The sequence below is a fragment of the Acaryochloris sp. 'Moss Beach' genome, from assembly GCF_021497025.1.
Taxonomy (GTDB): domain Bacteria; phylum Cyanobacteriota; class Cyanobacteriia; order Thermosynechococcales; family Thermosynechococcaceae; genus Acaryochloris; species Acaryochloris marina_A.
The window spans coordinates 4492774-4550010 of record NZ_CP071717.1 but is presented as its reverse complement, the minus strand read 5'-3'; the positions used below and the strand labels follow the sequence as shown (position 1 = coordinate 4550010).

Sequence of the window (57237 nt, the reverse complement as noted above, 5' to 3'; positions counted from 1 at the left end):
GGAAAGACACCATCTTTTGGATGTAGGAGAGTATTCGATCCATCAGGCAACACCCGGTAGATCTTATAGTCCATGATCTTCTTGATACGCAGTTGTCGGAGACCAAGAGCTAGACATTGTTCTTTGCGAGCAAGATACAAGAGATTTTCACCCTCGTTCATCACCGCTGCACCACCGGTGGGCATTTCGAAGACCTGTTGCTTCGGACTTGTCCAGGTGATGGCATATTTTTCTTCTGTTTCAGCGCTCGAGAGCAATCCGCCAGTGCTGCCGCCGAACAATGGGGTTTGTCCAGTCAGTGTTTCTGCCATTAACTTTTCTCCCAATACGGTACTGATTGAGGTACCTAAATCTCTTCTAGAGGGCATCGTATCATCGTGTCTGTCCCCTTTAAGCAAGTTCAGCTTGAACTGTTACAGTTCTTCAGGGATCAAGGGCATGAGGAATCTACAGACCGATGATTTGGTAGAGAAACCTGATGGGAAGAAGGGGGAGTTTGAGGCTGTGGGGGCGTCTCTATACTATAAATCGTAAAATGCATCGTAGTTCCCTGATTTCTCCCTTGGGATGAGGCCCAAATTCTCCCCCCTAGATGATGAATAATTTGACGGCAGATCGCCAAGCCTAACCCGGTCCCCCCCCGTAGTTCGCCTGAGGGCTCCTTCTTCTTGGTAAAACCGCTCAAAGACTGAACCCAAACAATCTGGATCGATGCCTCTACCGGTATCAGCAACGGTCACTTCTAGCATATGTTTAGAGGCAACTTTGGCGTCTATCTTGATTTGGCCATCGGCTTCGGTAAACTTGCAGGCATTGTCTAGTAATTTTGCCAATACTTCTACTAGCCACTCGCCATCGACTTGGGCCAAAGGCAAATTCTCAGGAATATGGGCCTCGATATGAGGAAGGGCCTGACTCAAATGCTGCGCCTTGATATTACTGAGGGCTAAATTCACACATTCTTGCAGGGCTAAGGGTTCAGAATGCCACTCAATTCTGCCGCTTTCCAAGCGGGACAAGGTTAAAAAGTCTTGGATCAGTTTACGCATTCGCTCAGCATCAGAAAGGGCCGTACTCAACATAATTTGCTGCAGTTCGGGTGCCATATCCGGCTCACTAGTCAGACTTTCTAGACAAATCTGAATGGTTGATAGTGGGGTCCGTAGTTCATGGCCTGTGATGGCAATTAAGTTACTTCGAGCTTGTTCCAAATCTGCCAACTGCTGGTTCAATAGGCCTAAGTCAGCAAAGGATTGGGCTTGAATGAGAGCAATGCTGATTTGAGATGCGATCGCATCTACCAACGAAATTTCGGCTTCCTTCCACACCGTCTCTTCTGGAGGATCCGACTGGTGGAGTTCTACCATGCCGAGTAACCGCCCTTGGTACCACATGGGAACCAGCAGGAGGGTCTGAATTTGAGCAGTATGCACCCAATCTTGTAGCAATGAAGACTGCTGTAAACGGACATCGGCCATCGCATCGCTGACATACATCCACTGTTGAGTGTGGAGCACTTCCTGAAACCAGGGGTTGTCCTGCAACGGCCAGATTTGGCCTTTAAGGGATTGCTGCCCGGGTTGGACAAACTCATATTGGAGTCGCGTTACCTTATCCTTGGCCAGACATCGGTAGATTAAACAGCGGGTGGTACCGAGGGCTTGCCCCAGTTCCTGTACTGCAACCCCCAACACATGATCTGGATCTAGGGATCGGCGGATTGCAGCCGTAATGGAATTGACCAAATGTTCTTTGCGGGCTTGAGTCGCAATCTGGCGGTAGGCTTTTTGCTGGCGATACTGACTGGCCTGCAGATAAGTCACTAGTCTGTCCGTAAAGGGACCTGGCTCCGTTTGTCGAACGGTCGAAGCCACATAAGGAACAATCTGGGCTAGGGCTTGAGTCACCTTGGAGGTGAGGTGGGGACGATACTGAGTGATTCTCTTCAAGAATAAATAGGCGGCTTGACAACTCACCCGTCGATCAAAGGTCCATATGCCTTCGTAACGACGAGCTTGATCCATCCGTGGGGCATTTAATGGGTCTGAAGTCTGGAGTTGAGGATGTTCACGACAGGCAAGGCATGCAGCATATTGTTGCCCTACAACAATCACGTGCCATTCCTGAGTTAAGGGATCTGCCGCGTCAAAGGCAATCGTTTCATAGGGATCTGACCCATCACCAAACGCTTGCTCAGGGGTTGCCAGAATATAAATTTGCGGTGAACGAGCTGCAAGGCGGGCGTAGCGATGGAGGGCCTTACGGTAGTAGCGTTCCCGTTGACAACTAATAATCACTAAGGGGTGATCAGTCCCTGCAAGTACCTGATCTTCCATCGCCCGCGACAAAGCCGTGAGGGAAGACTTAAAATACATTTGCGGTCTAAGCTGGGGCTGTGCCTCCAGAAGCTCCTGTATGAGGGAGGTAGCAATGAGCATCAACGTTGGCTTTGGTCGAAATAGAGTATGGGCCGCCAAAACCAGCCTACTCGATCCTCCCAGCCTTACAGCATTCCAGAGAAAGGCAAAATATCGTTATTACATGCAAAAAGTTGATTAGTTATGAATTTGGCGTCTTTCCCCTGGCTGGAAGCTGACATAATTCGTCATAGTTTGAGGTTAATGAAGAGTTATCAGCAATGGACCGGAGAACAGCTTGTTGACGCCCCATCACCAGCCCAGATCGCCCATGATTTATTTCATGCCCCTTTTGTATTGCTCTCCCATGGTATTCAAGCTGACCCAGTTCTCAATTACGGTAACCAGCAAACTCTTGACCTCTGGGAAATAACCTGGCCTGAACTCATCTGCATGCCTTCTCGCTTGACCGCAGAGCCAGTTGAACGCCAAGGTAGAGCACAGCTCCTCAATCAAGCAGCCCAACAGCACTATATTCAAAACTATCAAGGGATTCGGATCTCCACCACAGGCCGCCGATTTAGAATCAGCAATGCGGAAATATGGGATGTCTGGGATGAAAAAGGGAAAAAATGTGGGCAAGGGGCAAGATTTAGCCAATGGCAGTGGCTATAAATAGCTCACCATTGGCTAAACCTTGCCCCTTGCCCTAAGCCTTAGGCCGCTTGCCCTGAATACCCTTAGTTATTCTTACTTAATTGAGCCGGCAGAGGTCCGGGTTTAACCGCAATAGTTTGTTCCTTGCCATTGCGTGTAATCCCTAACTTCAAAGAATTACCCAAGGAGGTGGCATCAACCTTCTGCTGTACTTGACTGGCTTTACTGATAGCTTGACCATCAATTTCACGAATGATATCTCCGGGGCGTAATCCAGCCGTTGCTGCAGGAGATTTGGGAATGACTTCGAAAATTAAAACCCCTTTATCATTTTTGACCTGAAAATCCACGTCAGGACTACTGTTGATGCGCTCTTTCAGTTCAGGGGTCAAGCCTGCCATCCGAATCCCTAGAAAGGGATGATCGACTTTGCCTTTAGCAATCAGTTGTTCGGCAATCCGCTGAGCTGTTTTGATCGGAATGGCAAATCCTAACCCTTGAGCACCCCCAATAATGGCGGTATTCATACCAATGACTTCCCCGGCCTGGTTGAGTAAGGGACCCCCAGAATTACCCGGATTAATGGCAGCATCTGTTTGAATAAAGCCCACCCGCTTATCCGGAACGCCCACATCATTACTGGTTCGTCCTGTGGCGCTGATAATACCTGCAGTTACAGTATTATCCAGACCGAGAGGATTACCAATGGCGATCGCCCATTCACCGGGCTGCAGGTCATCTGACTTGCCCATTTTTACCGCTGGTAGATTTTTGGCTTTAATTTTAATGACGGCAACATCCGTCAAGGAATCTTCTCCCATGACGGTGCCTTCAAAACTACGACCATCTTTGAGGACAACCGTGACTTTATCAGCCCCATTCACCACGTGGGCATTGGTGAGGACCAAGCCATCATCACTGATAATGAATCCAGACCCTGTTCCCCTTTGCACCCGAGTACGGGGTTGCCGAGGAACGTCTCGTCCAAAGAACTCACGGAAAAAGGGATCGTCAAATAGTTTAGAGCGACGACGACTCACGGTTCGAGCAGAGTCAATCCGCACAACAGCTGGACCCACTTTTTCAACCGCACGAGCGATAAAGTTAGTATCGGTTTGCCCCGGTAACGGCTTGGGCAATTGAGCTACGCTTGGTTGGGGTAGAAGGCTGTTGCTTGGAAAAACCTGTGTTCCCAGGAGTGTACCTAAGGAACCGACTAATACTAAAGATAGATAGGTCGCGGACCTTTGGACTGAAAATTTCGCTGGCATATCGAACGGTGACTAAAGGACTATGGGATAGCAGTGACTTGAGGGAACAGAATGGTTCAGGTGGGGAATGAAAGAGTGGCCCTTAAGATAGATTTAGATCCGGTTAATCAGGCTTTCATTCGGAATGACATTAGCTTCTTGGACTTTATTACTTCTAAGAATGTTTCCTGAAGGCGATGCTTGACCATTCTCTAGCTTGGAATAGAGCGGCTGATGGACTACAGAAGTTCTGGGGATACAATCAGTTTCGCCCTTTACAAGGAGAGGCCGTCACCTGCTTACTGAGACACCAAGATGCTTTGGTAATGCTGCCAACTGGATCGGGCAAATCAGTCTGCTTTCAACTGCCAGCCCTATTACAGCCTGGCCTCACGATTGTGATCTCCCCTTTGATTGCCCTGATGGAAAATCAGGTGCAAGCACTCCAGGCAAAGGAGCTACCGGCTGGGATGATCCACAGCCAACTCTCTTCTCAGAAGCGACGGCAGACATTGCGACAAATAGAACAGCAGCAATTACGCCTATTATATCTATCTCCCGAATCGTTGTTGAGCCCACCGATTTGGCAGCGGTTATGTGATCCTCACTTGCAGATTCAATGCTTAATCGTGGATGAAGCCCACTGTATTGAGCAATGGGGGAGCAGTTTTCGCCCTGTCTATCGTCGCTTAGGTGCGATTCGGGATGCTCTATTGCCAACGAACGCAGCCTCACCCATTACTGTGGCTGCCTATACAGCGACCGCTAAACCCACAACACAATCCGCGATTCAGGCTGTGCTTCAACTGCATAAACCTCAGATCCTGAGCTGCAGTCCCTATCGGCACAATCTAGATTTGACCGTTGAAGTGGCCTGGACAACCGCCTGTCGTCGGCAACAGCTGTTGAAATTTATTGGCCGTCAGGCCCAGTCAGCAGGGCTGGTATATACGTCTAGTCGACGACTGTGTGAGTTCTTGGCAACCTGGTTGTGTCAACATCATCAGCCCGCCGTGGCCTACCATGCTGGCCTCAGTGCTGCTGAACGCCGCCGCATCGAAGCTCAGTGGCTTCGGGGAGAGCTGCCCTTTGTGATTTGTACTAGCGCTTTTGGCATGGGGATTGATAAGCCAGACGTGCGATGGATCGCCCACTATCAACCACCCTTGAGTTTGAGTGCTTATTTGCAAGAGATTGGTCGGGCTGGACGAGACAACTTGCGATCGCAAACCCTACTTCTAGCCAGTGAACCCACCGGTTGGCTAGATCCTCAGGATCGGCAAATGCGACAATATTTTCTCAAACAATTGCGGGGGCAACAAGAATCTGCTCAACGCCTGTTTCATAATCTTCCCCAGCAAGGTCATGTTGACACCGTCAAAAAAACCTTCCCAGAAGCAGACCTCGTCCTAGCACTCCTTCATCAATCCGGAAATCTAGTATGGGAGGATCCATTTCACTTTCGGATTCTTTCTCCTCAAGGGTTTAAGCCTCCACCCATTCCCACTCAGCTAGATATTGCAGATTACCTCTATACCCACCAATGCCGTTGGCAATTCATTTTGCAGCAGTTTGGTTTTCACACAGAGGCGGATCACTTTCGATGCGGCCATTGCGATCGCTGCCGTTCCCATTCATCCAGCACCAGATCCTCTCGTTAACTCCTCCAGAGTAAAGGGCCGGAGGGTTGACTTTAATTTCCCCAAAAAACGAAAAGTGGGATTCTAGCCCATCTCCCTAATATTCATATCTAAGAGAGGTTGTCTGGTCCCAGCCAGCATGATTTGATAGGGATGATCTAAGTTAATTGTGTACGCATGCCTCTTCTTATTCGAGTCCTCGAATCCATTGGTTGGACCTTTTTAAGTGTCGTACTGTTCTATGTCGGTCTAAGGCTCTATGACATTTTGGACCCGATTGATCACCGCGCCGAAATTCGCAAAGGAAATTTAGCATCTGGCATCTTGCAGGCTGCCATCGTGGTTTCCCTCGCAGCCATCGTCATTGCCGTCATCTTGACACCCTCTTGACACCCCCCTAAATTCAGAGACTCAAGCGCTCCTGGAGAACTTCATCGGAAGCCCGAAACCCGACTAAGACAGGGGCACCATCTTTAAGGATCAAGGGGCGCTTGAGCAGCATGGCATCTTCAGCAAATGCAGCAATCCATTGGTCTTCGCTCCAAGTTTTCTTCTGTTCGCCTAAAGCTCGATAGGCTCCCCCCGACGTGTTCCGCATGGGCTTAGAGCCAAACGTATCGACCCAAGCAGAAATCTGTTGAATACTGGGAGGTTCTTTCTTCGTATTGATGAACTCAAAATCTAGATGATTCTCTTGCAGCCATTTCAACGCTTTCTTGCAGGTGCCGCAAGTGGGGATGCCATAGACTTGAATAGTCATGTATTGCTGATTACTAAGCCAACGAATTATGGAACGAATTTAAACGGATATCATTTATTTGTACATCCCGATTTTCCATAAACTTGATTAGTTTATGAAACTTTGGGAATAAATTTAGGATTGCCTCAGTATTAGACTCGAAATTTTTTATCCATCAAAGGCAGAAGCTGATCGATAGCAGTAGCAGCTTGAAAGTAATATCCCTGATAGTGAGAGCATCCTAATTTTTGCAGACACTTCAACTGAGATAGAGACTCAATCCCTTCAGCAACACAGGTTACCCCTAAGCTATTGGCAATCGTTAGAATGCCTTTCATGATCCCTTCCTTCGTAGGATCAATGTCGATATCGTTCACAAAAGTGCGATCAATCTTGAGCGTATCGAAGGGCAAATTCAATAAATAAGCCAAGGATGAAAAACCGGTTCCAAAATCATCGATGGCAATTCGAACCCCCTCATTTTTTAGAGCGGTCAGCAATTGACTCGGACCTTCTCCCGGATGTAGAAACACACTTTCCGTAATTTCTAGTTCTAAAGCTAAGCCGGGTAGTTTGTGAGCCGCTAAGGCCCTCCTCACCCGATTGACTAACGTACAAGGCGCTAAAAATTCTTGGGCAGAGATATTAACCGCAACATACAGATGAGGGTAGGCACTGCGAAGGGGAACCAGGGTGGCTAGACTATGTTTCAAAACCCAATCGGTCAATGCAGCAATGAGATGACTTTCTTCGGCGATGGGAATAAAGGTCGAGGGAGGAACAATGCCCAAAGTAGGATGATGCCACCTGACTAACGCTTCTAAACCCAAAATTTGCCCAGCAGGTCCGACCTGGGGTTGAAAGACTAGGTGCAGTTCATCATTCTCAATTGCGGTCCTCAAAGCATGCTCAATGGCTAGCTTGCGCTGCAAGGTTGCAGACAGCTGAGCACTGTAGAACTGATAATTATTTCGCCCTTGAGCTTTCGCTCGGTACATGGCTAGATCAGCCTGCTTCATCAACTCACTGGAGGTTTTTCCTTGATCGGGATAGAGGCTAATGCCAATACTGGCACCAATAAAGATGTCGTGGTTTTGAACTTGAAAAGGGGTTCGTAATTGCGTGAGAATGGCTTGAGCCGTTTTGGCAGCCTCATCGGGTGATACGGCCTGAGGAAGTAAAACGACAAATTCATCTCCTCCGAGACGAGCCACTGTATCTGATGAGGTCACAACCACCTGGAGCCGTTGAGCCACCTGACAGAGTAGTTCATTCCCAATTGCATGACTCAAGCTGTCATTTACCTTTTTAAATCCATCTAGATCGATGAAAAGCATGGCAAATGGCGTGGGTTGATCCGCCGTTTTGGCAATTAAGGCTTCTAGGGTATGGCGAAATAAGGTGTGATTGGGGAGAGTGGTCAAGGCATCATGATGGGCCATAAAGTGAAGCTGATCCGTGAGGGAACGCACCTTAGAAATATCTTCACAGGCCAGCAAAAGTTGGGGAATTCCTTGATGATCATGAACCCTATGGGCATTTTGACGAGCCCAAATAAAGGTGCCATCCCCTTGCAGCATTTGAGCTTCTCGACTATGAATCTCGCCAATATCTAGGTTGGATAAGGTTTGTAAGTAGGCCTGAATCTGTTCAGCCTGGTCATCCGGGTGGAGGCTACTAAACGGGGAACCGATCAGATGATCTACTAAATATCCCAGTTGACTGGCCCCAAAATGGCTGACATGGTGGATCATGCCTTTGGCATCAAGGGCCAGCAGCAATAGGGGACTACCATCGATAAAGGTACGCACTTGCTCTTCACTATCTCGAAGAACGGCGGCGGCTTGATCTTGTAAGCGAATGCGCTCAAAGGTTGAGCCCATTAATTCTGCCAAGGTCGTTAAGATTGACAATAATTGATTGCCATCTTTGATCTGTTTGGAAGAGGCCGCGTTGAGAATACCCGTAATCTCACCAACGACGTTGACGGGCACACTCCAACCACAGCGCAATCCTGCCTCCATGAGCATGGCATGTTCGCTAAAATCGCTTTGACTCAACTCAGCAAAGAAATAGGGTTGGCCCAGATCATAAATAAACCCCAAGCCTGATTTCTCTTTGGGCAACACCATATCCGTGGGTAAATAAGCATCTCCAGTAAATCGAAAAATTCGAAATCCCTTTAATTCTGGGGTTGGAATGGCATAGCTGACGCGTTCAACGGGGATAATTTGCTTGATTGCTTTTGCGATCGCATCAAAGACTTCCTCGTCAGAAATGGCTGCGGATAATTTACGGGCAATCTCGTTCAATACCTGCAGTTGCTCAGCTTGTGACCGATAGCCTTCCATGGCTACCTGGGTTTGTTTGAGCAATATTTGCCGTTCTAAATGCGTGGAAATTAATGAAGAGATTTGAGTAAATAGATCGAGTATCTGGTCACTCGTCACCTTAGGATCCGAGAAGGCCGCACCAATTGTGCCGATTGCTTGATCATGCACAATCAGCGGTACACAAGAAAAAGAAGCGATGCCTTTTTGTGATAATTGAGCAATATCTAAAAGTGGGCTTTGAGGATTAGCCAAATGAAACTGGGGTTGACGGGTTCGAACCGCTAAGCCAAACCCTGTCCCTTGGCAAGGCACTTTTTTGCCTAGGGGAATAACCCCTTCTGCGCCATTAAGAGCAAATATTTCTAAGTTTTTGCCTTCATCCGTTAGTAAAGCAATACTGGTTCGAACGGCCGGGAGAAGCTCTGGCAAATAGGATGCCACTGTAGCGTAAATTTCCGTTTCTGAAGTTGTTAATGAGAGGGCAACAATCAGTTTTCCTAATGCGATGGAAACATCAGGATTCTCTAAAATCGATAGGGGCTCAGATAAACTCACAAATAAGGGAGCAGAATGGATGACAACACTATTACTTAGGATGCCCGCTATTGCAGTCAGCTATTTAGCTTATACTCCGAACGAGTTGAAAGTTTACTTTTTTCATGAGCTTCAAATCCCTTGTTAGAAAGAGTTGTAGCTCAATCTAAAATGTTAAACCCTCAGCCGTTGGCAGTATAACCGAGATATGCTCAATTTTTGGCTGATTTAAAAGGCGCGACGATATCGTTCTAACGCAGCCAGAAACACCGTTTTTGAGACATTTCTCTTCCCCCGATGATATTTTTTTGGGCAGTGTAGATATCTTTTCAGTAAATCTATCCTTTATGCAAGGGTAGGGCTACTGAGTATACGGTAGATCATAGTGTTGAGCACTTTCTGAGTGTGTAGAGTGCGTCTTTCCCCGTCGTTCTAATTGCATCTACCCCTATGGCAGTTTCTAATCGTTCTAACTCTCTTCCGCTTCCTCCAGGCAGTTTAGGCTTACCCGTGATCGGAGAATCATTGCAATTTTTTCAGGATTCTGATTTCGTTTCTAAACGACAGCAGCTGTACGGTGCTATCTTCAAAACCCATATACTGGGCCGTCCAACAGTGATGATTTATGGGGCAGAAGCCAATCAAACCATTCTAGGAAATGAAAGCAAGAATTTTGAAAATAGTTGGCCCGCTTCGACCAAAGCATTACTCGGTCCGTTATCCTTAGCACTTCAAACGGGAGAGCTGCATCGCAACCGTCGCAAATTGCTAGCCCAAGCGTTTAAGCCTCGAACATTATCAACCTATGTGGAAATCATGGGTGATATCGCCCAGCAATATACAGAAAAATGGCAGCAAGCCGAAACGCTAACCTGGTATCCAGAATTACGTAGTTTCACCTTAGATGTGGCCTGTAAGCTCTTTATTGGGCAAGACAATGGCTGCCAAACGCCTTTAGGACAATACTTTGAGACTTGGTGTACGGGGTTGTTTTCTTTGCCAGTTTCGTTGCCCTGGACGAAATTTGGTAAAGCCAAACGCTGTCGGGATCTGCTGTTACAAGAGCTAGGGCAGACCATCCAAGCACGACAGTCAATGGAAAATCCTGGGAATGACACCTTGGGATTACTACTGCAAGCGCGGGATGAGCAGGGTCAAGGACTGAGCCAGGATGAACTCAAGGACCAGATCCTCCTGATGCTGTTTGCTGGGCATGAAACCTTAACATCAGCGATTACCTCTTTCTGTCTTCTAACAGCCCAACATCCAGAAATTACCGCTCGTCTCCGCCAGGAACAACAGCAATGGAAATCTAAAGAGGCTTTGACGGTAGACGTTCTCAAACAAATGACCTATTTGGAACAAGTGTTGACGGAGGTAATGCGGCTGATCCCACCTGTGGCAGGGGTGTTTCGCACGGTGCTGAAAACTTGTGAAATGAGTGGATACCAAATTCCCCAAGGCTGGTCTGTTCAATGTTCCATTGGCAGTACCCACCAAGATCAAGCCTTCTATTCCAACCCAAAACAATTCGATCCTGAGCGATTTAGCCCTGATCACTTGGCTCAACAGAGTACTGAACGGCAAAAGTATGGCTATGTTCCTTTTGGTGGAGGTATTCGAGAATGCTTAGGCAAAGAGTTTGCGCGGCTAGAGATGAAAATATTTGCAGCTCATTTACTGCAGAATTATGAATGGCAACTGTTACCAAACCAAGATCTAGACTTGGTTGTTATCCCTTCTCCCCGCCCGCGAGATGGACTCAAAGTGACCTTCAAAGCCTTGTCTGATTAATGGTTTAGTTGTAAATCCCAGAAGTAAATGACACTTTTCTGGTAATAATTTCAAACCTAAAAAATATTGCCAGAAAAAAGCAGTGATCCTTCATTGATATTTTTTCTTCACAAGTCTAATTTTAGTGATTCAATGCTATCTCTGCTCAGCATATGTTAGAGTTTCCCAGAATTGGTTGTCGTTTCCTGATTTTACTTATGTGACCAAGCTACCGATGTTGTTGATAAAGTTGTTGCCCGTGGGCTTGTTACTTTGAGGATATGAAAAGAAATGTTATCCGACAAAGTGTCGCTTTTATATCTAAATGAGGGGAATTAGACGACGATTGACATCTAATTCTCTTGAGAAGGTTGTTCTACGACACCTTACATCTAATATTCTGTATAGAAGAGTTATACGTCAGTCTATCGTACAGCCATAGTTGTGCCTTAAAAAAGTCATGAGAAAGAAAATTACTAATGGGTAACTTTATAGAAACTGAAATGCTGCCAATTAGCAAATATTTGGCTACATCAAAGATTCTAAGAGTGCCTGAGTTTCAAAGAAGTTATGCATGGTCTGAAGACGAAGTATCCCAATTATGGGATGACGTTGTTGAGGCCATAGACAATGCGAAAGCCGAATATTTCATTGGGCCAATAGTTGTAAAAGATGATAATAGATTTCTTGAAGTTATTGATGGGCAACAACGCCTTACTACGGCTCTTATACTTATAAGCATTATCCGACGAATATTTAGATTTAACGGAGATAATGAAAGGGCAGATTGGTTTAGAAACGAATTCTATGGAAAACAAGATGTAATCACGTTAAAGACTTCAGAAAAGTTCTTCATGAACGAAGAAAACAATCAAACATTTAGAGATTATGTGATTGCTGATGCTACTAAAGACAGGATAAAGACTGCGCAAAAATCCTACCTAAAGAAAAACTCAAATTACTTATTGCTGCAATCAATTCTCACGTTATGGGAGCTTGTTGATGAGCATATAGGTGATAAAACAGAAAAATTACTGGAATTACATAATTACCTTTATGAGAAGGTAAAAATACTAGTTCTAACCGTTCAAGATGAGGCCGATGCTTACGTAATATTTGAGACTTTAAATGATCGAGGAAAAAGCCTCGATACTATGGATCTCTTGAAAAACCATCTATTCTCTAAATCAAAATCATACTTGTCAGAAGTCAAAGAGGAATGGGGTGTAGTAAAAGAAAAACTCCATGAAATCGACCCTAAAAACAGGTTCTTATCGCATTTCTGGTCTTCTAAATATGGCCGAAGCTCAAAAACTGGTTTGTTTAGAGTAATTAGGGATCAAATAGATAGCGCTAACGCTGCTGTTAGTTTTGCAAATGAGCTCGCGAATTCCGCTAGAGTATATTCAGCCCTTCAAAATCCTGATAGTCCCTTTTGGGATGAACACGAAGCAAAGACTAAAAAGTACATTCTTTCTCTGCGAGTATTAGATTCACAACAAAGTTTGCCTGTTTTAATAGCAGCATCTGAAAAATTTCCCCCCGCTGAGTTTGCGAAATTAGCTTGGCTAATGGTCGTAATGGCAGTTCGGTACAACCTGATATGTGAAGGAAGAACAGGTGTATCTTCAAATTACTATTCTGAAATCCCTAAGAAGATTAGAGCTGGTGATTATACAAAAGCATCACATGCTTTCAATCACCTTAAGACTATTTACCCAGGTGATGATGAGTTCTATAACTCCTTTATTTCCAAGTCACTTTCAGATACAAAACGAGCGCGATACTTACTTATCGAAATTGAGAATCATGCAAGTGGACAAGAAAAAGTAGTTAATTCTGACCCAGAAAAAGTGAATTTAGAGCATATCATGCCCAAAAATGTCAATCAACACTGGAATGAAGAGTATACAGGAATTCCTTCTGAGTCCCGAAGCTATTACGTTAACTCATTGGGAAATATGGCTTTAGTATCAAAGGAAAAAAATCGGAGAGTTGGATCTAAAAGCTTCGACGAAAAGAAGAAAGAGCTTTTCTCACAACACGCAGAATTCGAATTTACTCATACCATCGCCTCACTAGATGAATGGACAAAAGAAAGCATAGAAGAACGGCAAAGGCAGCTAGCTGCGAAAGCTCTAGAAGTCTGGAAAATTGAAATGGCATAACGCATTGCTGTAATTTGTGATGTAACCTACTTTTCGCAGGTGCGATAAACGTCGAAAAGAGACTTAAAAGTAGCTTGATTTACATTAAATAATGTTCAAAACACTGCTCAAAATCAGAAAATAGGTTTATTTGGGTGATTTGATGATTTATAGCTCTTGACAAGTACAGTGAGTTAAATTCCAAAATTTGGGAGCTAACGCAGAATCAGCCTTTGAGGCGTCAGGCATTATCATTAGCTGAGTTCTAATGATAATTGCGATGCGAGTTTATTCTGCTATTTTGTCTGAAACTCATTCCTAGAATGGGTTGCATAGAATTCAAACTACCTGCGAAATGTAGGATGTAAGCCCCATAGAGAAGGGATTATCAATAAATTTAGCCAGCTACTTGTAGGGTATTCAGAAATTTTCCGACATTAATTCTGGAAAACAGACAAATAACTCAGAAATGTACATCAATATCGGACTAAACTCAGCTACTCATTCTTGTTTACAGGGTAAATGTAAAGTCGTTGACCAATAATCCTGGCATCCGAGAGCCATCCAAGGAGCGAGCGCCATAGGTGTCTACACAGGGAATAAATTCCTGAGTATCGGTGAGGTTCTCTAACTTTGCACCTAAAAATCCATAGAGACTGTCTTCAAACCGCAGATCTTTAATAGGTGCAATAATCTCACCCTGCTCCACCCAAAAGCAAGCATAGCAGGTCATCCCCGTGATTCGTCCGCCAGTGCGATCTCTTCAGTTCAGATAAGTTTGTGGGGCTACTGCGTTTGCTGTGTGGAACGCTCTGGGATTTGTGCCAGATAAAAAAACTGTTACAACAATGGAATCTGTCATTGTTCTAGGTTGGAAACGACAAAACGATGACATTCCGACGATGGATGAATTATTGGGTAACGCATGACAATCTAAACAGGATACGGCTGATACCTAATAGATGAACCGAAATGCCGATTGGTTCGCGTTTTGGAAATGAATAACCACTCATTTGCACTCAGTTATCCTTAGTGTTAGGCGAAATCCAGAAGGCCCATGAGAAGTAGCTAGCGTAATTAATCGGTACTTAGATATGATCGAAATATGAAAGTCAAAGAAGTGATTAAACTGATTGAGGATGATGGTTGGTACTTAGCTCGAACGAAAGGTAGTCATCGTCAGTATAAGCATTCTCTAAAGACTGGGTTAGTAACCGTTTCAGGAAAACCGAGTGATGATCTTGCACCAGGGACTTTGAATAGTATCTTAAAACAAGCAGGCTTAAAGTAATGCGTTATCTCACCATAATTGAAAAGACAAAGACTGGATATTCAGCTTATTCACCTGATTTACCTGGATGTGTTTCAACTGGATTAACCTACGAAGAGGTTGAACAAAATATGCGTGAAGCTATCGAGTTTCATTTGGATGGACTGAAGTTAGAAGGGTATAAGATCCCCAAACCATCCACCTCATCGACTTATATAGAAGTTGCTGCCTAACAAGCACTACTCCAAACGCTCGATTTACACAGCTACTGTATTCTTGGTGTCTATTTCCTCACTCCAGTGAGCCTATCCATCACACTAAAGTTGGCTAAGGATCATCACAAATTACACAGCATTACTCAATTCCTGTGATGTAAGCCCCATAGAAAAGGGATTGTCAATCAGTCTAGACTGCCAGCTATAAGGCATTCAGCACTTATCCGACATTAATTCTGGGAAACGGACAAATAGCTTAGGAATGTACATCAGTGTCAGGCTGAGAGCAGCTACTCATTCCTTATCACAAGGTAAATGTAAAGTCATTGACCAGTAATCCTGGCACCAGGGAGCCGCCCAAGGAGCGAGCACCATAGGTGTCTACACAGGGAATAAATTCCTGGGTATCCGTAAGATTTTCTAACTTCCTACCTAAAAATTCATAGAGACTGTCATCAAACCGCAGATCTTTAATAGGTGCAATAATTTCTCCCTGTTCCACCCAAAAGCAGGCATAGCGAGTCATCCCCGTGATCCGTCCACCGGTGCGATCGCTCCAGTTCAGGTAATGCAAATTAGATAGGTATAACCCCGTTCCCAGCTGAGCCAAGATCTCTGCCGTGCTTAGAGAACCAGGCAATACCTCGGGCGATCGCATGCCCTCATGACCACTAGCGGCATTACTTTTGACCTGATATTCCTTAGCCGTGCGCGCATTCACTAGGGTATTAACAAGCTGACCATCTACTAGCAGCGGCACTTCTTCTGGAGCGACCTCACCTAAGCTGTTGAATCGAGGCACCAATCCCAAGCTGAAGTTTTCCTTCAAGGTCAAATGGGGGGACAGGGACTTGCCCTCTCGTAATTTGGCCAGGGAACTGCCGCCCTGCTGCATGGACGCTTCACTCACTCCGCCCCAAGACAGCATACCTATCAACTCTGCAGTAGCAGCGGGGGCAAAATAGGTGCGATATTGACCCGGCTCAATCACCTTAACGGGTCGATCTAGCACTTGAAGCTGAGTGATGGACTGCTGGATTTGGTCTGTGTAGGCTGTTTGGTCCCAAGTTTGGCCCGCCAGAGTTGCTTTAACAGCCTTTTCGGAAGGGGCAATTAACGAATAATCGAGCACAAAGGTTTCCGTGGCGAACCAATGTTGCTGGCCTGCAGAGTTGCGATTAGCCCGGACGATGGGACCCGAGGCATAAATACCCGTAAAATCTACCCCTTGCACGGCAGGTAACAGAGCAGCAGAGACTTGATCGGCAGCGAGTAACTGGCCAGAATAAGCTTCCCGACTAGAACCATAGTTTTCCGGTAGGACAATATAGGGGTCTTCCGGCAGTTGGGGTATGTCTTGGCGCAGTTGCTGGAGCTGCTCCAGGGCTAAGGCACTGTCCATTGACAGATCCCCTGTAAAGGGGAAACCTGCATAGGCCGTACGCTGGTTGGCAATCAAGCGGATATTGATACTGGCATCGGTCACTAGACCCGACTGCCGAACTTTTCCGGCATTTAGGCGCATAAAGTGGCTTTGTTCACCCCCCAGCTCAATGGAGAGATGTTCTCCCGCTTGCAAGTTATCCAACAGTAGATCGGCAAGCTGATTAAAGGTAGATTCCCAAGCCGCCAGGGTCTCGGTGGGGTTGGTTGCGACACTGGTGCTCATGCGGCTCCTCCAAATACTTCGATCTCTTTGAATGCACAGGTGGGGGAGGCATGACCGACCCGGATACATTGATTGGGTTCACCCTTGCCACAGTAGGGGGTGCCATACATGGCAAAGGTACTGGAATCGCCCACTTGTGCCAAGTTCCCCCAGAACTGATTAGTGATGCCTCGATAGTTGGGGTTCCGTAAGACTTTAGTGAGCTTGCCATTTTCGATCAGGCGGGCATACTCACAGCCAAACTGGAACTTATTGCGGTAGTCATCAATAGACCAGGAGCGATTGGCCTCCATATACACCCCGGATTCGATATTGCCGATCATGGCGTCAAAGGAGGATTGGCCTGGTTCCAGGTTTAGATTGGCCATCCGGTCAATCGGTGCCCGATTCCAAGAACGAGCCCGGAAGTTAGCGACTCCCGGCACCTTGGCTCTAGCCTGACTTTCTAAACTCCCCAGCCCACGCAAAAGCAAGCCTTCTTTAATCAGATATTCTCGCTGGGCGGGCATCCCGGCATCATCAAAGGCATAGCCCGCAAACTCACCGGGAACCGTGGGGTCAAAGGTAATGTTCATCAATGGTGAACCATAAACCAAATGGCCAAAGTCAGAAAGCTTCACAAAGCTAGACCCGGCGTAATTGCGCTCATCTCCGAGGATTCGATCCAACTCTAGGGGATGGCCAACACTCTCATGAATTTGCAGCATCATTTGATCCGGTGCGAGCACCAAGGTGGTGGTGGCAGTGGGACAATCTTCGGCTGCTAACAGGGCAATAGCCTGCTCCCCTACTTGGTGGGCGCGGGTGAGCACCTGGTCTGGATCAAACACTTCAGAACCCGCCTGATAGCAGCGGGCTAAGGGACCATTGTCGGTGCGCTTTTGGATAACGCTGCCGTCTTGGGCCGTGGCTTCATAGTTAGTGATTACAAACCCAAAAGTTTGGTGGGTATCCGTGCCGTTACTGCTAACGAAAATTTGTTCAGTTTCTAAGGTTTGGGTAAAAGCGCTGGTTTTAACAATTTGGTCGGAGACCTGGAGGGTGTCACAGACTTTTACCAATAGATCCAGCTGATCGGCAACGCTGATCAAATCTAGGGGCTGCTGAAAGGGAGATTGGTATTGGCCCACGGCTTTAGGACGCACCTCTGGGGTGAAGGAGTGAACCGCCCATTTAGAGGTTGCGATCGCTTGCTGATACGCCTGCTCTGCTGCCACCTGCAAACTGGCTGGGTCTAAACGGTTGGTGGCAGCATAGCCAAACTGACCTTGGGCGAGGACTTCCACCATGACGCCCTGGGTAAAATCACGACCGTTACTTTGGGGTCGCCCGTCTCGAACAGCATGGGTGGTGGTTTTCTCATTCACCTGACGGAGGCCCACCCAATCAGCGTTGATATCTAAGGTATTGAGAGCCTGATGAAGGTCAAACTTCATATCTATATTGCTCGATAAATAAGGTGCGTAAGCGCTAGTCTAACGTTTCCTAAGAGAGCACAACAGCTCTTCTTAAAATGAGTGTTGGTTCATCATCGGTTTTCCACAGAACAAATTGTGAAGCGTTAAATCAGCCTATATGTGGAAGCCACCTGAGAAGCAACTTTATTTTCCCAATTTAAACTCATTGCCTATCTTCCTGAATTTCTCACAAGCACCCACTAGATTCACCTATAATCCAGTGTCTGTGAGGCTCTTAAAGAGATCCATAAACAACATTCTGTAGTTTAATTGAGCTTCAGAACTAATGATCAGGTATAAGCTGTTGATGCAAAAACTGGCAAGTAATCCAACATGCTTTGTATCGCTTTGATTCACACCATACTCATGCGTTTAAACGTCGGTACATGACATCGGTTCTAAGAACATACTTTCTGCCATCTATAACCGATTGACCTTTATGACATATCTGGTGCACAAAAAACAATGCCAGACCTTGCTGAGGTTTGATCTCTATGGATTCGAGGGTTGTTTCACCCCCAGTAAAACCATCATTGAGATAGACCATAAACGTTAGTTGACTACGCTCATCCTTGTTTCGTTCAAAATACCCATCGTAATGCCAATCAAACTGTTGGCCCACATCATAGCGATAGATACGGAACCGTTCATTAACCCCACAGATATCCCAATCACCAATACAGGCAGGAACATAGTCCATAATTTTTTCAAACAATCCAGCGGCTCGTTCGATGTCATCAAGGATTACACGAGAGTTGTTACGCACATCTTTCCGTAATTGAAGGCCAAACGCCGTGTTGATAGGCGCGTCCTCAAAACCGATGGATTCGGCTAGGTCAATGTACGACTCGCATTCTGCAGGCGTAAAGAACTCCGTAACGGTCGAAATCTGCTCAGTAATCCAGTTGTACTCGGGCACGGGAATCCCCCTTAAAAATCGCTTCGTTTGAGAAAGGAGAGACGTCAACCTAACGATTCAATTACATCGTATCTGCCGCCGCAAAGTTCAGGACATTTTACCCCTTTGATGCAAACCAGCCAAAGCTGAACAGAGCTTTTTAAAGGCTAGGATTACGTCCTAAGTCTATTGCTAGATTGGATGAGCATTTTCCTTCACTCAGATCATGATCATTGGCGAAAAAGTCATCAAGAGTGCTGTGTTGATAGGCATAGAAGAGATTCTGAAAAATGTTTAGAACTGCTTTTCCACGTTGTACTGTCCCAGGCTCAGTTGACCCCGTCCCATACTGCCATTGCATGTGGGGGGCAATTCCCCAAAAATGTCGAAGTTGTGATCATCTCTTTGAGGGCGGGTGTACACGGGCGATAGAGCAAGTACAGGGATACCTGGCCCTCGATCATGGCCCTTGCCCCATTAAAGGCCCCACAAATCCTGTTTTGGTGGATACGCCCTACTACACCAGTAAAGTTTATGTCCCCTCAAAATGTCAGTCATGCCGATATCTTGAACTAGATCGAATCAGAGGATTTGTATGTAATTACGAACGGGAGCGTTGGGGAAGTTTCCCGCGAACACTGGATTGGGGATTATGGAACCCAGCACATCCAAATCTGGGTCTAAAAAGCGGACGCTCGGTACCAGTTGAATTTATTCAAGCAGTGCAGAACCAGCACGAAGCGAAAGCTATCAAAGCATTTCGTTCCGCTCATTCTGACACTACCTTTCGAGAAACCAGGGATGCCTACGCAGAATTACTCGCTAAATTACAGAACAATTTAAGTTAAAGACTGAACGTCCTTCCTCCCTCTGGTTTTCTCCAATCCTTTCGCTCTAACTTTGCAGATTAAAAACCGCTAGAGAATAGCAAGGCAGCGTACAATAGTTCAGTTGAAATCTAGGCAGTACATTGATCGAACGGTATACCTTGCCCGAAATGGGCGATCTGTGGACAGACGAGAATAAGTTCAGAACCTGGTTGCAGGTAGAGATTGCCGTTTGTGAGGCTCAGGCGGAACTGGGAAAAATTCCTGCTGATGCCGTAGCAACGATCAAAGCCAAAGCCAATTTTGACGTCAAACGCATTCTAGAAATCGAAGCAGAAGTCAAACACGACGTGATTGCGTTCTTGACCAACGTCAATGAGTACGTAGGTGAAGCGGGTCGATATATCCATTTGGGCATGACTAGCTCCGATGTGTTGGATACGGCCATTGCCCTGCAGATGGTGTCTAGTTTAGATATCTTGCTACCCCAACTCGAAAACCTGATTCAAGCCATTCGCTACCAAGCCCAACAGCACCGCCAAACCGTAATGGTGGGCCGTAGCCACGGTATCCATGCTGAGCCGATCACCCTGGGATTTAAGTTGGCGGGATGGTTAGCTGAAATGATGCGGCATCGAGATCGCCTGCTCGCAGCGCAAAAAGAAGTGGCGGTCGGCCAAATCTCTGGGGCGGTCGGCACCTATGCCAATATCGACCCCCAGATTGAATGTCTCACCTGCCAAAAATTGGGACTACAGCCTGAAGCAGCTTCCACCCAAGTCATCTCTCGCGACCGCCATGCCTTCTATCTGAATGCCTTGGCTTTAGTCGCTGCTTCCATCGAACGATTTGCCGTAGAAATTCGCAATCTCCAGCGGACCGATGTGCTGGAAGTGGAAGAGTTCTTTTCCAAGGGGCAAAAGGGTTCTTCGGCCATGCCTCACAAGCGCAATCCGATTCGATCTGAACGCCTCACGGGACTCGCCCGAGTCGTTCGCGGCTATGCCATGACGGGGCTGGAGAATGTGGCCCTCTGGCACGAACGGGATATTTCTCATAGTTCGGCGGAGCGGGTCGTGATTCCTGATGCAGCTATCTTGACCCACTTTATGTTGGTAGAAATCACCGACTTGGTGAAGCACTTACAGGTCTATCCCGAGAATATGAAGCGGAATATGAACCTCTATGGTGGCGTTATCTTTAGCCAGAGCGTTCTATTGGCGCTAGTGGATAAAGGCATGGTTCGCGAAGAGGCCTATGCCATTGTCCAAACCCTTGCTCACCAGGCCTGGAACAAAGAAGGGGGCGACTTTAAAGCCGCCCTCAGCCAAGACCCACAGGTGCAAAAGCGACTCTCGGCTGAGGAACTGGATCACTGCTTTGACCCCAGTCGCCACCTCCAAAACCTAGACCAGGTTTATCAGCGATTGGATATCTAAGGGATTTACCACTTCTTGTAGGGCAAGAACTTGCCACACATGGTTACCTGGACGCGATCGCCCTTTGGATCTTCTACCTTATCCACCTCAATGGAGAAATCGATGGCGCTCATAATGCCATCACCGAATTTCTCATGAATCACGGCTTTAACAGGCACTCCATAGACCTGCATGATTTCGTAGAATCGATAGACTAAAGGGTCCGTGGGGATGACAGGCTCTAGGGATCCTTTCATGGGTGGGACCGTCAGGGGTTCAGCCATTTCTATAGGCAAACCCAACGTCGTGACAATTTTTTCTGCTTCTTCCGTAGAGGCACTAGCCTGACGATAAAAAACCGAAGCAATCCAGGTTTCATCACAACCCAAGACTTTTTCTAAATCTGCAAAGGAAATGCCTTTGGCTTTCTTTGCCGCTAAAAGTTTCTCAGTAATGTCAGCAATGACCATAGGAACGGGGTCTCCAAAATAAAAAATTTGCAGTCGAAAATTGAATAGGGATGGGGCGAAGGCTAGGCTTTGGCCTTGATCCGGTTCTGTTCCACAAACCGCGTTTCTCGGTATAGATGGGCTTCCATTTCTGCTTTGAGTTCATGGTAAGCAGGATGTTGCTCCACCTCTAAACGGTTGCGGGGACGCGGGAAAGGCACCTGTAAAACCTCATCAATTTTGGCTGCCGGTCCCCGAGTCATCATCACGATCTGATCGGACAGCAGCAGGGCCTCCTCAATGCTGTGGGTAATCATAATCACCGTTTTCCGGTCCTGTTCCCAAATCCGCTCCACCTCTTCTTGCAGGAAGCCTCTCGTTAGGGCATCTAAAGCACCAAAGGGTTCATCCATCAGCAGGATTTTAGGGTCGATAGCCAAGGCTCGGGCGATACCAACCCGCTGGCGCATCCCGCCCGATAATTCATGGGGGTGTTTTTTCTCAGCCCCTTCCAACCCCACTCGGGCAATATTTTCTAGCACAATCCCCTTCAGCCGCTGTTTTTCCAGCTTGGGGTACACCGTTTCCACCGCAAACCGAATATTTTCCTCCACCGTCATCCACGGCATCAGGGCATAGTTTTGGAATACCATGCCTCGATCAGGACCTGGACCAAGGATGGGTTGGCCATCCAGATCAACCGAGCCAGACGTTGCCGTACTCAGACCAGCGATGATATTGAGAAGGGTGGATTTGCCACAGCCCGATGGCCCAATAATGGTGACAAAGGTGTTGTGCTCGATGTCTAAACTGATGTCTTCAATGGCGACAAAGCTCGAGGTCGCCTCGCGCTTGGAGAATAGCATTCCCCCTTTGGCCGGAAAGACTTTAGAGACATCCCGCAAACTCAGTTGGACGCTGGTGGACGTTTCCATATCAACCGGAGAAGAAGTGATCATGATGTTTGCCGCCCAAAGGAGACTAAATTTTCTAGAAACGCAAAGATTTGGTCCAAGATAATGCCTACAAGGCCAATGATAAAAATGGCCACCAAAATATTGGCAATCGACAGGTTATTCCATTCATTCCAGACGAAATAGCCTACCCCAGAGCCAAGCAACATCTCGGCAGCAACAATCACCAGCCAAGCAATGCCCATACTAATGCGCAGACCGGAAATAATATTGGGTAAAGCTGCAGGGATAATCACCTTGAAGACGGTCCGCAGTTTAGACGCTCCTAAGGTTTTCGAGACATCCAAATACTCAGGGCTGACATTGGCAACCCCAAATACGGTATTCACCAGGGTTGGCCAAATACTGCTAATCAGGATAATAAAAACGCCTGTATTTTCGGAATTACGAAAAATATAGAGTCCCAAGGGTAACCAGGCTAAGGGAGAAACGGGCTTAAGCAGCTGCACAAAAGGATTAAAGGCCTTTGCGGCAACTCGTGACATCCCCAACAAGATCCCGAGAGGAACAGCAATGATGGAGGCCAAGGTATAGCCAATCGCCACCCGACGCAGACTGGTCAGCAAATTCCAGCCAATTCCTAAATCATTAGGACCATTGTCAAAGAAGGGATCTGAGATCCAAAACCACAGTTCGCCAATGGTCTCCGTGGCATTGGGCATGCCCTTGGAAAAGATCTTGGCATTGGCTCCCACCTCCCAAAAGACTAGAAATAGCCCCAGGGATAGAAGAGAAATCAAGAGGGCCTGAACGTTTTCAGAAAGGCCTGGGGTGGGCAGCTTTTTGGGGGCGTTGATGCGGACTAACAGCCATTATTTTTTTGAATTAAACATTATATTTTTTTGATTTGCTCTTCCACGTATTGGGCGGGATTTGCCGGATCAAATTCGTCAAAGGCTAAGGTTTCGGTTTTATAGATTTCTTCGGGAGGAGTCTGCCCTAGCTCTGTTGCTAGTTCGCGAGCAATATCCGTGAGGAAAACATCTTTACCCACTTCGTCATACTTGCCATCAATGGCTGTTTTGGCTTTTCCATCCCCTTGCAAGTCCCAACGCACGAGTTGGGAGGAAATCCAGTTGGCAAAGCTTTGCCAGGGATAGGGGTCAAAATCGATTCGATCCGGGATATCCAAAGTTTGGCCGTTGCCATCATCAAATTTGCCCGTTAAAACTGCTTCCACTACTTCTGTCGGTTGATTGAGGAAGGCCCGAGAAGAGATCGCTTTGGCAATTTCAGGGCGATTACTTTGCTGGCTGGCATACCCAGCAGCCTCAATAATGGATTTATTCAAGGCGCGGAAGGTATTGGGATTTTCACTAATCCATTCATCACTAGCGGCAAAGGCACAGCAGGGATGATTGGGCCATAAATCCTTTGTCAACTTATGAATAAATCCCTCTCCCTCAAATACGGCTCGCTGATTAAAGGGGTCGGGCATCAAGTAGCCATCAATATCCCCCGCCACTAACTGGGCAATGCTGTCAGGGGGAGGGACAGGACGGATCTGAACATCTTTGTCGGGGTCAAGTCCACCTGTTGCGAGGTAGTAGCGTAGCAGGAGGTTATGCATGGAATAGGGAAAGGGTACTCCAAGGATAAACCCCTTGAAATCGGCTGGGCCTTTGACCTTGCCTTTGTGACGATTAGAAACCGTAATCGCTTGGCCGTTGATATTTTCGATACTGGCAAGCTTGACCCCAAAGGCACTGGAGCCTAAGCCCAAGGTCATGGCAATCGGCATGGGAGCGAGCATGTGATACGCATCAAGTTCACCTGCGATCGCAGAATCTCGCACCGCCCCCCCCAACTCGGCATTTTGACCACTTTGGCACTCATGCCGTGCTTTTTATAAAACCCTAGGGGTTCCGACATAATAATCGGCGTGGCACAGGTAATGGGAATAAAGCCAATTTTTAAGTCTTTCTTTTCCAACTTGGCCGTTAAGTCTGGGTCTACATTGGTGTCCCCAATATCGGGCTTATCTCCTCCAGGGGCACAGTTAGTGAGGGAGACTAGAGCAGCCCCTACCGCTATATTTCGCAAAAATTCTCGGCGGGTAACGCTACTGGTTCGTTGGGCATCCCGAAAAAATTCTCCGGCTTTCGGTCCAAAGGCAGCCGCAAAAGCCTGATCTAGCCCGCCTGCCAATTGGATTAAGTCACCGACTAATCGCTCTCTTTTGGAGTCTCCTTTACAGGCTGATTTTAAGAATAATTGCTTGCGGAGTTCTGCGTGGCTGATGGATTGGGCAATGGTAAAAGCATCCGGCTTATACAAGCCCATTTTCACTAGATCATCAATCATTTCCACTGGATCGCTGGGCATGGTTTCTAGGTGTTGCCAGTGATCTCGGGTGAAGTGTACCCCTCCACAGGTTTGACAGATGGGAGGACCTTGATTAACACTCTCTCGCTGAGCCTTTAGGTTGTTCCATTTTGAGGGGGGGATTATTGGTTGTTGCTACCACCATGGTTGTTTTAAACCCAGTCGTTGAATAATTCTAAATTAAATCACCTGAAAATATTTTTTTTGTAATGATTGATACCTTAAATAAATTTAAAGAAAAAATATTTAATTCCATGAATATAAAAATCAAAAAATTCCCTATTTACATACATTTCAGGCAAATAGGGAGAATGAACTAAAATCACAAATATCGAAGATTTTAATTCATATTTTCTATATATTTTTTGGCAAAAAAGAGAGATTTACTAATATTTAACGCCTGGTTTTACGGCTTATCTATGAGCTTACCAATGAACCTAGATCTAAAATGTGGACATACTTTAGAAGTCAATAGGATTTTCTTTAGATCTTTGTTTAGATCAAAGAGGACTCAATATGGGATTGTCGCCGCCACCCGTGGGGGGAAGCGCCATGATGTTGCCGAAATTGGCGGTTGAAATAGCCCGGATCTGCGTACCCGAGGGAAATAGCTATTTTTTTAATGGACTGTTTGGTCTGCAGCAATAGAATCCGAGCTTCACTCATCCGTCGCTCCACAAGCCACTGTTTGAAGGTGCGACCTGTTTGAGTTTGCATCAGGTGGGTGAGATAGGCTGGAGAATACCCGGCTACTTTTGCCACATCTTTGAGGTGTAAGGGTTGGTGGTAGTTCGCTTCAATAAAGTCGAAGACAGAATTCAGTTTGGGACAATTGGGGAAGATTCGCTCTAATCCGGATAGGTCGACGGCAGATTGAGAATCAGAGGCAGGCTGATGTTGCAGCTCTGCCTGTCTTTGGAGACGGGTTGCGATCGCAGTCAAAAAATCATCAATCGTACAGGGCTTAGTTAAATAATCATCAGCCCCTAAAGTCATACCCTGCCGTAATTCTGGCATTGTCACTTTAGCCGTTAGGAAAATAAACGGTATGGTCGATGTGACGGGATGTTGCCGCAATGTAGATAGCACCTGATACCCATCCATATCCGGCATCATAATGTCGCAAACGATTAGTTCAGGATGATGTTGTTGGGCGAGTTGGACCCCCAACGCCCCATTATCAGCGCCAAGGGCTTCAAACCCTTCAAACTTCAGGCAATTCAAAAATAAATTGCGAGTTTGCGTTTCATCTTCAATGATGAGGACTTTATGCATGATGGCTATACCCCTTAGGGACAGGGCATTTCTCCAGGTTAGATTGTCAGGTCTAAAGCTACGCCCTGCTTAAATCTGTACGTTGTTGCCAGTCCCTGAGTAGTGTCCTGGAATACAGTCTTGAGTCAGGGGACCGACCGAAGATGCGGATGAGTGCTGATTTCTGAACCTGCCTGGTACCTTCATGCCCCAATCTCTTCCCAGTCCATCTCTGGTGACAGCCCATCCCTTAATCCCCACCTCTGTGCCCAGCGATCCAGCATTAGAGACCCTTCGCCAACAACATCAGCTCATCCTCAATTCCATTGGTGAAGGAGTATATGGTCTGGACATTCAGGGCAATGTCACTTTCGTTAATCCTGCAGCAGCCAAAATGATTGACTGGCCCATTCCAGAACTAATCGGTCAACCGATGCATGCGGTACTCCATCATTCCCACCCGAATGGGAGCCATTATCCAAGAGAGATCTGTCCCATCTACGCAGCCTTTCGAGATGGGAAGGTCTATCGGGTCACCAATGAGGTCTTTTGGCGTCGGGATGGCACAAGCTTTCCGGTGGAATATATCAGCACACCCATCCATGACGAGCATGACCAACTGATTGGGGCAGTCGTGACGTTTCGAGATATCACCCAGCGTCAATGGGCTGAATCGGTCTTAAAACAAACTAATGAGGTCCTAGAGTCAAAGGTCCGAGAGCGCACAGCAGAATTAGTGCAGGTTAATCAACAACTGCAAGAGCTGAGTGAATTGAAATCACGATTTGTGGCAATGGTCTGTCACGAGTTTCGCAACCCCTTGAACAATATTTCCCTGTCCATTTCATCTCTAGATCGCTATGACTACCAGTTAACAGCTGGGCAGAAATCTGAGTATTTGGCAGGAATTACAGAAAATGTGGAACGGATGACAGAGATGATTGATGACATCTTAGTCATCGGCAAGATTGACGCTAGACGGATAGAGGTGAAATCGGCAGAACTCGACCTGGTCCCTTTCTGCCAAGCGTTAGTGGCTGAAGTTCAATCCATGACCCCCCATCATGTAGTGGTGCTGAACTGCCGTCATCGCCAATTAGTCACTGCAATGGATATACAGTTGCTGCGTTCTATTTTGACCAATATTTTGCAAAATGCCATTCGTTACTCCCCTGACAATGGGGTTATCCAATTCAAAGTTTCCCGCCGCAAAGCTTTCATCACCTTTCAAATTTCTGACCAAGGGATGGGAGTTCCTCCCGAGGATCGGTCCCTGATCTTTGATCCGTTTTATCGTGGCAAGAATGTGAGCAATGTCCCAGGCACCGGTTTGGGATTGAGTATTGTTAAACAGTTTGTGGAGTTACTACAGGGCACCATCACTTTGAATAGCCAGATTGGCATAGGCACCACTTTTGCCGTCCGTTTACCTTGTGCTTGATCGAAGCAGCCGCTCCAGAAAAAGGGGGTTATCCTTGGCAAACCCGGGTTAGCATCTTTTCTGTTGCCCCAGATTGAGGGGTATGGACCTGATTTTCTGGATAGGTCGTCCACGTTTGGTCTAAACAGTTCGCTGAGCTTTCCACTCGATCGTTGCCAAGATAGTAGACAAAAGGAACTTGGCTTAAATTCCCAGGCTGAATGGAGCAAACATCTAGATTAATCCCTTGGCCAGCTAAAGCTTTACCTGCAAAATAATTACAAGATGTTCGGTGTGGCAGATCAGGTGAACGGGCTTGAATCTGTGGATTTGCAGGGGGAGTAGATGAACCAGCCCCTGCAGGTATTCCTGGTGAACCAGATGCAGGAGCAGTAGGTTGTGGAGGAGACTCTTCCTCTCGGTTGCCAACTAGAGGCTGACTTTCATTATTCGTGCAAGCTATTGCGACGACCGTACAAAGCAAGATGGTCGTTCTTTTGCTAATAATCATGGTGATGATGCACTTTCATTAGGCTCTCAGCAAACACTCAGCTAAGTCAGGTCTTCAATTTAATCTTGTTAAGGTTGACTAAATATAGTGCATGCTTTGTAAAACTACTTCTGAATGACGGTTCCTGACACTAATTTTGATGACATTCTGGTCATTATTCCTGTTTTAAACGAGGAAGAAACGATAGGGACTGTCATTCATTCGTTGCAGAATTTGGGATTGCGTCAGATCCGGGTAGTGGATAACGGTAGTTGTGATCGCACCGCCCATACCGCCCATACCGCCGGAGCCGAAGTCGTATCTGAACCGATTCCTGGTTATGGCAGAGCCTGCTGGCAAGGGATGCAGAACATTCCCGAACATATCGGCTGGATTCTATTTTGTGATGGCGATGGTAGCGATGATCTATCCGTATTGCCACAGTTTTTTGCCGAGCGCCAGGATTACGATTTAATTTTAGGTAATCGCCGCGCCCGTCCCGACAGTCGCTCTGCCATGACACCCGTTCAAAATTGGGGAAACGGCCTAGCCACCACCTTGATTCGCTGGGGTTGGGGCCATCCCTTTCAAGATTTAGGCCCTCTTCGCTTAATTCGCCGAGCCCGCCTGGAGCAGCTCAACATGCAAGATCGCGGTTTTGGCTGGACAGTCGAAATGCAGGCCAAGGCAGCTGAGCAAAAATTACGCACCTATGAAATTCCCCAAGGCTATCGCCCGCGTCAAGGGGGACGATCCAAAATCAGCGGCACGATTAAGGGAAGCGTCCAGGCCGGTAGCATTATTTTAAGTACCCTAGCTTTTCTCTACGGCCAGCATTTGCAGATGCTCTTTGCTAAGTCAGCCCTACGAAATCATCCCGTATGGCAGTGGGTCAGCGCTGTTCTACTAATCGCAGGCTGCGCCATGATCGTTCCCTATGGGGATTTTACCCAGCCGGGAATGGTCCCTCCTTTTTGGCGAGGGGTCAGTGTGATGGGATTGGGATTTGTGGTGTCTTGGATACTACCCCAGGTGTCGAAGGTGTGGTTTTGGATGGTTGCGATCGCAAGCCGATGCATCCTCTTACCCATGCATCCAGGCAATGATATTTGGCGCTACCTCTGGGAAGGACGCCTGCAGAACTTGGGCATCAGTCCCTTTGAATTCGCCCCCACGGCACCCGAACTCGTACCACTGCGCACAGAATGGTGGTCGATGATCAATAATGCCGATATTTCCGCGATTTATCCCCCGATTACTCAATTGGGCTTTAGAGGGTTGGCGGCCATAGCCACCTCTACGTTGCTCTTCAAAATTGCCTTTGTGGCAGCAGATTTAGGGACCTGTTGGCTACTGCAACGCCGATTCGGTTCTCTAAAAACCCTTATCTATGCCTGGAATCCACTGATCATTTACTCCTTTGCTGGAGGGGCACACTACGATAGCTGGTTTATTCTGCCCTTGGTCTGGGCTTGGCTTTGTTTGGATACTCAACCTCGTCGAGCCACAAGAACAATTGCTGGATTAGCCTTGTTGGGAGTGAGTATTGCCACCAAATGGATTTCTCTACCTATCATTGCGTTTGTCACCTGGACCTTTGTGAAACAGCGAGCGTGGAAATGGGCTAGTATCTCCGTGCTGTTGCCAGTCTTACCCATGCTGATCAGTGCCTTACCGTTTTGCTCTCTAACCAGCTGTCCCCTCATTCCCACGAGTTCTTCGTTTGTGACCAAAGGCCGCAGCGCCGAATTTTTACCGATTGGCTCGCTGTTATCGGCACCGGAATGGCACAATGCGATTTTGCTGATACCCCTTGCGATCGCACTCCTCTTTCTCCTCTGGCGCTCTACCCAAGTGGGTGACTATACTGAAAGCTATCTAGGAACCCTACTTCTGCTCTCGCCTGTGGTTCATGGCTGGTACTTTACTTGGCTCGTCCCCTTTGCTGTGGCCAGTGGAAATTGGGGGACACGTCTGGTGAGTCTATCGGCCTTTGTCTATTTTGCCCTTCCCCACCGAGAGAGTTTAGGTATCAGTGTCTGGCAATTGACTACCAGTGAACGGGTTTGGCTATGGACCCCCTTTGTGTTGGGATGGCTGTGGAGCTGGTATATTCGACGTTCCCAAACACTTTTTAATCCAAGCCCAGGGACATCTCAGTAAATTCTCAGTTCCATCAGGCTTCATAGAAGCATATAGTTTTTTTTGAGATGCCTGGAGATAGACATGAAAAAAATAAAACCCTTTTCTATTTTGTTACCAGGTGTACTGCTGCTTTCGAGCTGCGCCAATCTACCATTTATTGGTGCCGAAGATATCCCTGTTCAGGCTGCCATTGATACCAATAAGCCGTTTAGCAACGATGACTATACCAAGCTACTGGCGCAATACGTCACGGATGATGGCTGGGTAAATTACGAGCAATTGCAACAAAATCGAGGCGCACTGGATCGCTACTATGCCCAATTGGCAGCCGTTACTCCTGACACCTACAAAAGCTGGGATGAAAACCAGCAGTTGGCATTTTTGATGAATGCCTACAATGCCTTGACCTTGCTCGCCATTATTGAGCAAGAACCGCTTAAAAGTAGTATTCGAGATATTCCAGGGGTCTGGAGTTCCAAGAAATTCCAGGTTGCAGGCGAATCCAAAACTTTGAACAATATCGAGCACGATATTATCCGCCCCACCTTCAATGAGCCTCGCATTCATGCTGCCCTAGTCTGTGCCGCCAAGAGCTGTCCTCCCCTACGCAATGAGCCCTTTACAGCCGAAAATGTAGATGCTCAATTAGAAGATCAGGTCAAAAGATGGTTAGCTCGCCCTGACAGCGGTTTCCGCATTGATCGGCAAGAGAACAAAGTCTATTTGTCTAAAATCTTTGACTGGTATGGCGATGATTGGAAGCCCAACTTTGCAGTCAAAGATCAGTTCAGTGGCGATGATAAGCAAAAAGCAGTTCTGAATTTCATCAGCAACTACGTTTCTTCTGAAGACCAAGCCTATCTCAAAGCAGGCGGGTATAAAGTTGGTTATCTAGGCTATGATTGGTCTCTCAATAAGCAATAAGCCCAATGGACTATCCTGACCCCAATATGGTTCACCCCATGGCGGGATTCCCTCAGGTTTGCTTTATCAAAAATACGGTCAGTAATCCCAACATCATGATTGGCGACTACACCTATTACGACGACCCCGTTGACTCCGAGAACTTTGAGCGCAATGTTCTCTACCACTTTCCCTTTGTCGGCGACAAGCTGGTAATTGGCAAGTTCTGCGCTTTATCCCGAGGCATTCGGTTCATCATGAATGGGGCGAACCATAAGATGTCCGGATTCTCGACTTATCCCTTCGAGATCTTTGGTAAGGACTGGCAACGAGTAACTCCCCAAAAGAATGGGTATCCCCATAAGGGAGATACCGTCATTGGTCATGATGTCTGGATCGGCTATGAAGCCGTCATTATGCCCGGTATCAAGATTGGCGATGGAGCCATTGTGGCAGCCCAGTCAGTGGTCACCAAGGATGTCCCACCCTACACCATTGTGGGGGGTAATCCTGCCGAGTTGATTCGTCAGCGTTTCCCCGAAGCAACCATTCAGGCCTTGCGAGAGATTACTTGGTGGAATTGGGATATGGAGAAAATTACCGCTAATCTAGAGAAAATCGTGGGGGCCGACATTACTGCATTGCGTTCATGTCTATAATTCTCGTTATTTGGGCATTTCTAAGAAGTATGCCTTCAGCAAGATATTGAAATAAGCTATCAACGTCGATTGAGTGATCGGTAATGGGGCGGCCCCACAACTGATGACAAGCTGGGTTAAAATTCGCCCAAAGATAGCTTTATCCAACCCCAGAGAATTGAGAGAAATCAACAATGCTTGATCGTCTTGTTCAACCCCTTGTCCGGACTCAGGTTCAGCTACTCGCCCAGACCCATTCTGCCAGCAATAAGCTCATTAGCATGATTTCCCAATGGTTAGGGTACTTGGGAATTCAAGCCAGTGTCACCCACCTCAAGACTAACAATGGTCAGGTGCAGATATCGTTAGTAGTTGATAAACCCGAGCAATGTAGTGAAGGTGAATGGCAGAAAATCCTGACCAATATCAATCAAGGCCATGACGCCAACGCTGAGACCGAACTCACCTATGGCAAAATGTCCAAAAGTCAGCAGGGCAAAGTTCATCGTTTGTTAGCCTACGTCATCCGGGCAGGCAGTCCTGACAATGCCTTTATAAGCACTGAGCTAAAGCCGCGTTTAGTCTCAATGGGTATGGAGGAAGACATGGTCCTTCAGATTCAATCTGCGCTTAAAGTGCCTGTTGTGATTGAACCCCTGTTAGAAGATTTAGAGCCTGATATTGCCGCTTTTGTCTTATCCAAAGCAATTACGATTGCTTTAATCGATCAGAAAATTAGTCAGGATGAAGATAGTATTCTCAAGGCTATTTATCGAGTTCTTGAACATAAAGCGAAAGTGTAGGGTAGGTCCAGCCTGACATATTCTTCGATCTTTGATTTAGATGTCATCCCTTAACTGGCTTGCTATTGCGGCGTTGTAACCACCCCGTCAATATCGCCAACGAAAAAATTCCTAGCACTGCAGCAACGACTAACAAGCGAGCATTCCCTTCTGCAAACATGCCCTTACCAATAGCCACTACAGGCGTATTGGAGATCACCACACCAATGAAGAGAGCAGGAAAAAACTGCACCCATTTAGTGGTCGTCAAACCGGCACCATAGCTGACAAAGTCAAATAATCCCGTCATTAAAAAACCCGTTAGCAGAAAGAAATTACTTTCCAAATGCCGTTGGCTGACTTTATCAACCTTGTCCATAAATCGGGTACCGACCAGCTTCTCTACCAAATTCCGACCATATCGTTTTGCCAGATAAAACCCCAGGCTACAGGCCACTAAATCGGCTAAAACTACCGTAATTAATGCAGTCCAGAAGCTTTCTAGAACAGTCCCTGCTAATAGAGACCAAGCGGTACTGGGTAAAGCTGGAATCACCACACTGATAAAGCGGAGGGCAAAAATGCCGATCGGTGCCCATACACCCATATAGGCGACATTGGCCCGGATTCTCTCCATTCCATATTGTTGGATGAGCCAGATTAAGCCCACCACCAGCCCCATAATCAAGATGAATTTAATCAGTCTGCTCAGTATTTTGTTCATGGCCATGAAGATTGAGATTGCCAACAGTCTAAAATAGTTCGCTTAATTATTGCTTAATATTTCACACTTAGGGGGGCTACAGTGAGCCGACTTCTCCTTAGCGGACGAGAAAATACGAGCAGGGTAGTTGAGCTTCACCTTAGCGATCAAAGGTTGAGTCAATCTCAGCCTCACTGGCTAGAAACTCACATTTTCCAAGAACGCGATTAATGGAATCGATTATGTCTCTCGGGTGACAATCATCAGCTGATCCTGATTGCTGATAATCCAGCCTCGTACTTGATCTGTGGAGAAGGACTCAGTTCTGGCCTTACCTGTGTGGTTGGTGAGTTGCTTTAAGGTCGCTTGGGAGACTTGAATATCCTCTTGACGGCTACCTTGCAGGATTCGATTGAAGCGGGCCTTAATAAACTCAGAATCAACATTGCTGCGGTCAAAGGATTCGGCGGTTTGCAGGATCTTATTGGACTTACATCCATACATCACTTCCAGAGTCATGCCGGGAGCAATATCATACTGTTCAAACCAAGGGTCATACCAAGACTTGGAATCGGCGACTAAGTCTGCATCCGTCGGCTGACGATAGATGGGCCAGTTGGGACTATAGGTATTGATCGGTGAATGGCCAAATTTTGTTTTTACTTTATCTATCTGGGTCTTGGTTTTAACGTCTGATAAATAAGAGACTCCGATGCCCGCCAAACTTCGCTTAGCCTTACCAGGAGGCTTTTCCAAATTCATGACATCCAATTGTTGATCGATGCTTTGCCCCAGCTCCAGGTGCACTAGATTCGCCACTTTCTCTCGGGCTTCTTGGGCATGATCAGAGGTGGTGGGCACATTCAATAAAGTACGGATTGCGCCTAACTTTTTCCCCTGTACAGAGAAAGTATTGGCCGCTTGAACCAAAGACTTGCCGGTGTCCTGATCATGATTGGCTTTTACGGCTTGAGGGCCTAGACCTTGGAAACTGAGTGCGATCGCAAATCCAATCCCCCCCGCCATGAGAGAGGTCATCACCGCAGAAGGTGAAAACTCCAACATCTTCAGCCCCTTGCGAGCAATCACGGCTTCAACTTTAGGAAGCTCCGGCTCAACCTGATCTAATATTGTGGGTCGTTGATGAATGGTTCGTTCAGAGATGATCGTAGCGACAGCATTGGCATTCTGCAGGGTCAACGCATCCAACATTTCCGTGGCTGTGCTAAAGCGATCTTGAGGGCTGAACTCTGTCGCTTTGTTCAAAATATCAGCTAAATGATCGCTCACATGGGGCGCATATTGTCGCCATCGGAACTGGCCTGTCTCGTAGTCAGATTCCATCTCCACGGGTAGCTTTGCCGTCAGAGCATAGATTGCAGTCATCCCCAAACTGTATAAATCACTGGCATAGACTGTTCGTTGGGCCGCTTGCTCAGGGGACATAAACCCCTCCGTACCAATGATCACAGAATCTATAACGCTGCCGGAAAAGCTGATGCGGGTTTTAAGATGCCGCTTCATGGAACCAAAGTCGATCAGCACAGGGCGACTATCCACCTGCCGCAAAATCAAGTTATCTGGCTTAATATCCCGATGAATGACTTTAAAATTATGCAGATATTCTAGAACAGGCAGCACTCGCAACAGCATTTGTTGAACTTCTTCTGCCGAGAGCTGTCCCAAAGCTCTGACTTTTTCCCCTAAGGTTGGCCCATCTATCCATTCCTGGATCAAAAACAGGCGCTCCTCTTGTTCAAAGTAGCCATACAGCTGAGGAATTTGATCATGCTTCAGTTGTTCAAGGACCGCCGCTTCCTCTTTGAATTTTTTGAGTGCAATCTCATAACAGTGTTGGTTAGGCACCTCAGGCTGTAACTGCTTCACCACACAGTGACGCCGGGACAGCATGTGGGTATCTTCTGCCAAATAAGTTGCGCCAAAACCACCTTTGGCCAGTTGTTTTAAGATGCGAAAGCGATTGTTCAATAGCATGGGAGTTTTCCAGAGTAGGCAATTCTTTGGGGGTATCGGTCACTCACGACACAAGCTGAATGCAAACTTCAGCCCTTTGTCCTTAAACCGTCCAGAATTTTGGGTTCATCTGCCTGTCCTTTGAAATAGCGGGGTGTGTCTATAAGATATACAGCGACTGGCTTATCAATTCAGTGACAATCATCAAATAGGGGGGTGACTGTGGTCACTGAGAAATCTAGGCCCTTAGCAAATCGCCTGAAAAGATTAATCTCACCGAGCATGGCGTTGAAATGCCTCCTGAAGACCTATCGTTTGCACTGAAATTGATATGGTTGCCGTCTCAATCATGGGATAGCAAAAAACAGGCCTCTCAAGTGAGAGCGATGATTGAGAATAAGGTGAAAAATTGATTACCCTCAGCCTCCCTCAGCGAAGCCCAATTAAAAATCGCCATCACATCATCCAAATTCAGGCATATTTTAAATAGATGTAGAAACGTTGGATGAGAGTTGGCATGGTGCAAAAAATTGGATTTGGCTTGATATGGCTAGGGTTTAGTATCTATGCCTTTGTGTTAGCTCCCCCCGATCAAGGCAATTCTCTTGAATTAATTCAACAACTGTCAACGATGAACTGGGAAGGCATCAATCCCTTAGTGATTGCTCTCTTCAATCTGATGGGCATCTGGCCCATGATCTATGGGAGCGTGCTGTTTGCAGACGGTTGCGAGCAAAAAATTTCAGCATGGCCTTTCGCTAGTCTATCCTTTGCCTTTGGAGCCTTTGCTCTACTGCCCTACCTAGCTCTCCGCCAAGCTCCACAGCCTGAATTGGCTGGTGAGAGCAACCGGAATTTAAAGTTCTGGGATAGTCGAGGGCTAGGAATTGGGCTGTTCGTCGGTGCGATCGCACTCCTGGTCTTTGGCTTTTCCCAAGGGGACTGGGCAGACTTCATTCATCTCTGGCAAACTAGCCGATTTATTCATGTGATGAGTCTAGATTTTTGTATGCTCAGCCTTGTTTTTCCCGCCATGTTAGTAGCCGACATCAACAGACGAGGGTTATCCACTCAAACGCCCTTATTTTGGGGGGCTGCGTTAGTGCCATTACTAGGACCATTAGCCTATTTGTGCCTTCGCCCCTCTCTGTATGCCTCCCAAAGCCCAGCAGGATAGTGATAACCCTGAGCCTGATCCCAAGGGCAATCAGCAACTGAGATAGCCTCTAGCAAAATTCATCCCTTAAACGGTCTTCGCTACTGCTCAGCAGTGGGTGCAGATAGCTGAAACACCGTAATTTCAGGACGACTCCCAAACCGAACTCGGGGGCTAACCATGCCAATCCCCCGATTGGTGTATTGAATTAAGTCTTCAATTTGATATTGCCCAATGGGGTATCGCTTGCCATGGGGAGGTAACACGGGAGCCCCCACAAATGGAATAGCGACTTGACCCCCATGAGCATGTCCAGAAAGCTCTAGATCAAATCGGTGGGTCGTGACAGCCACATCGGCAAAGTCTGGCTCATGGGCTAACAAAATCGCAGCTCCTGTCTTGGGCAACAGGGTCATCACCTGATCGAGATCGGCAGCCCCTGCCCAGACATCATCGACCCCGGCAATGTGTAGCTGTGCCTGATCTCGTTCAACTGTATAGACCTGATTCCGAAGCAGTTCGACATTACCTTTTTGCAAAATCTGCTGAACAGCTCCTGGATCAGACCAATAGTCATGATTTCCCAAAACTGCAATCGTCGGGGCTGCAAAGGCTTTGAATGCCGCTTCAATACGAGAGGCATACCGCTGAGGATCAGAGGTGACAATATCTCCAGTAATGACGACCAGATCGGGCTGCTGCTGATTCGTTTGCTCAATGACTCGCTCTAGAAACGACTGTGGCATTTGATCGACCACATGCACATCACTCAGCTGAACAATCCGATAGCCATCAAATTCAGGCTGCAAATGGGGTAAGACCAGCGGAACCGTCTTTACTTCTACCCAATAGGGTTCAATCTTGTATCCATACACCGGCAACCCCAAAGCCAAGACAAAGAGGATCAATAAGCTCCAAAGTCTAAAACTTCGCCCTCTAAGCATTCGTTTTTTCGGCATCTGTCCAGAATTTTGTCCCATCAGTCCCTTGCCATCCTTCAACTCAGAGCAGCCTGATACTGTCTCCTCGCGAAGAAACGATTGTGCGATCGCATCAGAGAATCGGCATCAACTCCTGTGATAACAGAGATGCATCCCCATTGACCATAAATGCCTCCAGGATGGCAGAGAGCAGAAGCGGCAAATTTAAGCAGAGCGGTGATGACTGAGCTTCTCTCGAATATCCCCCGGTGCAAACACCCCATGCTCCGTAATAATGCCAGTGATCAATTCAGCCGGAGTCACATCAAAAGCAGGGTTATAGAACTCTACTCCTTTTGGACAAATATCCGTCGTCCCAATCTGATAAATTTCAGATGGATGTCGCTCTTCAATCGGAATTCCCCCACCATCTGCTAACTCAAAATCAATGGTGGAGAGGGGGGCTGCGACGTAAAAAGGCAAATTGTGGGCTTTGGCACAGAGGGCAACGCTATAAGTACCAATTTTATTGGCAGCATCGCCATTCGCCGCAATTCGGTCGGCTCCCACAACCACCACATCAATGAGGTCCTGCTGCATACAATGGGCTGCCATTCCATCTGAAATCAGCGTTACCGGAATATCTTCTTGGACACATTCCCAAGTGGTTAACTTAGCCCCCTGCAAACGAGGTCGAGTTTCATCGGCATAGACCCTGGCCAATCGGCCTGCAGTCCAAGCGGAGCGAACCACCCCCAACGCCGTTCCATAGCCTGCAGTCGCTAGGGCTCCAGCATTACAGTGGGTCAGAAGACAAAGCTTTTCGGGATCTTTGGGTAGAACACTCAGACCATGATCACCAATCGCTTTGCAAGTCCGTAAATCATCTGCTGCAATTTCTTGAGCGGTGGTTAACAGTTGGTCTTGAATCTGGGACATAGGGCCTAAGGTTTGGCGGGCCACTTTCAGCATCCGATCCACCGCCCAAAACAGATTAACTGCCGTGGGTCGGGTCGCTTTCAGTAGGTCACCCACTCCAGCCAGTTCGCTCAAGAACGCATCTCGATTGTCAGTGGTGATTTCACAACTTCCCAAATATATACCAAAGGCTGCAGCAACCCCGATGGCCGGGGCACCCCGAACAATCATGGTTTTGATCGCGGTCGCCATATCATCCGAGCGACGGATCTCTACCACACTAAATTGCTGAGGCAAGCGAGTCTGATCAATCAGTTCAACGTGGTCGCCACGCCAAACAACAGGATAAACAGGATTGGCAACCGATGCAGTCATCAGAGTTCAGTTTTATTGGAATCAGTGGACAAGTATTAGGAAACGTAGCTAGGTGCTGGTTTCTGCTTCAGCAACCCTAACACTCTTTCAGCAACTTGAGCAGGGGTTAACCCCAGTGCTGATTTAGATTGATCCGGCGTGGCATGCTCTACCAATAGATCGGGAACACCAATGCGAGTCACGGGCACCATAACTTGATGATCCATCAAGGCTTCTAAGACAGACGAGCCAAAGCCACCCGGCAAGCAACCTTCCTCTAAGGTCACCACCTGGCCTATCTTCTGAGCCAGAGGAATAATTAACTCTGTATCCAAGGGCTTGGCAAACCGAGCATTCACTACCGTGGCTCGAATACCGTGCTCCGTCAGCATATCTGCCGCTTGAGACGCTAAGTTCACCATCGTGCCATAGGCTAACAAGAGAACATCGTCCCCATGGCGCAGAGTTTCTGCTTTACCAATGGGTAACGGTTCCCACCCTTCTTCCATCAGACCCACTCCCAAACCACTGCCCCGTGGATACCGCATAGAAATGGGGCCGTCGGTATAGTTGATGCCCGTTACTAACATTTGCTGCAGTTCGGCTTCATCTTTAGGAGCCATCATCACCATATTAGGTAGGCAACGCAGGTAGGCAATATCGTACATACCTTGGTGAGTAGGACCATCTGCACCGACAATTCCGGCTCGATCTAAGCAGAAGAAGACCGGCAAGTTTTGGATACAGACATCATGGATAATTTGGTCATACCCTCGCTGCAAGAAGGTGGAGTAGATAGTGACCACGGGTCGCATGCCTTCACAGGCCATGCCGGCAGCTAGGGTAACCGCATGCTGTTCAGCAATACCGACATCAATATATTGCTTGGGAAGTTTAGCTTGTAATTTATCTAGCCCTGTTCCTGTCGCCATGGCTGCGGTGATGCCCACGACCCGGATGTCATTTTCCGCTATTTTGATCAGGGTTTCTGCAAATACCTTGGAATAGTTGGGAGGCTTAGGTTTGTTAGATGGCTTGGCTTTGCCCGTTTCTAGGTTGAACGGACTTTGGGCATGGTAACCGACTTGGTCTTGCTCTGCGATCGCATATCCCTTACCCTTCGTGGTAGCCACATGCACGAGCACTGGGCCTTCGTGTAAATGGGCTTCTTTGAAGGTTGCCAGCAACTCTTCTAGGCTATGGCCATCTACAGGCCCCATATAGGTAAAGCCCAACTCTTCAAATACCGCACCGACCTTGGAAACCGCCAGGCGCTTCATGCCGCCTTTGAGCCGTTTTAGATCGGGGGCCACCTGCTCCCCAAAGGGTAACTGCTTGAGCTGCTCTTCAAAATTATCGGACAAGAACTGAATCGGTGGACTCAGGCGCATCTTATTCAGATAACGAGACATGGCTCCCACATTGGGAGAAATGGACATGTCGTTATCGTTTAAGACCACAATCATCCGGGTATGAGGAAGATGACCCGCATGGTTAATGGCTTCCAGGGCCATCCCCCCCGTCATTGCCCCGTCACCAATCACGGCAACTGTTTTAAAGTTTTCTCCCTTGGCATCTCGAGCCAAGGCCATCCCTAATACAGATGAAATACTAGTCGATGCGTGACCCGCACCAAAGTGGTCAAACTTGCTTTCTCGACGATTCAGATATCCAGCAACGCCGTCTTTTTGGCGTAGAGTATGGAATCGGTCATATCGTCCCGTAATGAGTTTGTGGGGATAGGCTTGGTGCCCCACGTCCCACACCACTTTATCTTGGTCTAAATCTAAAGTTTGATAGAGCGCCAGGGTGAGTTCAACAACCCCTAACCCCGGTCCTAAATGACCACCACTCGTCGCCACAGTATCTAAATGCTTCTCACGGATCTGATGAGCAATTTGCTTCAGCTCCGAAATAGATAACCCGTGCAACTGGTTAGGGTGGACAATTTCACTCAGATGCATACCGGAGTCGTCTCCCGTCAATTTGCTTGTTTCGCTATCCTCTACTGTAGTCGATTTCAGACCGTCGCGTTGATCACATTTTGAGAATTTATCTCCAGCATCTAAATTTTTCCACCCACGATCCAAGGGCACCTAAGCAATTTTTATGTGAGCAACAATTTATTATTCGATACCCAATAACCGATGATATCGAGTCCACCATCGGTTTAAAGGGAAATAAACCACTGGAGCCCATAAGCTACTTAGAATCCCGGAACCCAGAGCCGTTTGCCGCAGATGAAGCCAAACATCCTCAAGACGATGGGTCCCCCCTAATCCAAACTGAATCGCATGCACGGCCTCCACCATCAGGGCCATGCCAAATACGATTAGGGCAATGGAGATAAAGTCTTCCTGAATAAAGCGTTTTTTGTTGATGCGTCCCGTCAGCAACCCCACTAGGGCTAAGCCGACGGTATGGGTCGGCTGAGCAGCCGTCAGGCCATCTTGAATCAATCCCAAACAAATACCCGCCACAATGCCCTGGAGAGAGGATCGCTTAATGCTCCAGGTCACCACCCACACCAGCAGCCAATTCGGCCCCACCCCTGATAACACCATGACTGGCAACCGGAACAGCAGCATCAAGGCGCAGATCATCACGGATCCAACCACAATGACAGCGTTCCAAAGATTAAGGGGAAGAGGGGACTGTTTTCTGAAGGAGAGAGGTTTGATCATTCAGGTATACGCTGACCCATTCCAGCTTGCTAATCGGAACTGCCAATTCAACAATGGCTTGAGGATTGTAATTTTGCTCTAATTTCAAAGTCTTAATTTTACCCACTGGCAGTCCCGGAGGAAATAGGCGACTGAGGGAAGAGGTGACCACCGCATCCCCCCACCTTTACATCTGGATCTTTATCAAAGAACGTGATCAGGGCTTCCGTACTAGACTGACCTTGAAAAATACCCATATGGCGGCTACGGGTGACAATCACCCCAATTCGGCTCGTGGGGTCGGTTACCAACAGGACTCGACTGGTATTTTGAGACACCGCCGTCACCCGTCCCACTAGTCCACCGGGGGCAAACACCACAGAACCCACTTTAATGCCGTGGTTCTGGCCTTTACTGAGGGTTAACTGCTGCCACCAATTATCCCCACTCCGACCCAGTACTGGAACTGCGATCGCTTGCTTGTTTTTCACACTTTTATGATCAACCAGCTTCTGGAGGGTCTGATTTCGAGATTCCAGATCAGCGAGTTGCTGGCGAAGCTGTTTTGTTTGGGCATCCACCAGCTGTTTCTGTTGAACGGCATCTGGCTGGACAGGTCTATTGGCAAACCGAAACACTTCCAGCAAGCCAACCCCTTGAGAACGGCTGAACACCCACGCCCCTCCCAAGCACAAAATAGCTAGGATTAACCCTAAACGATACCGTTCCCACCAGCGAAACAGAAAAAGCATTGACAATCAAACTAAAGAACGGGTCCCAACTGGCCTGAGAACTGAATGAGCCTCCTAACTAAGCACCCAATAACTGGATTGATTGTATAGAGGCATTAGAAATGAATCAAATAACCTTAACTCATCTGTAATAGGTCTAAATAGGGCAGGGAGGACGTTTCCCAGTTTGAGAGTATCATCCTGAAGGTATCTGAAGCAGCCCAATCACTAAAGAACAGTCGTTGGGTTAGAAAATACGCGAGAAAATTGCTGAAAGTTCTCCAAAACCAGCCCAGTTCCCATCACAACACAACAGAGCGGATCTGACGCAATATGGACAACAATCCCAGTTTCATGGCTAATCAGCTTATCTAAGCCTTTCAGTAAGGCGCCGCCGCCCGCCAACATAATGCCGCGGTCTACAATATCTGCCGCTAATTCCGGGGGCATTCGCTCTAAGGTACGCTTGACTGCTTCCACAATTGAAGAGAGAGGCTCAGTCATGCTCTCGCGAATCTCGGGTCCCTTGACTAGCACCGTTCGAGGTAGTCCAGACAGGAGGTGTAGTCCTCTGACCTCCATATTGGCATCATCATTATCGTTGGTGGGATAGGCCGACCCAATTCGTATTTTGATATCTTCTGCAGTCCGTTCACCAATGACTAGGTTGTGGACTTTCTTCATATACTGAGCAATCGACTCGGTGAGTTCGTCACCCGCAACCCGAACCGATTCACTGATCACACTCCCTTGTAAACTCATCACCGCAACTTCAGTGGTACCACCTCCGATATCGATGATCATGTTTCCAGTGGGCTCATCAACAGGCATTCCTGCCCCAATGGCTGCGGCCACAGGCTCATCAAGTAGGTGAACTTCCCGGGCACCCGCTTGGCTGGCGGCCTCCATCACAGCCCGTCGCTCTACTCCCGTTACACCACTGGGGATACCCACGACCACACGAGGAGACACTAAGCTTTTACCCCCATGAACCCGGCGGATAAAATGCTGCAGCATCAGTTCAGCTTTCTCAAAGTCTGCAATCACACCATCTCGCAAAGGTCGAATCGCTACAACGTTGCCAGGGGTACGGCCTAACATCATTTTGGCATCGGCCCCTACAGCTAGGGTTTGCTTAGTGACTTGATCCACCGCAACAACCGAAGGTTCTTGCAGTACGATCCCTTTACCTGATACATAAGCCAGAGTGTTTGCTGTACCAAGGTCAATGCCAATATCCCGAGAGAAGCGACTGAAAAGGCCCACTATTTCCTACCTTTGAAAAATTTATAACTAAGCTACTTTATCTGCACTCAAATTGTAAACGTGCTGGATTCTATTACGTTTTTGTTAAATCGTCTAGTTCTATCGGATATTTATTAGATTTCTAATCCAGATAACGGATTACCCTCGGAGCTGCCCCAGCTTTAAATTCAGAATGGATAGACCAAAGATCAGTAGGAATAACACTAGCCCCATAGCACAAGCATAGCTATAGCCATTGCCAACTTCAGAAAAAGCCTGCTCATATAGATTAGCAACAATCGTGATCGTACTCCCCAAGACACCACCGCCAGGGGTCATGACATAAACTTCCTCAAATACCTTGGCCGCAGAGATGGCTGAAATCACGGAAACTAGCATTAAATAGGGCTTCATCAAGGGAATCGTGATATCCCAATGTTTTTGCCAACCATCGGCACCATCAATCGCCGCAGCCTCATAGAGATCTTGGGGAATGGATTGTAACCCCGCTAAATAAATCACCATGTAATATCCCAACCCTTTCCAAACCGTGACTGCCATCACGCAGTAAAGGGCAATATCAGGATTTTGCAGCCAAACAATGGGATCACCTGTCCAGCCAAACTGACCCAGGAGCGTTTCCATTAGTGGGTTCTGGGTAATTAAACGGATTCCTTGATTCAATAAACCGCGTTCATCGTATAGCCATTTCCAAGCAATGCCCGCCACCACCATCGAAATCACAACAGGAGTATAGTAAGCGGCGCGAAACCAATGGATTCCCTTCAATTTCTGATTGACGAGGATCGCTAATCCTAAGGGCATAATCACCAAGATAGGAACGACACCCATCAGGTAAATCAACGAATTCTTCAAGCTTTGCCAAAAAACATCATCTGTCCAAAGCTGCTCAAAGTTACCGAGGCCAATCCATTCTGGAGTTTGGCCCAGGGTCTCAAATTGCGTAAAACTCAGGTAAAACGCTTGCAGGGCTGGCCAAAATACACTCAAGCTGAGAATACAAAGGGCAGGGGCCAGAAATAGATAAGGGGCCGCAGTGGACCAAGACAATTTACGGAGGGACATGGGGTCTCTTACTAGCAGAGGACTAAATTGAAGAGCAGGGCACCATAAAAACGGGCTAGGGAAGGTCTTGAGTCTATATTGATCTATTCGGGAACAGGGTTGTATAGCTGAAGAATTTCCTGAAAGGTATGCTTGAGCTTCGCCTGAAATCCTACAGGAGGAGGGGTATTTCCGAGAAAGGTCCAATCTCCAATGGTTGAGAATCGCCATCGTTGGCTGCCAAATGGGCCAAAACAGGATGCTTCGATGCCAATCAAACGGTTGTCATGCATTCGCAGTTGGACCAGGGTATGTCCTGCCGGCAAATTAAATCCCATATCGATTGAATAGGGATCCACCCATTCTTGAGTATCTGGGTCATTCGTCCAAGGCTTCAGATTAGCTTTGACGTCAGGAAATTGCCGCTTAAACAAGTTAACAATGGCAGCTATTTTAGTTGCAGATTCAGGGTTTGTGGCTTGCTCAGCCGCATTCATCCGGACCACTCCTTCAAATTATCTGAGTCCTACTGGGCAGAGTGTAAGTCAAATGAGGTTGGCTTAACGTCTTTACAATACTTTAACGGGACTCTCGATATTAGCAAGGGTTCGGAACCACTCAGGCGCAGATCTCAGGCTTTCAGTCACCATATTGTTCTGAACTCAAGGCTCAGCTACAGTTTGCCAAGGCGGTAAAAACAGTTCTAGGTGAGCCCACAGGAGCGCTTTATTACCTGCCCTTGTGGAAAAATGCTATCGTGTCGCTGTCCCCCCGTTGATGCAAGAGTCATGAACCGGCTCTGTCCCCATTGTTTTTATCAAAATGAGCCTGGGAAGCAGAGTAGCTGTGCCCGATGTCAGCAGGACTTAACCAATGTCCCCTGCTGTCAAAATTGTGGCGCGACCCAGCTCGAATTTGCGCGATATTGCTATCACTGTGGCCTTAGACTTTTGCCTGCGAACCTCATTGATACCAACAGTTTTGCCTATCTAAAGCATGCCAAAAATAGGTCAACAGCCGTTGATCTAGGTCTTGAAGTCGAGCTAGTCGAACAATTTGATCCTCAGGCAACCCAATTTCAGCAGGAGTCTCTTCGCCTCCTGCATGTTCAATCTGGGACCCTATTGGCCTTACCTGCTAGAGCTAATCCTATTTTGATTGGGAAGGCCGGGGCAGGACGTTGCCCCCATATTGACGTACTCGATTTTCCCAATTCTGAAGTGGTTTCTCGCCAGCAAGCTAGCTTACATGTCGTGCGGAAACAATGTGCGATCGCAGATTTAGACAGCACCAACGGCACCTATATCAATGCCGTCCCCTTACCCGCCGGTCATCACCAACTCCTGCAATTCGGTGATCGGATCAACTTTGGTCCAGCTGATAAATTCACCTTGCTCTTTATTCGAGAATTACCCATCAACCTAAAACATTTACAGACCCTTTCAGGTGGGGATGGAGAATTTGAGCATGAGATTTTAGAAACCTATGGGCAACGTGCTCAGCAAAGTTTAGAACAAATGAAGGCTGCCTTAGTGCAGCAGGATCAAGAACAATTGGTCTCTACAGCTGAAGACTTGACCCTTGCTAGCTATAATGTCGGCGCTCAAGTTGTTCATTTACTCGCCTCTCAATTTCAAACACCCCGTCAAGACAATGCTGCCAATTTTGATCGTCAACTCTTAAAGGTGATTGAAGAGGCGCTCCAGAAAGTGCGATTCTTTACTAAGGTTTACTATTAGTCCGTATTTTAACCACTCGATATTCGCCACATCCCTATGCTCAATGTTGATTCCCAAGCCGCACTTCTGGTTCTAGCTGATGGCAGTTCATATCGTGGGTGGTCCTTTGGTGCACCTGGCACTGCAGTGGGGGAAGTGGTTTTTAATACCGGCATGACAGGCTATCAAGAAGTCCTCACTGATCCCAGCTATTGTGGACAGCTCGTCACCTTTACTTATCCTGAACTCGGTAACACAGGCGTCAATATAGAAGACGAAGAATCAGACCGTCCTCAAGTCAGAGGGGCCATTGCTCGAAACCTTTGTCACCAGCCCAGCAATTGGCGATCCACCCAACCCCTATCCAACTATCTACAACAACACCACATCCCTGGCATTTATGGGATTGACACGCGAGCGCTGACTCGAAAAATCCGTTCTACAGGTGCCATGAATGGAGCAATCTCCACCGAAATCCTAGACCCGAAAGCTTTATTAGAAAAAGTGTTGCTAGCTCCCTCCATGGAAGGGTTGAATTTGGCAGAGCGGGTCACCACCCAAGCCGCTTACGAATGGATAGACCCAACCCCTGCAGCTTGGGAATTTAGCGAATCCACTCCCCCTGTAGACTCAACTCAACCTCCTCTGACTGTCGTAGCCCTCGATTTTGGGATCAAGCGGAATATCCTGCGACGCTTAGCGAGCTATGGATGTCGAATCATTGTGGTTCCGGCTCATACCTCTGCTGCTGAGATTCTCAGTCATAAGCCTGATGGTATTTTCTTGTCCAATGGCCCCGGGGATCCAGCCGCTGTATCTGTGGGAATTGAAACGGCAAAATCTCTGCTTGCAGAACAGAAACCTATGTTTGGCATCTGCTTGGGGCACCAGTTATTGGGATTATCCCTGGGTGTCGATACGTTTAAACTCAAATTTGGCCATCGAGGGCTTAATCAACCTGCAGGGCTACAACAACAGGTTGAAATCACTAGTCAGAACCATGGTTTTGCCTTAAGTGCTGAATCCATGGCACAGGCCGAGGTGGAAGTAACACATTTAAATCTCAACGACCAAACGATCGCTGGTCTGAAACATCAATCATTACCTGTCTTTTCCGTGCAATATCACCCCGAAGCCAGTCCTGGACCCCATGATGCAGATTATTTGTTTGCACGCTTTGTGCAGTCCATGCTTGAGCATCGATCTGCGAGCTAAGCCCCATTACTTTCTTCCCATAGCACAGTGACTAAAGACCATCCATCTCACCCTAGACCCTTAGCCGTTGAGATTATTGGGGAAGGCTTTCCCATTCTCTGTTTGCACGGCCACCCAGGCTCAGGTCAGTGTATGGGTATTTTTACCCATTTTTTATCGCAGAATCATAAAACTTTCTCTCCTGATCTGCGGGGGTATGGCCGAAGTCAAACCCATACTGCCTTTGCTATGGGGGATCATATCCAAGATTTAATCCATTTACTAGACCAAAATCATATTCAAAAATGTTTAATTCTTGGATGGTCTTTAGGTGGCATTCTGGCGATGGAATTAGCAATCCGTTATCCAGAAAGGGTCAGCGGGCTAATTCTGGTAGCGACAGCAGCCTATCCCCGCAGTAATCATCCCCCCATTACCTGGAAAGACAATCTCCTCACAGGACTCGCCGGGATCATGAACTGGATACGACCGGGTTGGCGTTGGAATATCAACACCCTAGGGCAGCGCTCCCTATTTCGCTACTTGATGGTGCAGCAAACACCACAGTCTTATGAATACTTAGCTCGCTACGCAGTTCCAGCCTTTATCCGCACTTCTAAGTACGCCCAGGAAGCACTCAATCAAGCTTTAAGGCAGGGATATAACCAAGAAGGACAACTGCAACACATTCAATGTCCTTGCCTAGTATTAGCAGGGGCTCAAGATCGCCACATTACATCAGCAGCCAGTAAAGCCACTGCTGAACTGATCCCTCGCAGTGAATGGATCTGCTACGAGCAGGCCGCTCATCTACTGCCATGGGAAATTCCTGAACAGATAGAGCAGGATCTGCAGATATGGCTAAAGAAGACTCCTAAGATCACCCTTAATTCAGCTAGGGATTGACTTGAACGGTTACTACGGGTTCCACATCCAGTTCATCACAAACCGTCAATTGGGTCGGTTTACAACGTTTCACGTCCGTCACAATCGTTTGAGCCTGCTCAGCCTCTAGGTCCTCAATATAACCAGGCAGAGCCTCTTCTGCGTCTTTTTGACTAATGAAAGGGCCAAAAAAATAGATGCAGACTGGCGAAGATGTCTTGATTTCAACCCACCAGGCTAATCCTAAGCGATTATAGAATTCGGCAAAGCGGCTCGACAAATCTGTGGTGTTATCTTTTGTCGTCATGGTGCAAACATTTTCCTCTGCAATGCTAGATCCTAATTTCAAACCATCTCGGCTAACAGTTTATGGTAGAGCCTCTTTATATTCTGTAACATCTGTAGACGTCAAGGACGCAAATGGAGGGTTTCTACCCAACGTTGGCGATAGACCTCATAGAGGGCCATACCCGTTGCCACAGACGCATTCAAGCTGGCTGTTTTACCCTGTAATGGGATCGAAACCAATTGGTCGCAATGGTGCTGAGTGGAAACACTCAACCCTGGACCTTCAGCACCAATCACTAATACGGTTGGCTCTGTAAAAGTCACTGTATGAATAGACTGCTGCGCTGAGGTACTCAACCCATAGATCCAAAATCCAGCTTTTTTAAGTTGCTCAAGTCCCTGATTGAGGTTGATGACCCGAGCAATCGCCAGAGTTTCCAGGGCACCGGTAGCGACTTTTGCAACAACTGAGGTGACCCCCGAGGCTCTCCTTTGGGGAATAATCACCCCCTGTGCCCCTAAAGCCTCAGCCGTCCGAATCATAGCCCCTAGATTATGGGGATCAGTAATACTATCCGCCGCAATGATGACGGGTTTAGGAGTAGCAGCGCAGGCTTGCTCTATCAATGTGGATACATCTAAATACTCATAGGCAGCCACTTGGGCCGCGATCCCTTGGTGGTTCCCTTGCTGTGTGAGTTGATTGAGCCGACGATGATCCACCTCATCAATAATGGTTCCTTGGGATTTGGCTTGGGTGAGGAGGCTATGAAATCGGGGATCGTAACGCAGGCGGGATACAATCCATACCCGGTTTAGAGAGCGTTGATGTTCTAGAGCTGATAGAACTGAATGACGCCCATAAATTAAATCTCCCTTCTCCTCTTCTTCAGGCTGGGAAGGCTCCTTAGACAGAACTCTAGGCTTCCGGGGCGGCCTTGAGGACGTGGATTGACGGTGTGGCTTTTTGGCCGAAGAATAAGAGCGCTGAGGTTTGCGCGGCTTACTTTTGTCATGATTATTCTGGGATGGCCGCGCTTTGGTCATAGGGATGAAAATCTCGAGCTACGGGACAAAGACTATGTCCGGGGCAAAATTAAACTGAAGCCATTTTAAGCAGGATCAGGCGATGAGAGATCAAACTTAATTTGAGCTAACAGCTCTTCCAATCGGGTGGTATCCGTGAGATAGAGATAACCAATCAAGGCTTCAAAACCCGTCGCATATTGATAAGTCTCTAAGTTAATTCTTTTAGGACCCCCTGCTGCTGCATTTCGACCTTGCTTGAGGATCGCTTGCTCGTTATCAGAAAGCAGTGGATACAGGTCTCGGACAATTTCAGCTTGTGTCTCAGCACGAACATAAGACACCACCTTCTGGTGATAGTCTCGCAACCGAGAGGGAGGCAGAAGACAGTAACGTCTCATAAATAGCTCAAACACAGCATCTCCGATATAGGCAAGAGCTGCTGGCGAAACCGACCTCACTTCTGCAAGAGAAAGGGAAGCTGGCTGTAGAAATGAAAAGGGGAGACAATATAGCATCGCTGTTGCTCAGACACTAAGCAACAAGGAGGGACATCAGGACTCTGCTTTAGGCACGATTTTTAACCTGATTTACCATCAGGATTGGCCGAAAATAATAGATCAGGTTATTTTTCAGCATTTGCGATCGCAGTATCAACGTTGGGTTGCAACGACAGAAAACTTTCCAATCGAACCAGCTTGACCGTTTGGGTCACTCTTGGATTAGAGACAATTTGGAATGATCCCCCTGCAGTTTGCGCTTTTTTAGCCAACTGCACGAGCACTCCCAATCCTGAACTATCAATAAAGTCAATTTTGGAAAGGTCCAAAATGACGTGAAAGGGGCTTTCATCTAGACACTTGGTCATGACCTTGCGAAAGACAGGCTCGGAGAACGCATCTAGTAAGCCCGTAAGGCGAAAAAGCTGGTATTTCTCCCTGATATCTCGCGTGCCTCGTAAGCTTACGGTCAGGGTTAGCTGTTCAGGAATAGTTCCCTCCTAGTACCAAAACGCTAAACAGATGATGAGGGTCCAGTATAGGGTCTTTGAGCAGTTCTTGTCCACTGAAACCAGGAAGAAGCAAAAGGAGTCTAGGATCGCATTAACCAAAGCCCATTATTCTCTCAAAGTCTCAAAAATTAGACATCGGGATCACGGGATCTTCTAACTTCAAAATCTGGTGGGTTTATGGCGCAGACATGAAGACCATAAAATGCCCTCAGATTTTACTCGCTTTAGCGTTCCGGCTAGTGATGGGGGGTAGACCGATGGGAAACTAATTCCACCAGCTTCTGGTAATGATCAGAAACTTCTTGGTTAGGAATGAATTGATCAATAGGAGATACCTCAGTCTTTTGAGATTCCTGGTCCCATACCGATTCTCTTGAAGGAGCGTTCAAACCATTTCTTGGAGCTGAGGGATGAGAATATTGCTGGGGGCTGGTCTTGTCATCGGATAGGTCAGCCACAAAACTCCATAGCTTATGACTAATAGGAGTCGTCTCACCTTCAAGGCTCGAATCACTTCTCGAGTCAACCCTCTGGGAGTTCAGCTCAATCGGGGAACTGGGGCTCTGCTGTTTCAACACCACTTCTGCCGTTGAAACAGTGGGTTGCGGCTGTAGGTTCTGTCTCCTATTCAACCCTAAAGATTTTGAATCAGCCCGTTTATCAGCTGGAATATCTTCTTGTTTAAACTTAATTTGAGGAAATTTGTGACAAATAAGGGCTTCGAATTCTCGGTTGAAGTGATAAAGAGGCTGCCCTTTTCGCTTCCAATCAGCCAGGAGTCCGCCCACTGAGATTGTTTTATATCGGCCTCGATACAATGACTCAATGAGCGCTAACCGCACCCATTCAGGGGAGTAGTCTCCAAACCAACGATCCAGCAAAGATTCTTCGGCTTGGCTCTCAGCTTCGTAGCCATAGTAGGTCAGTAACCCCGTGGTCGTTGTGAGGATGGATTCTGCTGCTGAGTCTGTCATTGATGCCATGGGTGAGGAGGACAGAGATAAGCAAAATCAAACGGTTAGGCAATGTCATCAAATTGAACCATTTAATTCGCACATACAGTCTAATCAATTTACGTGGCTCCAGAGGCAGAATCAGGGATAAATCCTAAAGAATCTGGCGAAATCGATTTAATGCATTCAGCTATTTCCTGGCGGTCGGTATGATACGGATTGTGCCAATTCGTTCATTGCACCTATTAAATCTATGCCAGTTGAAAACTCTTCTCCATCTGCAATCGGTGTCGCCGTTGTCGGCACTGGATTTGGTCAAAAAGTTCATATTCCCGCTTTTCGAGATTTTCCTGGAACCCAACTCTTGGCGGTCTACAACCGAGATGCGGATAAAGCATCTGCGATCGCATCCACAAACAACATCCCCTTCGCCTCCAATAACCTATCTGAGATCGTGGGCAGGCCCGATATCCAGGGCGTTAGCATCTCAACACCACCGTTTCAGCACTATGAGATGGCCGAAATGGTGCTCAATGCAGGGAAACATTTATTCCTGGAAAAACCGACAACCCTGAATGCAGGGGAAGCTCGAAAACTTTATCACCTGATGCAAAAGCAAGGCTTGCAGGCAACCCTCAACTTTGAGTTCCGATTTGTGCCAGCCTGGATGCAGCTCAAAACCTTACTCACCCAAAACTATGTCGGTCAAACACGACTGATCAAAATTGACTGGCTGGTCCCTGGACGAGCCGATCCAACTCGCCCCTGGAGTTGGCATGCTAGCAAAAAACTAGGGGGTGGCTCCCTGGGCGCATTAGCCTCTCACACCTTCGACTATGTTGCCTGGCTTTTTGGTCCAGTGAAGCGGCTCTGCGCCCGACTGATCACCACAATTCCGACCCGTCCCGATCCTGATAGGGGCACGGCCAAAACCGTGGATGCCGATGACACCTGTGTGTTGATGCTAGAGCTACAAGATGGCAGTACTTGCCAAATTAATATCAGTGCCACGACCTATGCAGGTCGTGGGCATTGGGTAGAAGTTTATGGAGATCGAGGCACCCTAGTGCTGGGCAGCAATAATCCCAAGGACTATGTCCATGGCTTTGAATTAAAAGGAAGTCAGTCTGGTGCTGAGTTACAAGACATCCCCATCTCTGATTGGCTGCAATTTCAGCAAACCTATCCTGATGGCCGAATTGCCCCAACCATGAGAGTAGTTGAGCATTGGGTACAAATGATTCAACAAGGACAAGCAGCAGCCCCCTCTCTCAAAGAAGGGGTTTATTCACAACTACTGATGGACTTGGCTCACCAATCTCACCAGCAAGCAGCTTGGGTGGATGTTCCTGACATAGATAGCTTCTTAACAAAACAATAGGCCATGGGCAGTTCATAAATTAGCCCTCACTCATCATTATGAGAGATGCTGAGAGGTAAGATGAATTGCCTATTGCAAAGCGAAGTCATAACGACTATGATTTAATCATTAAATTGCACTCACCTATGGCTCGCATCCTAGACATCCCCATACAATCGATTCGTCGGCCTCTCTACCGGCAAAATGATCCGAAGCGCGTGGAAGCTTTAATGGTCTCCATTGCTGAGATTGGCCTACAAAATCCGATTGAAGTTCTAGAAGTTGAAGGCCAGTATTATGGGTTCTCAGGATGTCATCGTTTTGAAGCCTGTACACGGTTGGGATATCAGACCATTCGTTGTTGTGTTCGCCGTGCCCCACGTTCAGTACTACAGCGACATTTAGCCTAACTCGCCCGTGCACCCTATATTCAAGTATTTTTAGATGTTCATCCCGTAGTGTTTTTTTGAGGTAATCACCATGCAAGCACCTCCTATCAATATCGGTATTTCAGAAAAAGATCGTCAACAAATTGCTGAGGGATTATCCCGTCTCCTCGCCGATACTTACACCCTTTATCTCAAAACTCATAATTTCCATTGGAATGTTACGGGACCTATGTTCCAAACCCTCCACTTAATGTTTGAAGCCCAATATAACGAACTCTCACTAGCTGTAGACGCGGTTGCTGAGCGCATTAGAACCTTGGGATTCCCAGCTCCAGGCACCTACAAAGAATATAGTCAACTGACCTCTATTGACGAAGCAGAAGGGGTTCCTGCTGCTGAAGACATGATCAAAGAACTCGTCGCAGGCCAAGAGGCTGTCGTTCGCACCGCTCGCTCTGTATTTCCCCTAGCAGATGCCGCAAATGATGAACCCACAGCGGATCTGCTCACTCAGCGGATGCAGATTCATGAAAAAACAGCCTGGATGCTACGGAGTTTATTGAACTAGGGGTATCTCCTGAAAATTGTTGTGTATCAATAACCGAGCAAGAGCCAGTACAGAAGTTTTGTACTGGCTCTTGCCTTAATCTCCCCAAGACCAACATCACAATCCCTCAATGGATCAACAGCAATTCGGGGTAAATTCATGCTTACACTACTCCCAAGAAAGAAGATAATGGGTGAGCTGCATGGCTACACTCTCTGGAGTAGCTTATTTAAGGGTTTTTCTTGGATTTTTAATTTAATTCTCAAAAATTAAATTAAAAATTTTTTATTAAACTTGTTGCGTAAGCTACAGCCATCTCTAAAATTTTTGCTTAATATAGATTCATATACAGAATTTATATAGACAAACAAACCCCCCGCCCTTCAGCGGGGGTTATATGTTCTAAAGTCACCGTTACCTCTATGGTGCTAGCCGTTGGATCCCTTAATGCCCCCAATAGGAGGGCCACCGGAAGTGATCATAGAAATGTAGGCGACCATAGCCTAAGAATTGGCCATGAGCTTGTTCTCCTTGAGGAAATGCTGTGACCCCAAACAGATAAACACCACTTGAGCGGGGATTCCGATAGGGACGCAAACCAATGGTGATGGTCTCTCCTGGAGAGATAGGTGGGTCGAAAAATATTGAAATTGAGCCCTTCTCATCTGTGGAAGCTTCAGCGATGGGCAGAAGTTGTTTCTTCTGCTGATTCATATAGGCTTGCGTGCGTTTGAGATTAAAGGATATCGGATCTACCCCTTGTTGCTGGTTAAACATCACGCGCTGAAGCGGTTCGCCGGCATCGTCTGGAACATGCAAGGTAAAGTAATACGTTGCCCCAAAGACACGGGCACTGTTGTAGGTTGTCCGAGCATTTTCTAGGCGAGGAACATTGGCAAAATACGTTGTTCCATCGGCGAGTTCAATGGCTTGAGCTGAAGCCTGAACAAGGCTCCCCAACAATACAGTCGTAGCTAAATTGGCCCCCCAGGCAACGGCCTGATTAGAAGTGAACGGTGGCATTTGTTTGGCCCTCCAAAGTACCATCTACCCAGTTAGGTGCAGAAGCAGAGATCACCAAATTAACTACGAGCAATACAGGGATAGCCCTACTATTGTCAGGTATCGTTTTGGTTATCCATTTGCGTTAATTCCAAACGAATGTTGGCTAACTGGTTGGTCAGGGTTTTGAGTTCTTGTTGGAGAGACGGATCAATGGAAGGGGAAGTTGCCGAAGGAGAGGTGGAACTGCCAGAAGACATGGGATTAGCGTTCACTCCATATTGAGTGGCCACGCCATCAATCATTTTGCGAGCTTCTGACTCAGTAATTTCTCCTTTATCTGCCCAAATCTGAGACAGTTGATCAATGCCGAGATTGAGCTGAGAAATATTTTCCTCACGCTTTTGGGAGTCTTGAAGGGATTCCACCACTGAAGTTGTAGCTCCCAGGGTTACATGAAATCCTTTTTTCAGAAATTCGGTCACCATATCAGGATTCATAACAGGTTGTGTTCCCTCAAAAACAGATCAGACACCATTAGCCTAATGAAAATTGTCACTGTCTGACAACTCCAATGGTGGGATAAACCACATTGAGTCTTTCCCGTGTCATCTTCGAAATTCTAGTGAACGGGGGTAGCATGAACAAATTGAGTGGATAGAACGAACAAGAATGGCAGATCTCTACGTTTCTTGGTCAGAGTATCATCAGCAAATTGAACAACTGGCAGCCCAGATTTATCGTTCAGGCTGGTCATTTAATCAAATTATCTGTTTGGCACGGGGCGGTTTACGGGTGGGAGATCTACTCTCTCGTATTTATCAACAGCCTTTAGCCATATTAGCCACCGCTTCTTATGGTGGAACCAAGGGACAAGATCGTCATCAACTTACCGTCGGCCAAGAGATCACAATGACGACAGAAAACTTGGGCAACCGAATTTTGCTCGTTGATGACTTAGTAGATTCTGGTATCACCCTTGAACAAACTTTAATTTGGCTCCAACAGCGGTATGGCTCTGGAATTGAAGACCTGCGAACAGCTGTGTTGTGGTACAAAGCTTGCTCAAGGATCAAGCCTCACTTTTATGTGGATTATTTACCAGAGAATCCTTGGATCCATCAGCCGTTTGAAAGCTATGAGAAGACTGATATAGAAGCATTAAGCCAGACCTACGCTGCGATAGATTTATCGGCACCCAGGGCATCCTGTAATTAGGACAGCACTACGTTGCATTTTGATTGAGTTCACGCCAATTTGCTGATCAGATGTGTCAATGTTGCTGATTCTAATCCTTGCTTGAATGATGGGCTGCGAGATTAATGAGCGATAATCCTGATCAAATTTTTTATGAAGAATTTTCGAAGAGAGTGTGCCTGAGAATCACCTTTCTGTTATCTCTCTCGGTCTTATTTCTGTCTGCCTGTGGTGGAGTCCCTGACTTACAGGAGGTGGTAGAGGGTGTAGATATTGATCAGAATCCACTGAAGGGAATTGATCAAATCTCTAAATTAGAGAAAGATCTAAAAGATATCGAATCTGAACTAAAGAACCTCAAACCCGTCGATCCCCTCAGTTATAAAGACTTGATCACAGGTTTGCCAGACCAGCCATCGGGTTGGGAAGCTGCAGAGGCCAAGGGCGAATCTACGAACTTTGGAGAGTTTGCCATCAGCCAAGCCAGTCGTTCTTATAAACAAGACGATAAGACCATTAAGGTACAACTCTTTGACTGGGCCCACCATCGGCAACTCTATGCCCCATTTGTGATCAGCGCTCGATTCAGCCAAGAATCCACCGAGGGCTATAGTAAAGGCTTAAAAATTGGCGATGCCTTTGGACGAGAAGAATATACCAATGCGTCTAAGAAAGGGAAGCTCAGTCTACTCGTCGATAAGCGATTTATGGTGGAAGTTGATGGGCGCAACATTGAGCCTAAAGAGCTACAAGACTGGTGGAAGCAGGTCAAGATCAAGAATTTGCGCGCCAAAGCCAAGTAGGGCGCAGCTGCCCTAATGGACCGGGCTTCGACTTCGCTCAGCCCTAGGCTTTGAGGTCTAAATAAAGGTACTGAATTTCTGGAAATTATCCTAGAGAATCCTAGTCAATCGATACCCCGCGCACGGTTGCCGCTTGTCGACGCCCCGCTAAGGGCGCACTTGCGGCAGCCCGCTCCCGCAAACGATGGGATTGGAAATGGGCTTGCCATAGGGAGGGGGCATCTAGGGTTTCTCCACCATGGGCCGTTAAGCGTTGGCGCACTTGGCACAAGACCGGGGTATTCACACACATCCCTGAAATAATCACCTGGCCTTTGGTCAGAGCGGGTAGTTCTTTCAACAAATCTCGGCCAGCTGCTTCTACGCCGTATTTGAGGCTATCTTGATCCACTGGATTGACGATACGCATGATGAACTGGCTCATGCATTGCGACAACACATCTGAGTCCAGCTTGCCAGGGCGCTGGGTAATCAGCCCTACCCCTAAACCAAATTTGCGGCCTTCACTGAGGATGGTACGAATCACCGCTTTGCAGCGGGAAGGCTCATGGGCAGGGGCAAAGCGGTGAG

Annotated in this window: 54 protein-coding genes and 3 pseudogenes (2 of these 57 cut by a window edge); 23 read left to right on the top strand and 34 right to left on the bottom strand. The window is 47.2% G+C overall.

The features are described 5' to 3' along the window. Both HRE53_RS21400 and HRE53_RS21395 read right to left on the bottom strand, forming a co-directional pair. A protein-coding gene (locus HRE53_RS21400) for a photosystem I reaction center subunit II PsaD (protein ID WP_212666200.1) crosses the window boundary here: on the bottom strand, window positions 1-311 show its 5' portion. 109 nt of this gene lie to the left of the window's left edge; 311 of the gene's 420 nt are visible here — the first part of the coding sequence; the start codon lies at window positions 309-311; its stop codon lies beyond the left edge, outside the window. A 119-nt stretch (window positions 312-430) separates the two neighbouring features. Continuing rightward, window positions 431-2438 (bottom strand): annotated as a pseudogene (locus tag HRE53_RS21395) (DICT sensory domain-containing protein). Between the two features lie 123 nt (window positions 2439-2561). Between HRE53_RS21395 and HRE53_RS21390 the strand changes: the two are divergent. Then, window positions 2562-3032, top strand: a complete 471-nt coding sequence (locus HRE53_RS21390; protein ID WP_255800828.1) for an MEKHLA domain-containing protein — start codon at window positions 2562-2564, stop codon at window positions 3030-3032. 65 nt (window positions 3033-3097) lie between these two features. Here HRE53_RS21390 and HRE53_RS21385 read toward each other — a convergent pair whose 3' ends face one another. After that, complete coding sequence (locus tag HRE53_RS21385) at window positions 3098-4285, bottom strand: HhoA/HhoB/HtrA family serine endopeptidase (protein ID WP_212665221.1); 1188 nt, start codon at window positions 4283-4285, stop codon at window positions 3098-3100. A 176-nt stretch (window positions 4286-4461) separates the two neighbouring features. On the opposite strand from HRE53_RS21385, the gene HRE53_RS21380 reads away from it, so the two are divergent. Together HRE53_RS21380 and HRE53_RS21375 are read left to right on the top strand one after the other, a co-directional pair. Then, entirely contained in the window at window positions 4462-5925 is a 1464-nt protein-coding gene (locus HRE53_RS21380; RefSeq protein ID WP_235107853.1) for an ATP-dependent DNA helicase RecQ, read from the top strand. A 156-nt stretch (window positions 5926-6081) separates the two neighbouring features. Then, on the top strand, window positions 6082-6294 hold the full coding sequence (locus HRE53_RS21375; protein WP_212665219.1) for a DUF350 domain-containing protein: 213 nt from the start codon (window positions 6082-6084) through the stop codon (window positions 6292-6294). Window positions 6295-6307: 13 nt separating this feature from the next. On the opposite strand, the gene HRE53_RS21370 is transcribed toward HRE53_RS21375, so the two are convergent. Together HRE53_RS21370 and HRE53_RS21365 are read right to left on the bottom strand one after the other, a co-directional pair. Next, entirely contained in the window at window positions 6308-6664 is a 357-nt protein-coding gene (locus HRE53_RS21370) for a Spx/MgsR family RNA polymerase-binding regulatory protein (RefSeq protein WP_212665218.1), read from the bottom strand. 131 nt (window positions 6665-6795) lie between these two features. Then, on the bottom strand, window positions 6796-9531 hold the full coding sequence (locus HRE53_RS21365) for an EAL domain-containing protein (RefSeq protein ID WP_235107852.1): 2736 nt from the start codon (window positions 9529-9531) through the stop codon (window positions 6796-6798). Between the two features lie 429 nt (window positions 9532-9960). Between HRE53_RS21365 and HRE53_RS21360 the strand changes: the two genes are divergently transcribed. Further along, window positions 9961-11304 (top strand): cytochrome P450, encoded by a 1344-nt coding sequence (locus tag HRE53_RS21360; RefSeq protein ID WP_235107851.1) that lies wholly within the window; start codon window positions 9961-9963, stop codon window positions 11302-11304. Window positions 11305-11762: 458 nt separating this feature from the next. Continuing rightward, a complete protein-coding gene (locus HRE53_RS21355) occupies window positions 11763-13451 on the top strand; it encodes a DUF262 domain-containing protein (RefSeq protein ID WP_235107850.1) in 1689 nt (562 codons plus the stop codon). 490 nt (window positions 13452-13941) lie between these two features. On the opposite strand, the pseudogene HRE53_RS21350 reads toward HRE53_RS21355, so the two are convergent. Continuing rightward, a pseudogene (locus HRE53_RS21350) lies at window positions 13942-14190 on the bottom strand (metallopeptidase TldD-related protein); the annotation flags it as partial. Between the two features lie 345 nt (window positions 14191-14535). Between HRE53_RS21350 and HRE53_RS21345 the strand changes: the two are divergent. Further along, complete coding sequence (locus HRE53_RS21345; protein ID WP_235107848.1) at window positions 14536-14721, top strand: type II toxin-antitoxin system HicA family toxin; 186 nt, start codon at window positions 14536-14538, stop codon at window positions 14719-14721. Further along, window positions 14721-14933 carry a type II toxin-antitoxin system HicB family antitoxin gene (locus tag HRE53_RS21340; RefSeq protein WP_235107847.1) on the top strand — a complete coding sequence of 71 codons (213 nt, stop codon included), beginning with the start codon at window positions 14721-14723 and terminating at the stop codon, window positions 14931-14933. The genes HRE53_RS21345 and HRE53_RS21340 overlap by 1 nt, the downstream gene beginning before the upstream one ends. A gap of 286 nt (window positions 14934-15219) precedes the next feature. Here HRE53_RS21340 and HRE53_RS21335 read toward each other — a convergent pair whose 3' ends face one another. From HRE53_RS21335 to HRE53_RS21325, 3 genes are all read right to left on the bottom strand, one after another. Beyond that, on the bottom strand, window positions 15220-16584 hold the full coding sequence (locus HRE53_RS21335; protein ID WP_235107846.1) for a TldD/PmbA family protein: 1365 nt from the start codon (window positions 16582-16584) through the stop codon (window positions 15220-15222). Further along, complete coding sequence (locus HRE53_RS21330) at window positions 16581-18020, bottom strand: TldD/PmbA family protein (RefSeq protein ID WP_235107845.1); 1440 nt, start codon at window positions 18018-18020, stop codon at window positions 16581-16583. The genes HRE53_RS21335 and HRE53_RS21330 overlap by 4 nt, the downstream gene beginning before the upstream one ends. Window positions 18021-18405: 385 nt before the next feature. Continuing rightward, entirely contained in the window at window positions 18406-18960 is a 555-nt protein-coding gene (locus tag HRE53_RS21325) for a 2OG-Fe(II) oxygenase (protein WP_212665213.1), read from the bottom strand. A 338-nt stretch (window positions 18961-19298) separates the two neighbouring features. Here HRE53_RS21325 and HRE53_RS21320 point away from each other — a divergent pair, with 338 nt between their 5' ends. Both HRE53_RS21320 and purB read left to right on the top strand, forming a co-directional pair. After that, window positions 19299-19787, top strand: coding sequence for a hypothetical protein (locus HRE53_RS21320; protein WP_235107844.1), 489 nt, complete (start codon window positions 19299-19301; stop codon window positions 19785-19787). Window positions 19788-19909: 122 nt separating this feature from the next. Next, window positions 19910-21205, top strand: a complete 1296-nt coding sequence (gene purB, locus HRE53_RS21315; RefSeq protein ID WP_235107843.1) for an adenylosuccinate lyase — start codon at window positions 19910-19912, stop codon at window positions 21203-21205. Window positions 21206-21210: 5 nt separating this feature from the next. On the opposite strand, the gene cynS is transcribed toward purB, so the two are convergent. From cynS to HRE53_RS21290, 5 genes and pseudogenes are all read right to left on the bottom strand, one after another. Further along, the gene (gene cynS / locus HRE53_RS21310; protein ID WP_235107842.1) at window positions 21211-21654 is read right to left on the bottom strand and encodes a cyanase; all 444 of its coding nucleotides are present in this window, start codon (window positions 21652-21654) and stop codon (window positions 21211-21213) included. A gap of 62 nt (window positions 21655-21716) precedes the next feature. After that, a complete protein-coding gene (locus HRE53_RS21305) occupies window positions 21717-22592 on the bottom strand; it encodes an ABC transporter ATP-binding protein (RefSeq protein WP_235107841.1) in 876 nt (291 codons plus the stop codon). Further along, on the bottom strand, window positions 22589-23386 hold the full coding sequence (gene ntrB, locus HRE53_RS21300) for a nitrate ABC transporter permease (RefSeq protein ID WP_396133463.1): 798 nt from the start codon (window positions 23384-23386) through the stop codon (window positions 22589-22591). Before ntrB ends, HRE53_RS21305 begins: the two co-directional genes overlap by 4 nt. Window positions 23387-23439: 53 nt before the next feature. Beyond that, window positions 23440-24932: pseudogene (locus tag HRE53_RS21295) on the bottom strand (CmpA/NrtA family ABC transporter substrate-binding protein). A gap of 495 nt (window positions 24933-25427) precedes the next feature. Continuing rightward, window positions 25428-26207 (bottom strand): response regulator, encoded by a 780-nt coding sequence (locus HRE53_RS21290; protein ID WP_235107840.1) that lies wholly within the window; start codon window positions 26205-26207, stop codon window positions 25428-25430. 184 nt (window positions 26208-26391) lie between these two features. On the opposite strand from HRE53_RS21290, the gene HRE53_RS21285 reads away from it, so the two are divergent. After that, window positions 26392-27627 carry an ATP-binding protein gene (locus HRE53_RS21285; protein ID WP_235107839.1) on the top strand — a complete coding sequence of 412 codons (1236 nt, stop codon included), beginning with the start codon at window positions 26392-26394 and terminating at the stop codon, window positions 27625-27627. A gap of 28 nt (window positions 27628-27655) precedes the next feature. On the opposite strand, the gene HRE53_RS21280 is transcribed toward HRE53_RS21285, so the two are convergent. Then, the gene (locus HRE53_RS21280; RefSeq protein ID WP_235107838.1) at window positions 27656-28117 is read right to left on the bottom strand and encodes a hypothetical protein; all 462 of its coding nucleotides are present in this window, start codon (window positions 28115-28117) and stop codon (window positions 27656-27658) included. A gap of 114 nt (window positions 28118-28231) precedes the next feature. On the opposite strand from HRE53_RS21280, the gene HRE53_RS21275 reads away from it, so the two are divergent. From HRE53_RS21275 to HRE53_RS21260, 4 genes are all read left to right on the top strand, one after another. Further along, window positions 28232-30259 (top strand): glycosyltransferase family 2 protein, encoded by a 2028-nt coding sequence (locus HRE53_RS21275; RefSeq protein WP_235107837.1) that lies wholly within the window; start codon window positions 28232-28234, stop codon window positions 30257-30259. 63 nt (window positions 30260-30322) lie between these two features. Next, window positions 30323-31165 carry a DUF547 domain-containing protein gene (locus HRE53_RS21270; RefSeq protein WP_235107836.1) on the top strand — a complete coding sequence of 281 codons (843 nt, stop codon included), beginning with the start codon at window positions 30323-30325 and terminating at the stop codon, window positions 31163-31165. 5 nt (window positions 31166-31170) lie between these two features. Then, the gene (locus HRE53_RS21265; protein WP_235107835.1) at window positions 31171-31803 is read left to right on the top strand and encodes a Vat family streptogramin A O-acetyltransferase; all 633 of its coding nucleotides are present in this window, start codon (window positions 31171-31173) and stop codon (window positions 31801-31803) included. Window positions 31804-31976: 173 nt separating this feature from the next. After that, the gene (locus tag HRE53_RS21260; protein ID WP_235107834.1) at window positions 31977-32585 is read left to right on the top strand and encodes a hypothetical protein; all 609 of its coding nucleotides are present in this window, start codon (window positions 31977-31979) and stop codon (window positions 32583-32585) included. 43 nt (window positions 32586-32628) lie between these two features. Here HRE53_RS21260 and HRE53_RS21255 read toward each other — a convergent pair whose 3' ends face one another. Next, window positions 32629-33288, bottom strand: coding sequence for a TVP38/TMEM64 family protein (locus HRE53_RS21255; protein WP_212665199.1), 660 nt, complete (start codon window positions 33286-33288; stop codon window positions 32629-32631). A 219-nt stretch (window positions 33289-33507) separates the two neighbouring features. After that, entirely contained in the window at window positions 33508-35262 is a 1755-nt protein-coding gene (locus tag HRE53_RS21250) for a serine/threonine-protein kinase (protein ID WP_235107833.1), read from the bottom strand. Between the two features lie 496 nt (window positions 35263-35758). Between HRE53_RS21250 and HRE53_RS21245 the strand changes: the two genes are divergently transcribed. Continuing rightward, the gene (locus HRE53_RS21245; RefSeq protein WP_212665197.1) at window positions 35759-36418 is read left to right on the top strand and encodes a DUF2834 domain-containing protein; all 660 of its coding nucleotides are present in this window, start codon (window positions 35759-35761) and stop codon (window positions 36416-36418) included. 80 nt (window positions 36419-36498) lie between these two features. Here HRE53_RS21245 and HRE53_RS21240 read toward each other — a convergent pair whose 3' ends face one another. The 9 genes from HRE53_RS21240 to HRE53_RS21205 form a co-directional block, all read right to left on the bottom strand. Then, window positions 36499-37377, bottom strand: a complete 879-nt coding sequence (locus HRE53_RS21240) for a metallophosphoesterase (protein WP_235107832.1) — start codon at window positions 37375-37377, stop codon at window positions 36499-36501. 165 nt (window positions 37378-37542) lie between these two features. Next, window positions 37543-38610 carry an S-methyl-5-thioribose-1-phosphate isomerase gene (mtnA, locus tag HRE53_RS21235; protein WP_235107831.1) on the bottom strand — a complete coding sequence of 356 codons (1068 nt, stop codon included), beginning with the start codon at window positions 38608-38610 and terminating at the stop codon, window positions 37543-37545. 35 nt (window positions 38611-38645) lie between these two features. Then, entirely contained in the window at window positions 38646-40553 is a 1908-nt protein-coding gene (gene dxs / locus HRE53_RS21230; protein ID WP_235111201.1) for a 1-deoxy-D-xylulose-5-phosphate synthase, read from the bottom strand. A gap of 162 nt (window positions 40554-40715) precedes the next feature. Then, window positions 40716-41273, bottom strand: coding sequence for a rod shape-determining protein MreD (mreD, locus tag HRE53_RS21225; RefSeq protein ID WP_235107830.1), 558 nt, complete (start codon window positions 41271-41273; stop codon window positions 40716-40718). After that, window positions 41227-41379 carry a hypothetical protein gene (locus HRE53_RS34530; protein ID WP_255800823.1) on the bottom strand — a complete coding sequence of 51 codons (153 nt, stop codon included), beginning with the start codon at window positions 41377-41379 and terminating at the stop codon, window positions 41227-41229. The genes mreD and HRE53_RS34530 overlap by 47 nt, the downstream gene beginning before the upstream one ends. Next, on the bottom strand, window positions 41372-42004 hold the full coding sequence (gene mreC, locus HRE53_RS21220) for a rod shape-determining protein MreC (RefSeq protein ID WP_255800822.1): 633 nt from the start codon (window positions 42002-42004) through the stop codon (window positions 41372-41374). Before mreC ends, HRE53_RS34530 begins: the two co-directional genes overlap by 8 nt. A 207-nt stretch (window positions 42005-42211) precedes the next feature. After that, entirely contained in the window at window positions 42212-43249 is a 1038-nt protein-coding gene (locus tag HRE53_RS21215; RefSeq protein ID WP_212665192.1) for a rod shape-determining protein, read from the bottom strand. Between the two features lie 138 nt (window positions 43250-43387). Continuing rightward, entirely contained in the window at window positions 43388-44314 is a 927-nt protein-coding gene (locus tag HRE53_RS21210) for a carbohydrate ABC transporter permease (RefSeq protein WP_212665191.1), read from the bottom strand. An 83-nt stretch (window positions 44315-44397) separates the two neighbouring features. Continuing rightward, the gene (locus tag HRE53_RS21205) at window positions 44398-44790 is read right to left on the bottom strand and encodes a hypothetical protein (RefSeq protein ID WP_212665190.1); all 393 of its coding nucleotides are present in this window, start codon (window positions 44788-44790) and stop codon (window positions 44398-44400) included. 291 nt (window positions 44791-45081) lie between these two features. Here HRE53_RS21205 and HRE53_RS21200 point away from each other — a divergent pair, with 291 nt between their 5' ends. From HRE53_RS21200 to HRE53_RS21190, 3 genes are read left to right on the top strand one after another with little or no spacing between them, the layout of a single operon-like run. Continuing rightward, window positions 45082-46032 (top strand): FHA domain-containing protein, encoded by a 951-nt coding sequence (locus tag HRE53_RS21200; RefSeq protein WP_235107829.1) that lies wholly within the window; start codon window positions 45082-45084, stop codon window positions 46030-46032. 36 nt (window positions 46033-46068) lie between these two features. Continuing rightward, the gene (gene carA / locus HRE53_RS21195) at window positions 46069-47226 is read left to right on the top strand and encodes a glutamine-hydrolyzing carbamoyl-phosphate synthase small subunit (protein WP_235107828.1); all 1158 of its coding nucleotides are present in this window, start codon (window positions 46069-46071) and stop codon (window positions 47224-47226) included. Between the two features lie 27 nt (window positions 47227-47253). Then, window positions 47254-48111, top strand: a complete 858-nt coding sequence (locus HRE53_RS21190) for an alpha/beta fold hydrolase (protein WP_212665187.1) — start codon at window positions 47254-47256, stop codon at window positions 48109-48111. Here the strand turns inward: HRE53_RS21190 and HRE53_RS21185 are convergent. The 5 genes from HRE53_RS21185 to HRE53_RS21165 all read right to left on the bottom strand — a co-directional run bounded on the left by HRE53_RS21185 (window position 48101) and on the right by HRE53_RS21165 (window position 51399). Further along, window positions 48101-48397, bottom strand: a complete 297-nt coding sequence (locus HRE53_RS21185; RefSeq protein ID WP_235107827.1) for a DUF1816 domain-containing protein — start codon at window positions 48395-48397, stop codon at window positions 48101-48103. The genes HRE53_RS21190 and HRE53_RS21185 overlap by 11 nt on opposite strands. Window positions 48398-48498: 101 nt before the next feature. Then, on the bottom strand, window positions 48499-49425 hold the full coding sequence (gene rlmB / locus HRE53_RS21180; protein ID WP_212665185.1) for a 23S rRNA (guanosine(2251)-2'-O)-methyltransferase RlmB: 927 nt from the start codon (window positions 49423-49425) through the stop codon (window positions 48499-48501). A gap of 65 nt (window positions 49426-49490) precedes the next feature. Beyond that, a complete protein-coding gene (locus tag HRE53_RS21175) occupies window positions 49491-49922 on the bottom strand; it encodes a Mini-ribonuclease 3 (RefSeq protein WP_212665184.1) in 432 nt (143 codons plus the stop codon). A gap of 107 nt (window positions 49923-50029) precedes the next feature. After that, window positions 50030-50395, bottom strand: a complete 366-nt coding sequence (locus HRE53_RS21170; protein ID WP_315874874.1) for an STAS domain-containing protein — start codon at window positions 50393-50395, stop codon at window positions 50030-50032. Between the two features lie 257 nt (window positions 50396-50652). Continuing rightward, window positions 50653-51399: a hypothetical protein gene (locus tag HRE53_RS21165; RefSeq protein ID WP_235107826.1), complete on the bottom strand. Its 747-nt coding sequence runs from the start codon at window positions 51397-51399 to the stop codon at window positions 50653-50655. Between the two features lie 223 nt (window positions 51400-51622). Here HRE53_RS21165 and HRE53_RS21160 point away from each other — a divergent pair, with 223 nt between their 5' ends. The 3 genes from HRE53_RS21160 (at window position 51623) to HRE53_RS21150 (ending at window position 53686) form a co-directional block, all read left to right on the top strand. Beyond that, window positions 51623-52750 (top strand): Gfo/Idh/MocA family protein, encoded by a 1128-nt coding sequence (locus HRE53_RS21160; RefSeq protein ID WP_235107825.1) that lies wholly within the window; start codon window positions 51623-51625, stop codon window positions 52748-52750. A 125-nt stretch (window positions 52751-52875) separates the two neighbouring features. Then, window positions 52876-53139: a ParB N-terminal domain-containing protein gene (locus tag HRE53_RS21155; protein WP_212665182.1), complete on the top strand. Its 264-nt coding sequence runs from the start codon at window positions 52876-52878 to the stop codon at window positions 53137-53139. Between the two features lie 70 nt (window positions 53140-53209). Then, complete coding sequence (locus tag HRE53_RS21150; RefSeq protein ID WP_212665181.1) at window positions 53210-53686, top strand: Dps family protein; 477 nt, start codon at window positions 53210-53212, stop codon at window positions 53684-53686. 423 nt (window positions 53687-54109) lie between these two features. Here HRE53_RS21150 and HRE53_RS21145 read toward each other — a convergent pair whose 3' ends face one another. Both HRE53_RS21145 and HRE53_RS21140 read right to left on the bottom strand, forming a co-directional pair. After that, complete coding sequence (locus HRE53_RS21145) at window positions 54110-54688, bottom strand: DUF2808 domain-containing protein (protein WP_212665180.1); 579 nt, start codon at window positions 54686-54688, stop codon at window positions 54110-54112. A gap of 95 nt (window positions 54689-54783) precedes the next feature. Continuing rightward, window positions 54784-55167: a hypothetical protein gene (locus HRE53_RS21140; protein WP_212665179.1), complete on the bottom strand. Its 384-nt coding sequence runs from the start codon at window positions 55165-55167 to the stop codon at window positions 54784-54786. A gap of 172 nt (window positions 55168-55339) precedes the next feature. Here HRE53_RS21140 and HRE53_RS21135 point away from each other — a divergent pair, with 172 nt between their 5' ends. Further along, window positions 55340-55885 carry a phosphoribosyltransferase gene (locus HRE53_RS21135; RefSeq protein WP_235107824.1) on the top strand — a complete coding sequence of 182 codons (546 nt, stop codon included), beginning with the start codon at window positions 55340-55342 and terminating at the stop codon, window positions 55883-55885. Between the two features lie 104 nt (window positions 55886-55989). Continuing rightward, window positions 55990-56667 carry a hypothetical protein gene (locus tag HRE53_RS21130; protein ID WP_235107823.1) on the top strand — a complete coding sequence of 226 codons (678 nt, stop codon included), beginning with the start codon at window positions 55990-55992 and terminating at the stop codon, window positions 56665-56667. A 100-nt stretch (window positions 56668-56767) separates the two neighbouring features. Here the strand turns inward: HRE53_RS21130 and HRE53_RS21125 are convergent, their stop codons facing one another. Further along, window positions 56768-57237, bottom strand: the 3' portion of a protein-coding gene (locus tag HRE53_RS21125) for an ATP-binding protein (protein ID WP_235107822.1). It continues 1216 nt past the right edge of the window; only the last 470 of its 1686 coding nucleotides appear in the window; its start codon lies beyond the right edge, outside the window — the gene reads right to left on this strand; the stop codon is at window positions 56768-56770.

Excerpts from the sequence above, each read along its gene's own strand:
- HRE53_RS21390 (WP_255800828.1), top strand. The coding sequence starts at position 2,562 with ATGAATTTGGCGTCTTTCCCCTGGCTGGAAGCTGACATAATTCGTCAT.
- HRE53_RS21385 (WP_212665221.1), bottom strand. The coding sequence starts at position 4,285 with ATGCCAGCGAAATTTTCAGTCCAAAGGTCCGCGACCTATCTATCTTTA.
- HRE53_RS21380 (WP_235107853.1), top strand. The coding sequence starts at position 4,462 with ATGCTTGACCATTCTCTAGCTTGGAATAGAGCGGCTGATGGACTACAG.
- HRE53_RS21375 (WP_212665219.1), top strand. The coding sequence starts at position 6,082 with ATGCCTCTTCTTATTCGAGTCCTCGAATCCATTGGTTGGACCTTTTTA.
- HRE53_RS21370 (WP_212665218.1), bottom strand. The coding sequence starts at position 6,664 with ATGACTATTCAAGTCTATGGCATCCCCACTTGCGGCACCTGCAAGAAA.
- HRE53_RS21360 (WP_235107851.1), top strand. The coding sequence starts at position 9,961 with ATGGCAGTTTCTAATCGTTCTAACTCTCTTCCGCTTCCTCCAGGCAGT.
- HRE53_RS21355 (WP_235107850.1), top strand. The coding sequence starts at position 11,763 with ATGGGTAACTTTATAGAAACTGAAATGCTGCCAATTAGCAAATATTTG.
- HRE53_RS21345 (WP_235107848.1), top strand. The coding sequence starts at position 14,536 with ATGAAAGTCAAAGAAGTGATTAAACTGATTGAGGATGATGGTTGGTAC.
- HRE53_RS21340 (WP_235107847.1), top strand. The coding sequence starts at position 14,721 with ATGCGTTATCTCACCATAATTGAAAAGACAAAGACTGGATATTCAGCT.
- HRE53_RS21335 (WP_235107846.1), bottom strand. The coding sequence starts at position 16,584 with ATGAGCACCAGTGTCGCAACCAACCCCACCGAGACCCTGGCGGCTTGG.
- HRE53_RS21330 (WP_235107845.1), bottom strand. The coding sequence starts at position 18,020 with ATGAAGTTTGACCTTCATCAGGCTCTCAATACCTTAGATATCAACGCT.
- HRE53_RS21320 (WP_235107844.1), top strand. The coding sequence starts at position 19,299 with ATGTGGGGGGCAATTCCCCAAAAATGTCGAAGTTGTGATCATCTCTTT.
- cynS (WP_235107842.1), bottom strand. The coding sequence starts at position 21,654 with ATGGTCATTGCTGACATTACTGAGAAACTTTTAGCGGCAAAGAAAGCC.
- HRE53_RS21305 (WP_235107841.1), bottom strand. The coding sequence starts at position 22,592 with ATGATCACTTCTTCTCCGGTTGATATGGAAACGTCCACCAGCGTCCAA.
- HRE53_RS21290 (WP_235107840.1), bottom strand. The coding sequence starts at position 26,207 with ATGCATAAAGTCCTCATCATTGAAGATGAAACGCAAACTCGCAATTTA.
- HRE53_RS21285 (WP_235107839.1), top strand. The coding sequence starts at position 26,392 with ATGCCCCAATCTCTTCCCAGTCCATCTCTGGTGACAGCCCATCCCTTA.
- HRE53_RS21280 (WP_235107838.1), bottom strand. The coding sequence starts at position 28,117 with ATGATTATTAGCAAAAGAACGACCATCTTGCTTTGTACGGTCGTCGCA.
- HRE53_RS21275 (WP_235107837.1), top strand. The coding sequence starts at position 28,232 with ATGACGGTTCCTGACACTAATTTTGATGACATTCTGGTCATTATTCCT.
- HRE53_RS21270 (WP_235107836.1), top strand. The coding sequence starts at position 30,323 with ATGAAAAAAATAAAACCCTTTTCTATTTTGTTACCAGGTGTACTGCTG.
- HRE53_RS21265 (WP_235107835.1), top strand. The coding sequence starts at position 31,171 with ATGGACTATCCTGACCCCAATATGGTTCACCCCATGGCGGGATTCCCT.
- HRE53_RS21260 (WP_235107834.1), top strand. The coding sequence starts at position 31,977 with ATGCTTGATCGTCTTGTTCAACCCCTTGTCCGGACTCAGGTTCAGCTA.
- HRE53_RS21255 (WP_212665199.1), bottom strand. The coding sequence starts at position 33,288 with ATGAACAAAATACTGAGCAGACTGATTAAATTCATCTTGATTATGGGG.
- HRE53_RS21250 (WP_235107833.1), bottom strand. The coding sequence starts at position 35,262 with ATGCTATTGAACAATCGCTTTCGCATCTTAAAACAACTGGCCAAAGGT.
- HRE53_RS21245 (WP_212665197.1), top strand. The coding sequence starts at position 35,759 with ATGGTGCAAAAAATTGGATTTGGCTTGATATGGCTAGGGTTTAGTATC.
- HRE53_RS21240 (WP_235107832.1), bottom strand. The coding sequence starts at position 37,377 with ATGGGACAAAATTCTGGACAGATGCCGAAAAAACGAATGCTTAGAGGG.
- mtnA (WP_235107831.1), bottom strand. The coding sequence starts at position 38,610 with ATGACTGCATCGGTTGCCAATCCTGTTTATCCTGTTGTTTGGCGTGGC.
- dxs (WP_235111201.1), bottom strand. The coding sequence starts at position 40,553 with ATGCATCTGAGTGAAATTGTCCACCCTAACCAGTTGCACGGGTTATCT.
- mreD (WP_235107830.1), bottom strand. The coding sequence starts at position 41,273 with ATGATCAAACCTCTCTCCTTCAGAAAACAGTCCCCTCTTCCCCTTAAT.
- mreC (WP_255800822.1), bottom strand. The coding sequence starts at position 42,004 with ATGCTTTTTCTGTTTCGCTGGTGGGAACGGTATCGTTTAGGGTTAATC.
- HRE53_RS21210 (WP_212665191.1), bottom strand. The coding sequence starts at position 44,314 with ATGTCCCTCCGTAAATTGTCTTGGTCCACTGCGGCCCCTTATCTATTT.
- HRE53_RS21205 (WP_212665190.1), bottom strand. The coding sequence starts at position 44,790 with ATGAATGCGGCTGAGCAAGCCACAAACCCTGAATCTGCAACTAAAATA.
- HRE53_RS21200 (WP_235107829.1), top strand. The coding sequence starts at position 45,082 with ATGAACCGGCTCTGTCCCCATTGTTTTTATCAAAATGAGCCTGGGAAG.
- carA (WP_235107828.1), top strand. The coding sequence starts at position 46,069 with ATGCTCAATGTTGATTCCCAAGCCGCACTTCTGGTTCTAGCTGATGGC.
- HRE53_RS21185 (WP_235107827.1), bottom strand. The coding sequence starts at position 48,397 with ATGACGACAAAAGATAACACCACAGATTTGTCGAGCCGCTTTGCCGAA.
- rlmB (WP_212665185.1), bottom strand. The coding sequence starts at position 49,425 with ATGACCAAAGCGCGGCCATCCCAGAATAATCATGACAAAAGTAAGCCG.
- HRE53_RS21175 (WP_212665184.1), bottom strand. The coding sequence starts at position 49,922 with ATGCTATATTGTCTCCCCTTTTCATTTCTACAGCCAGCTTCCCTTTCT.
- HRE53_RS21165 (WP_235107826.1), bottom strand. The coding sequence starts at position 51,399 with ATGGCATCAATGACAGACTCAGCAGCAGAATCCATCCTCACAACGACC.
- HRE53_RS21160 (WP_235107825.1), top strand. The coding sequence starts at position 51,623 with ATGCCAGTTGAAAACTCTTCTCCATCTGCAATCGGTGTCGCCGTTGTC.
- HRE53_RS21155 (WP_212665182.1), top strand. The coding sequence starts at position 52,876 with ATGGCTCGCATCCTAGACATCCCCATACAATCGATTCGTCGGCCTCTC.
- HRE53_RS21150 (WP_212665181.1), top strand. The coding sequence starts at position 53,210 with ATGCAAGCACCTCCTATCAATATCGGTATTTCAGAAAAAGATCGTCAA.
- HRE53_RS21145 (WP_212665180.1), bottom strand. The coding sequence starts at position 54,688 with ATGCCACCGTTCACTTCTAATCAGGCCGTTGCCTGGGGGGCCAATTTA.
- HRE53_RS21140 (WP_212665179.1), bottom strand. The coding sequence starts at position 55,167 with ATGAATCCTGATATGGTGACCGAATTTCTGAAAAAAGGATTTCATGTA.
- HRE53_RS21135 (WP_235107824.1), top strand. The coding sequence starts at position 55,340 with ATGGCAGATCTCTACGTTTCTTGGTCAGAGTATCATCAGCAAATTGAA.
- HRE53_RS21130 (WP_235107823.1), top strand. The coding sequence starts at position 55,990 with ATGAGCGATAATCCTGATCAAATTTTTTATGAAGAATTTTCGAAGAGA.